Consider the following 56,478-nt stretch of genomic DNA (forward strand, 5'->3'; position numbering starts at 1 on the left):
GATCACCGTACCGGTTCGATTCCGGTCCTCGGCATAGTGTGAAAACACCATGCACCCATAGCTCAACTGGATAGAGTGTTTGACTACGAATCAAAAGGTTAGGGGTTCGACTCCCTTTGGGTGCATTATAGTTTTTAACGGGAAGTAGCTCAGCTTGGTAGAGCACTTGGTTTGGGACCAAGGGGTCGCAGGTTCGAATCCTGTCTTCCCGATTATTTTGTAACATCATGGGGCCTTAGCTCAGCTGGGAGAGCGCCTGCTTTGCACGCAGGAGGTCAGCGGTTCGATCCCGCTAGGCTCCATTTCATTTTTTAATGAAAATTATATTTTCGCGGTGTAGCTCAGCTGGCTAGAGCGTCCGGTTCATACCCGGGAGGTCGGGGGTTCGATCCCCTCCGCCGCGATACTTTAGAGCTTGGACCTTTAGCTCAGTTGGTTAGAGCAGACGGCTCATAACCGTCCGGTCGTAGGTTCGAGTCCTACAAGGTCCATTGTTTTCTAATTTTTAATACTGGAGGATTACCCAAGTCCGGCTGAAGGGAACGGTCTTGAAAACCGTCAGGCGGGTAAAACCGTGCAAGGGTTCGAATCCCTTATCCTCCTTTTTTAATATTATCGCGGGATGGAGCAGTCTGGTAGCTCGTCGGGCTCATAACCCGAAGGTCGTAGGTTCAAATCCTGCTCCCGCAATTACTTTTGACTATCAAAAGTACAATTTAATAAAACTAATATTGGTTTGGTAGTTCAGCTGGTTAGAATGCCTGCCTGTCACGCAGGAGGTCGCGGGTTCGAGTCCCGTCCAGACCGCCATGCGGGTGTAGTTTAGTGGTAAAACCACAGCCTTCCAAGCTGTTGTCGCGAGTTCGATTCTCGTCACCCGCTTTAGTTTTATTAATTTGGGCCTATAGCTCAGCTGGTTAGAGCGCACGCCTGATAAGCGTGAGGTCGATGGTTCGAGTCCATTTAGGCCCATTATTTTTCTTGGGGAAGTACTCAAGTGGCTGAAGAGGCGCCCCTGCTAAGGGTGTAGGTCGGGAAACCGGCGCGAGGGTTCAAATCCCTCCTTCTCCGTTTCATTTTTTTAGGCCCGTTGGTCAAGCGGTTAAGACACCGCCCTTTCACGGCGGTAACACGGGTTCGATTCCCGTACGGGTCATTGCTGGAGGATTACCCAAGTCCGGCTGAAGGGAACGGTCTTGAAAACCGTCAGGCGGGTAAAACCGTGCAAGGGTTCGAATCCCTTATCCTCCTTTTTTTAATATTATCGCGGGATGGAGCAGTCTGGTAGCTCGTCGGGCTCATAACCCGAAGGTCGTAGGTTCAAATCCTGCTCCCGCAATTACTTTTTAATAAAAGTACGTATCACCCTTTAAAACGGTTTGGTAGTTCAGCTGGTTAGAATGCCTGCCTGTCACGCAGGAGGTCGCGGGTTCGAGTCCCGTCCAGACCGCTTTTTTTATGGCTCGGTAGCTCAGTTGGTAGAGCAATGGATTGAAGCTCCATGTGTCGGCAGTTCGATTCTGTCCCGCGCCATTTTTTTGCGGGTGTAGTTTAGTGGTAAAACCACAGCCTTCCAAGCTGTTGTCGCGAGTTCGATTCTCGTCACCCGCTTTACTTCATTTGTTTGGGGCCTATAGCTCAGCTGGTTAGAGCGCACGCCTGATAAGCGTGAGGTCGATGGTTCGAGTCCATTTAGGCCCATTATTAATATTCGGCCCGTTGGTCAAGCGGTTAAGACACCGCCCTTTCACGGCGGTAACACGGGTTCGATTCCCGTACGGGTCACTTCGAAGATTGCTTTAGTTGCAGTCTTTTTTTTGTGGTCAAAAGTATCCGCTTTCTTTTATTGACTTGTTTTTGTTATACTTGAGAAAATACCTATAGTTAAGAAAGAAGGAGCGCACATGATTGATCATTTAAGTATTAGTGTAAGTGATTTAGCAAAAAGTAAGGAATTTTATCAGGAGTCTTTGAAACCTTTGGGCTATCAAATAAAGATGGAAATGCCCCATGGTGTTTGTTTTAGCGCCGAGAGCGGTGGCGATTTGTGGATTGTAAAAGGCGATGTTTCTCCCATTCATTTGGCCTTTGGCGGGAGTCGTCAACAGGTGGAGGCTTTTTACACTGCAGCGTTGAAGGCCGGTGGGGTCGATAATGGTGGACCTGGACTGCGGCCACAATACCATGAAAATTATTATGCCGCTTTTATTTTTGACCCGGATGGCTACAATCTTGAAGTTGTTTCCCACACGGCTAGTTAAGAACTTGTAACAGCAGAACATGAAAAATTTTTTCGTTCATGTTCACTTGTTTTACATGGAATAATGTAGTGATAGCTAATACTGGTTCTGAGAAATAGGAAATTTTACAAAACCATTTTTTAATTTTTTAGCCTCTTGTCGGTCACAACGCAGGAGGCTTTTTTATTGGCTAGGAAATTTACATTGATTTCTGTAGGGTTTTCCGAAGCTTTCTGCTATACTAGGTATCGTTGCAAGTTCCCGAAAGGATTCGCACTGCGAAGATGCCTTGTAACCGAAAAATTTTAGGGGGAATAACTCATGACAGAAAGACATTTATTTACTTCAGAATCTGTCTCTGAAGGCCATCCAGATAAGGTTGCGGATCAAATTAGTGACGCAATTTTAGATGCGATTTTAGAAAAGGATCCCGATGCACGGGTCGCCTGTGAGACATCCGTCACTACGGGTTTGGTGCTAGTTTTTGGTGAAATATCCACAAGTGCTTATGTGGACATTCAAAAAGTTGTCCGCAAAACGATTAATGAAATTGGCTATACGCGGGCCAAGTTCGGCTTTGACGGGGACACGGTTGCCGTATTAGTTGCAATTGATGAACAATCACCTGATATTGCCCAAGGGGTTGATGAAGCCTTAGAAGTGCGGGGGACAAATGGTGATCCATTAGATTTGATTGGTGCAGGTGACCAGGGTTTGATGTTTGGTTTTGCAGTCGATGAAACACCGGAATTAATGCCGTTACCGATTGCTTTATCCCATCGTTTAGTTCGCCGGTTGGCGGAGTTGCGCAAGAGTGGCGAGTTAGATTATTTGCGTCCAGATGCCAAGTCGCAGGTGACGATTGAATATGATGAGGCTGGTCAGCCGCAAAGAGTCGATACGATTGTGATTAGCACTCAGCATGATGAACAGGTGGACAATCAAACGATTCATGATGATATTATTGAAAAAGTGATTAAAGATGTGATTCCAGTTCATCTATTGGATGAGCAGACAAAATATTTTATAAATCCGACGGGACGCTTTGTTATTGGCGGACCTCAAGGGGATGCTGGTCTGACTGGCCGCAAAATTATTGTCGATACTTATGGTGGCTATGCCCGTCATGGCGGCGGCGCTTTTTCTGGAAAAGATGCTACTAAAGTGGACCGTTCTGCAAGTTATGCGGCCCGTTATATTGCTAAAAATATTGTAGCAGCCGGTTTTGCTAAAAAGGCTGAGGTTCAGTTGGCGTATGCTATCGGTGTAGCGCAGCCGGTTTCGATTTCAATCAATACTTTTGGAACGTCAACCGTGCCTGAAAGTAAACTGATTGAAGCAGTGCGGGAGAATTTTGATTTGCGTCCAGCAGGTATTATTGAAATGCTGGACTTGAAGCGGCCGATTTACAAGCAAACGGCCGCATACGGTCACTTTGGCCGCACAGATATTGATTTACCTTGGGAAAAATTGGACAAGGTAGCGGGCTTAAGAGAGAGCATTGGCGAGTAGTTGAGCTAAAAAAACTTTTTATTCTGTCTTAATGTGAAAAACGGAAGGTACTGGCGTAAGCCGGGCCTTCTTTTTTCATTTTGTGTCAGAGAAGTTGAAAAATCTTCAACAGTGAATTGACTAGAAAAATATTTTTTAATTGGCAACAGAATTGCGATTAACTTGTGATAAATATTTTTTTAGTGGAGTTGTACGGCTTTTTTCTGATACAATCAAAGAGATAGTCTAAATAAGGGAGTAATGAAGGAAATGGCAAGAAAAACCAATGTCCCCTTAGTCACTGTGTGTGTCTTTGTGGCGACTTTTATGACGGCGATTGAAGGGACAATTGTCACGACGGCAATGCCGACAATTGTCGGCTCTTTAGATGGTTTGGAAATTATGAATTGGGTCTTCTCAGTTTATTTATTAACCAATGCGATGATGACGCCGATTTATGGAAAATTGGCAGACAAGGTCGGCCGTAAACCGATTTTTATGCTGGGTATTTTGATTTTTATTATAGGTTCTTCTCTGTGTGGCTTGTCCAACACAATGTTGACGCTGATTATTGCACGGGCCATTCAAGGAATCGGTGCTGGGGCGATTATGCCGGTGGCTCTGACAATTATTGCTGATATGTATACTGTGGAAAAGCGGGCACAGGTTTTAGGCTTTAACAATGCAGCTTGGGGGATTTCTAGTGTTCTTGGGCCTTTAGCGGGTGGCCTGATTGTCGACACAATCGGCTGGCATTGGATTTTCTTTATTAATCTGCCGATTGGTTTAGTCCTGCTGGGGCTAATTTATTTATTTTTACAGGAGGAAAAAGTTCCTCGAACAGCCAAACGGGTCGATGTTGTGGGAACAATCACGCTGTTAGTGACGCTATTTAGTTTGCTATTAGGATTTCAAGAGTTGGAAAATGGTGTATCTGTGAGTGTGTTGTTTTTATTTGTGATTGCCATTTTAGCTTTTGTGATTTTTTTAAAAGCGGAAAAAAAAGCGGAAGACCCAATTATTACTTTAGGCTTATTTAAAAGCCCGCTTTTTGTGGCGGCTAATTTAGTTGCTGCATTGGTGAGTGGCTATTTAATAGGAATTGATGTTTATATTCCAATGTGGATGCAGGGAGTTTTAGGCATCAGTGCGGCAATCGGCGGACTAGCCTTAGCGCCGATGTCGATTCTATGGATGGCGGGCTCATTTTTAGCGGGGCGCTGGCTGAGTAAATTTTCTGAGCAGCGAATTTTGCTTCAAGGGCTGAGTCTAGTTGCGCTTGGCGGATTTGGTTTATTCTTTTTACCTGCCTATAGTAATTATAATTTCTTTCTAGTGATTTCAGCAGTTATCGGCTTAGGTTTTGGGATTACCATCACAACGGCGACTGTCAGCGTTCAAAGTAGTGTGCCGCCGGAATCTTTAGGGGTGGCGACCTCTTTTAATACGCTAGTGCGGACAATTGGCCAGACGGTAATGGTTTCAGTTTTTGGCTTGATAATCAATCAAGCCACGGCGCAAGGTTTAGCGCAAAAAGGTTTTGATCCGCAAAGTGATTTGATGAATCAGTTGGTTAATCCGCAAACTGCTAAAGAATTGCCGCAGGAGATGCTGACCCCGCTGCGGGAAATTTTATACAGTGGACTGCATCGGGTTTTTCTGATTGGGTTAGTGATGGTGGCAGTTGCTATTGCAGTCGTTATGTTGTATCAGCAAAAACAAAAAATGAAAGTAAGTAACTCTTGAGACGGCTGAAAAGCTGATGTTTAAAGTTATATAAGACAAAAGGAGTGGTTGAGATGGCCTTTTTACAAGCCAATATTTATTCAAATGTTTTAGAAATGGAAGTCATGATCAATGTAGTATTGCCGCAAAAGACGGAGAAAAAAATCGGTAGCAGCAGTCTTGGGGCCAATGAGGATGTCCCGGTTTTATATTTGCTTCACGGCATGAATGGCAATCACAGCGTCTGGGCTCGGCGCACGTCAATCGAGCGCTATGTGGCGGATTATCAGATTGCTGTGGTGATGCCTTCGACTGATTTGGGCTGGTATACAGATACGACTTATGATATGAACTATTGGACTTTTATTGCGGAGGAATTACCGGAGATTGTCCATGAGCTGTTTCCGCAAATTTCTACTAAACGGGAAAAAACATATGCGGCTGGACTGTCAATGGGAGGATACGGGGCTTTAAAACTTGGTTTAAGAAAGCCTGAAAATTTTGCGGCTGTGGCTTCTCTCTCAGGAGCAGTCGTTTTAGGTCTGCAAATGGAGCAGATGCTGGAGGTTCGGCCCCGGAATTATTGGGAGGGTATCTTTGGCCCCTTAGATGAGGTGGCCAATAGTGATAATGCCCCTTTGTATTTATTGAATAAACTAGTAGCCAGCGGTCAGGAAATTCCCCGCATTTTTCTGGCCTGCGGAACTGAAGACCCTCTCTATGCAGCCAGTGCCGGAATGTCTGGTCAAATGACTAAATTAGGTGTTGCCCATACTTTTGAGGAGGGCCCCGGCGAACACAATTGGATTTTTTGGGACCAATGGATTCAGCGGGTCTTAGAATGGTTCTTCGAAGAAAATGCCTAACGATTTGACGGTCTCTTTACCAGAAGGAAAACTAAATATTCGAGTGGCGGCGTGGCTAGAACACGAGGGTCAGCTTTTGGTCAGCCGTTTCCCTAATGGTCGGCTGTCACTCCCCGGTGGTCGGCTGAAATTTAACGAAAATTCAGCGGCTGGTCTCAAACGGGAAATTTTCGAAGAATTGCAGCAGCCGGTCAGTGACCTTAGTCTGATGGCAATAGTTGAGAATTTCTTTGGCATTGAGGACGATAGCTTTCATGAATTGTTATTTATTTATCGCGGGAGCGTTCCTTATCAGAAACAATACCGCAGCACAGAGCCCCAGGAGCAAACAATTCTCTGGCTGCCTTTGAAACAGATTAATCTTTTACGGCCAGCAGTGTTACAAGAGCTGGCCGAGTATCAAGGAGCTGAAATTCTGCACCTGATTAATCGGGATAATGAAGAAAATTAAAAAGCTTGATATTACGCTGTTTTTTCGTTAATAAAGACTTTTGACAACGCAAAAACGCCTATGATAAAGACCTTTGCTAGTCAAAAATTCCTGCAACAACTAAGCTGAAATCGAAGGGATGAAGAAGATGAACCTCAGCCAACAAATTAAGAAATTACGGGACCGTGATCAGCTTTCCCAAGAGGATTTAGCGGAGAAAATTTATGTTTCCCGCCAAACTATTTCCAACTGGGAAAATGAACGCAGCTATCCAGATGTTCATAATTTGTTATTAATGAGTGTCCTCTTTGACGTCACTTTAGATGAATTAGTGAAGGGAGACGTGGATCAAATGCGGCGTATGATTCAAAATGATGAGATGGATAGGTACACAAAGTGGATGGTAATTTTTATGCTAGCAACGTTGATTATTGGAGGTGCTAGCATAACTATTTGGGGTATTTGGGGTTATATTCCCATCATTGTTTTTTGGTCAATTAGTATGTACTTTGCTCTGAAGGTTGAAAAAGTGAAAAAGAAAAATGATATTAAGACATTCAGAGAAATCGTTGCTTTTACTGATGGAAAAACGGATTTAGATGACATTCGCAAACAGCGGAATAGCAAAAACTACATCAGGGAAAAAATTTTGATTGTTTTAGCCTTTAGTGTGATTGCGCTGATTATTTTTCTGTTAGTCGTCTTTATCACGAATTTTTTAGTCAATCTTTAAAAGTAATTGAAAAGATTGGAGGGCAAGTAATGGAGCAAACCATTATTTTAAGTATTACTTTAGTGTTATTAGTTATCTATTTTTATAGTCATTATTACCGTCTCCGCATGCCGGCAAAGGGGGATGAACGCTGGCTGGAAATTGAAAAAAGAGCGAGCCGAATTGCCAATGGCTATTTTCAAGGTTTGATTGTGGTTGTCGCTTTGGCCCAAGGAATACTGTTGTTTCTGCCGGAGATGAATGTCACTATTTCTTTGGATAGAGTTTTGATGATTGCTTTTTGGGTGATTATTGCCGGTCAGGTGGTAGAAGTAGTAGCGCTGCGACATTTTAATCGGGTGATGTAACAGAATAAAAACTAAAGAGGCTGTTGAGTCAAATTAATTGGGATTCAAGAAATGATGAAGGCTATGGCAGTATTCTGAGGTTATTTTACAAATGAGGTTTCGACGATTTTATAAGTTGGTTAAAATAAAAAATGAGTGGTTGAGGGAGCTAAGTATGGAGCAAATGGTCATCAGAAGGGCAACGGAGCAGGATGTGCCCTTGATTTTAAACTTTATCAAAGAATTGGCAGTCTATGAAAAAATGCTGGCGGATGTGACGGCTACAGAAGAGCTGTTGCGGGAAAATTTATTTGAAAAGCAACAGGCCGAGGTGATTATCGGCGAAGTCGAGGAGCAACCGGTGGCGTTTGCTTTATTTTTTACTAATTTTTCGACGTTTGTCGGTAAGCCGGGTTTATACTTGGAGGATTTATTTGTGAAGCCGGAGTTTCGAGGAGCGGGCTTTGGTCAACAAATTTTAGCTTACTTGGCGAATTTAGCTGTCGCACGGGATTATGGCCGCTTTGAGTGGGTCGTGCTAGATTGGAATCAGCCGTCGATTGATTTTTATCAAAAGATGGGGGCCGTGGCGATGGATGAATGGCGCATTTTTCGTCTCAGCGGTGCTGCTTTGACAGAATTGGCCGCAACTGTAGAAAACTAAATATAAAAACAACCGCTGGCATTTATTTACCAGCGGTTTTATTTTATTTAATTGTTACAAATTCTAAACCGACTAATTTTGCCCATGTTTCAATTTGGTCTGAAGTCAGGCTCAGTGAAACGACGGTGTGGTGGCCGCCGCCGGTTTCAATCCAAGACTGTACGCCGTCGTGGAAGTTTGGCCGTGGTGTCCACATGATGCGGGCCACTGGTAATTTTGGTGCGGCTTCTGTTGGTTCAAAGGCATCGACTTCATTGATTAATAATTTGTAGTTGGTGCCAAAGTCGGCCATTGAAACTGCCACACCTTCGCCAGCCATACCGTCAAAGACTAAACGGGCAGGGTCTTCCCGATCCCCCATGGAAAGCGGAGCGACAACAATTTTTGGTTTATTGGCGGCTAAAACGGGGTCAACCTCCATCATATGGGATTGTAAAATGGCTTCTTTACCAGGTGTCAATTCGTAAGTGTAGTCCTCCATAAAGCCGGTCGCTTTGTTATGAGCCATAATTTTTAGTAAACGGTCAATGGCGGCTGTTTTCCAATCGCCTTCACCGGCAAAACCATAGCCTTCTGCCATTAAGCGTTGGACAGCTAAACCAGGTAATTGTTGCATGCCGTATAAATCTTCAAAGTTGCTGCTAAAAGCAGTGTAATCACCGGCTTCTAAGAAACGGCGCAAGCCGATTTCTTGGCGGGCTTGAACTTTGACATGGTCTTCCCAAGTTTTTTGATCATAATCAGTGTAATCAAAATCGTACAATTCTTTGTATTGTTCAAATAAAGTATCGACTTCTGCCTCAGTCACAGCATTGACGTATTGGACTAAATCGCCGATGCCAAAGTAATCAACAGTCCAGCCAAATTGAATTTGCGCTTCGACTTTGTCTCCTTCCGTCACGGCAACATTACGCATGTTGTCGCCAAAACGTGCTACTTTAATGTTGAAACTTTCGTTGTAGGCAACGGCGACATCCATCCATTCGGCAATTTGCTGCTGAACTTTTTCCGATTGCCAGAAGCCAACGACGATTTTATTATTTTTTTGCAGGCGGGCATTGATAAAGCCGTATTCCCGGTCCCCGTGAGCTGCTTGGTTTAAGTTCATAAAGTCCATGTCAATCGTTGCCCAAGGAATATTTTCGTTGTATTGGGTAGCGAGGTGCAACAAAGGTTTTTGCAATAATTTGGTGCCGCGAATCCAGTTTTTCGCTGGTGAGAAGGTGTGCATCCATGTAATCACACCGGCGACTTCATCCCGATAGTTGACTTCCTTCATGATTTTAGTGATGACAGCAGGTGTTACTGCTAGCTCTTGTAAAACGACAGGATAAGGCAGCTTGCCGCTTTTATTTAACGAAGCAACCATTTCCTCTGCGTGATTTTTAACCTCTCTTAAAGCTTCTTCGCCGTATAAATGTTGGGAACCTACGACAAACCAAAATTCTTTTTTTCCAATTGATAACATCTGATAAATCTCCTTTATATGATTTTATTTTTGTCCGTAATAAGCATCTGCACCGTGTTTGCGCAGGTAATGCTTGTCTAAAATCTGTTGCGGCAGTTCTGGTGCATAGCTGTTAAGCTGGCGGGCGATGAAGTTCATCTTGGCAACTTCTTCTAATACAACGGCGTTCATTACAGCGGCATTGGCATCTTTGCCCCAGGTAAAAGGGGCATGGCCGTGCAAAAGGACACCGGGAATTTCTAGTGGTTGAATGTTGCGTTCCTTAAAAGTTTCAACAATCACGTTGCCGGTCTCAGTTTCATAACCGGCATCAATTTCCGCCTGCGTTAAAAAACGAGCGCAGGGGACGCTGCCATAAAAAGTATCAGCGTGGGTTGTTCCCATAGCCGGCAAGTCAACGCCCGCTTGCGCCCAACCTGTGGCCCAAGTGGAATGGGTGTGGACGATGCCGCCGATTTCTAAAAACTTTTTATAGAGGACGGCGTGGGTCGGGGTATCGGAAGAAGGATTTAACTTTCCTTCTACAACCTTGCCGTCAAAATCGCAGACGACCATGTCGCTGGCCTGCATCGTATCGTAATCGACGCCGCTGGGTTTGATGACAAATAAGTTTTGCTCCCGGTCAACTGCTGAAACATTGCCCCAAGTGTATTTGATTAATCCGTGTTTCGGCAATTCGAGATTGGCCTGGAAAACTTCTTCTTTTAGTTGCTCTAACATGTTGTTTAAAAACCTCCTTTAAAACTTATTTCAGATAGTCAATTGCCGTTTTTTCAATCGGCAAAGCCGTTTCATAACGTTTCACAAAAGTCGTATAGCCGGCTAAGTCAGCTTCAGTCGGAGTGATGGTGACACCAGCACTCTCAGCAAAAACCTGCTGCTGTAAAAAGCTTTCTAAATCCTGCTGGGTATTTTTCAAGTAGGCGGCTAAAATAGCGATGCCCCAAGCTCCGCCTTCGCCAGCCGTTTCCATCACTGTCACCGGCGCTTCCATCGCAGCGGCTAAAATTCGTTGACCAACTTCTGGCGTTTTGAAAATACCACCGTGACCGACTAATTTATCAATTTTAATCTGTTCGGTTTTTAAAATTTCCATGCCGATACGCATCGCACCAAAAGCGCTTGATAGGTGCATCCGCATAAAGTTCGCTAAATCAAATTTACCTTCCGGCGTGCGGACAAATAATGGCCGTCCTTCATTGACACCGGTGATATTTTCGCCGGAATGGTAACCAAAGGACATCAGACCGCCACAGTCGGGATCGCCTTCGAGGGCTTTGTTAAATAAAGTCGTATACAGCTTATCCATGCTGACTTCTAAACCGAGACTGTCGAGAAATTCTTTAAAGAGCTTGACCCAAGAATTAATTTCCGAGGAACAATTGTTGGTGTGAACCATCGCGACTAAATCACCAGCTGGCGTCGTTACTAGATCAATTTCCGGATGAACTTTTTGCATTTCTTCCTCTAAGACAATCATCGCAAAGGCCGAGGTTCCCGCCGAAACATTACCGGTGCGCTGAGCCACGCTGTTGGTTGCCACCATGCCCGTGCCGGCATCGCCTTCAGGGGGACACAGAGGAATCCCCGCTTGCAAAGTACCAGTCGGGTCTAAAAGATAAGCTCCTTCTTCTGTCAGGTGACCAGCGTCCACGCCGGCAACCAAAACTTTTGGTAAGAGGTTATTTAATTTTTTGCTAAAACCAGCTTCAGCGGCTAATTTTTCAAAAATGGCCACTTTGTCTTGGGCAAAATTCTTCGTTTTGCTATCGATCGGGAACATGCCGGAAGCATCCCCAATACCTAAAACTTTTTCACCAGTCAGCTGCCAATGGATGTAGCCAGCTAAAGTCGTGAAGAAATCCAGATTCGCTAAATGTGCCTCTTGATTTAAAATGGCTTGGTATAAATGAGCGATACTCCAACGCTGCGGGATGTTATATTGGAACGCTGCGGTTAATTTTTCCTCCGCTTCACCGGTCATTGAGTTGCGCCAAGTTCTAAAAGGCACCAGCAAATTGTCTTCTTGGTCAAAAGCTAAATAACCATGCATCATTGCACTAAAGCCAATCGAACCGATAGTCACTAGATTTTCACCATAAAGTTCAAAGACTTCTGCCGCCATTTTCCGATAACTTTGGCGTAAGCCCTTCCAAATTTCATCAAGCGAATACGTCCAGACACCATCCACCAATTGATTTTCCCATTCGTAACTTCCAGAAGCAATCGGGGTGAAATCCGCTCCAATCAGGACCGCTTTAATCCGTGTTGAGCCAAATTCAATCCCTAAGGCCGTGTTGCCATCAATAATATTCAATTTTGCGGTGGCAATTTGTTCTTGCGTCGTAATGATAATCCCCTCCTTTAAATTCACTTTTATTATAAAATATTTGTACGTACATGTAAACAATTTCTTTTTGTTTTGTACGGACAAATAAAAAAGACAGCTGAGAACAGCTGCCTTAAAAAATTTCTTATTTTATTTTCCTCGTAGAATCCCGCTTAATTAATTTTGATTCATAAAGGATGCTCGGCGGCTCCTGCTGAGTTTCAATGGCTTGAATCAGCCAGTTGGCGGCGTCCACGCCCATTTTTTCTTTGGGATGTTCCAAGGTGGTTAATTTTACTTTGCCGACTTTACTGACGGAGGCATTGTCATTGCCGACCAGCGAAATTGCTTGGGGCACTTGGAAATGATGCTCTTCTAAAACGTCCAGTAAACGACTGGCAATTTGATCGTTGTAACAAATAATGCCCGTAACGGCTTTTTGATTGAGGCGGGTTAAAACCTGCTGATAAATCTCTTTGCGGGTTTCGGTTGTGTAGGTGATGATGTCCTCTGAAGCAAAAAGGACATCATAGGTTTCACAGGCTTGAATAAAGCCTTTTAGCCGATATTTCCCTTGCAAGTCGTCAATTTTAGCAATAAAAAGCAGCTGCTGATGGCCTTCTTTAATCAATAGCTCTGTCGCTAAAAAGCCCGCTTGCGTGTCATCAACACAAAGGGAGGGCAGCGCTAATTCTTCATAGGCGGCATTGATCATGACCATCGGAATTTTTTGTTCCCGCAATTTGACGTACAAGGCGATGTTGGGATTGTATTGATTACTTTTGGTGGGTTCAATAATCAAGCCCTGCACCCCGTAGTCCAGCATTTTTTCTAAACATTCCCGCTCCTGCTGATGGTCGTTATTGGTGCTAGCCAACAATAAGGAGTAGCCCTGCTGGCGCAAAGTTTTTTCCAAGCCGCGGATAATTGATGGAAAAATATAATCGGATAAATAGGTGATAATGACACCGATTGTTTTATTTTCTTTTGCAGGTAATGGGGCTGCCGGAGCTAAATAGGCATTATCGACATAAGTTCCCGAACCTTTTTCAGCCCGCAAATAACCTTCGTTGACTAATAAGGCAATCGCTTGGCGCACGGTGTGCCGGCTGACGGCATAATCTTTTTGCAGTTGCAATTCAGATGGGATGGCTGCATCTAAAGCATATTCCCCTTGAACTATTTTCTTTTTTAAATTATCGGCGATGGCTTGATACTTACTAATGCCCATCTAACCGCCCCTCTCTTTCACAATATGTCCGAACATCTTTTATTTTAGCACAAGTTGTCTGGTTTAAAAATGAAAAGTTTAAAATCAAGCTAGACAAAAAAATTTTTAACAGAAGCAGTTGAATTGAAAGCCAAAATTTGAAGAGAAGTTTTTTGCATTCATTTATTTTATAACCTAAGAGGCAGATTACCTAAATTGTCCAGATAAACTTATTTTTAAGAAATGTAAGAGCTTGGGAAATTTTGACTGCTTAAATTTCCCCTAAATAGACTAACTTAATTGCAAAAAATATTAGTTAATATTGACACGATAAATTTATACCGTATAATGGATTTGTAAGCAGTTGCTAAAAATAATGAATTTACCGATGATGAGTTGGGATTTTATTGATAAATGAAGTAGGCTGAAGGCTTGTTTAGAAAGCGGGTGAGATTTTGATGCTAGAATTTTTGGGAATTATTTTTTTAATTGTTGCACTGATTAGTGTGATCAATTATTTCAGAAAAGAAGCGCAGGAAAAAAATCTGATTGCGTCACTGTTGGGTAATCAGGCTAGTATGCTGAAGGTTCACACCATCATCCGCAATACTGAAGATGAGATTTTGGCGGTGCGGATTATCAGCAATCAATTAGAGGTCCCGACCCATGTAGCTTTTATTATTTATGAAAATGCTAAAACCAGTTAAACGCTACGGTGAACATTTTTTGCGGCTGCGTTTTTCCGCAGCCTTTGTTACCATTAAGAAAATAAAAAAGTCTTTATCTTATTCAAGTGGTCCTTGAAGGAGATAAAGGCTTTTTAATTGTCCTCGCGAATTGGTAGATTGGCAAAAAATTCTTGATTGGTGTCAGAAATTTCCCCTAAGTTTTCACCGTTGTAAAACAAATAGTATTTGCCATCTTTTGTGTGGAGCAGGTATGCATCAAGATCACTGAGGTCATCTAGGCTGAGGGTGCCATCTAAAGCGGCGCTATCATCAGAGTAAGGCTCAAAAATAATGGAAGTTGTCGCTAAAATAATCACGCCTAAAATCGCCAGCAGCGCATAATTTGTGCGCTTGATTTCATAGCCCTCTAATAAAAAGGTGACCCTTTTATACAAAACATTGCGGGAACCTTGAAAAAAATAGACCGCCTTGTCCGCCGCTTTTTTGTCAGTGGCGGGGGCCAACGTTTTGACGACGGCAACCAAAGACTCGACATAAGCAAAATATTCGGTCTGGGGCAGCGCTTTGGTGACTTGATTGTCCACCCGCAGCTCAATAATCAAATTTAGCTGGCGCCGCAACAGGTAGATAAAAGGAAACCACCAGTAGATGGCAGTTAAAACGTCCAGCAGATATTTAAATAAAATATCATGGTTGCGGAGATGCTGGATTTCGTGCTTTAAAATATATTTCAGCTCAGGACTGTCTAGGGGAACTTTTTTTGAGAGAATAATTTTCGGCTTGAAAATGCCTACCGCCATCGCAGAAAAAATGACCTCTGATTGAATCAAGGGAATCTGTTTCTTTTTGAGAAACTGAAAATCTTGGGCATCGAGGAAGAAAAGCTCCTCAAGGGGTAGCGTTTGTTTAAAGCGGCCAACTGTGCGCCGCAACTGCCGATGGCTGCGGTACATTTTCAATAGGCCCACCGCCGTACCAATGCCCCAAAGGACCAAGGTCAGCGTCAATACAGAAAAAGACTGGCCGGCGATGGAAAATTCCGTTTGGAAAAAAGTGAAAATCGCCGGCATTACATGTTCAGATTTTAAAGTAATCGTGGTAGGTAATTCGATTGGCAAAATCAAGCGCAGGAAAATAATCAGAAAGAGTCCGAAAATAAAATCGCTGCGGATGACTCTGATGCTTTTTTTCTTCCAGAGAATAAATTGCAGCATCAAGACCAGAATTACAACAAAAAGTAGCGAAATCAAGAAGGATGAAAGGGAGAAACGCACCCTAGTCACCGCCTTCTTCTAGCTGACTCTTTCTTTTATTAATCATATCTTCCAACTCGCCTAGTGAAGCCAAATCTGGTGAGCTGTCGATAAAGTTAGCGACTAAATTGGAAAGAGATTCTTGCGACATTTCCCGAGCCACAAAGGTTTCTTCACTGATGGTCGGCAAATACTTGCGGGTCAAAACTGTTCCGCTGTAACCGACAGAGTCAATTTTTAGCAGGTCGTTTTGAAATAGTTTTTTGATGACAGCGGCAATCGTATTTTTACTGATGTCGCTGGCTAAATTGTGGGCATCTGAAATTGACAGGGGTTCGCCAGCATGCCAAAAGACCTCCATAATTTGTCTTTCACGTTTGGTTAATTCTTTCATAGCAAATCACTCCATTCAAGTTCATTATAGCCTGTGGGCGTCATTATCTCAATAATTAAATATAGAATCAATTTTCACAAGAAAAATTAGGAAAAAAATAAAACTTATTTGTGATAAAAAAACAGGATAGCTTGAAATTTTGGAGGCTGTCGATAAAAAAGCCAGCATGGCTCCAAATTTCTCTATCCTGTCTGCAATTCGTTTACATTAAAAATTCAGCGACCTTATCATAATAACGGCCAACCTCTTGTAAGCTGTGGGCATCTGAGCCGTACACCAACGGAATTCGCAAGGCTAAGGCCTGCTTGATTAAGCCGGGGCCGGGGTAGCTTTTACCGTAGGCGGCTTTGTCAAAGCCCGCCGTATTCAAGTCTAATTTGTAGCCCTGTTGCATGATGTTTAAATATAATTCTTGAATCAGCTGAAGGCTTTCCAAGGATAAGTTGGTCTCCTCTGGAAAGAGTGCTTCAAATTTTTGGCAAAGGGTGATATGACCTAAGCGTTTTGGTTTGTAAGGCCCCAAGTCTGCCTGTAAAGAAGCCAAAACTTTTTGATAGTACAATTCTTGGGCCGCCTGAAAGCTGCCGAGGGAATCGACAACCCCGCGTTTATATTCTTCAAAGGAATAATCAATTCCCCAAAGGCCACCGTTGCCCGGCAGAAAATGCACAGACAAAACGCCGTCATCGGTTAAAGGGCCGTATTCATTTAAAAAATCAGTCGTCCAGTCTTGGGCGGCATCAAAATAATCCAGTTCAAAGCCAATGTGAAGCTGAATATCACTGGCGTATTTTTTTTTCAGCAGCTGCATTTTTTTAAAATAATGCTCGACATCGTTCAACGCCATCGCCGCAGTTGTCCAGACTTCGGGATTACCGGCGGCTTGCGTCGTCATAATTTCCGGCGGCAGCGGAGCGTGTTCGGTGATACTGTAGTCGCTAAAGTCCAGCTGAATGGCCTTTTGAATCAGCTCTTCGACATCCTGCACATTGCCGTGGGGGCAATATTCGGTATGGGTGTGGCCGTCTTTTTTGAATGGTTTACTCATCGTCTTTACTCCCTGATTTGGCCTTCGCCATAAATAATATATTTAATCGAGGTCAGTTCATGCAAGCCCATTGGTCCTCTGGCGTGAAGTTTTTGGGTGCTGATGCCGATTTCGGCACCAAAGCCAAAGACAAAGCCGTCGGTGAAGCGCGTGGAGGCATTGACATAAACGGCGGCGGCGTCAACTTCATTTAAGAATTTTTGTGAAGCATGATAGTCTTTGGTGACGATTGCTTCGGAGTGTTTCGTGTTGTAACGATTGATATGGGTGATAGCCGTTTCGAGGGAATCAACCACTTTAATCGCTAAAATATAATCTAAAAATTCCGTCTGCCAATCGCTTTCTGTCGCAGGTATTGCTTCGGATAAAAAGCTGGCGGCCGTTTGATCGGCCCGCAATTCCACCGGTGTTTCAGCAGCGTGTGCCTTCAAGTAGGCTTCTAATTGCGGCAGGAAAATCTCCGCCACGTCTTGATGGACCAAAATGGTTTCAATCGAATTGCAGACTGAAGGCCGTTGCACCTTGGCGTTAACGACAATTTTAACAGCCATTTCTAAATCGGCATCCTTGTCCACATAAACGTGGTTGTTGCCGGTGCCGGTTTCAATCACTGGCACGGTAGCTGTCGTTTTTACCCGTTGAATTAAGCCGGCGCCGCCACGGGGAATCAACACGTCGAGATAATCATTGAGCTTCATCAAAGCTGTCGCTGTTTCCCGCGAAGTGTCATCGACAAATTGAATAGCGTGGGGATTGGCGTTGTTTTCCGCCAAAGTGTCTTGTAAAATTTTGACTAAAATTTGATTGGAATTGAAGGCTTCCTTGCCGCCTCTTAAAATGACGGCATTGCCAGTTTTGAAACATAAGCTGGCGGCATCAGTAGTGACATTTGGGCGCGATTCATAGATGATGCCAATCACCCCTAATGGCACCCGCTGTTTGCCGATTAACAGATTATCGGCGTTGCGCCACATTTTATCGACAGCACCGATGGGGTCGTCTAAAGTCACGACTTGGCGAATGCCGTCTGCCATCTCGGTGATTCGTTGAGAAGTTAAGCGAAGGCGGTCCTGCATGGTTTCACTGATGCCATTGGCCGCGGCTTGGCTCAAATCCTTTTGATTTTCTTGTAAAATTTCAGTGGTGTTGGCAATTAAAGCCTCCGCCATCTTCGTCAGTAAATTGTTTTTTTCTAAAGTGGAGAGTAAAGCCAGTTCATGGGAGCTGGCTTTTGCCTGTTGACCCAAAGTAATTAAATCTGTCATCATGATAGCTCCTTTTCTTTTAACGGCGGTAGTTACAATAGCTCTTTTGCGAAAGCTTTGGTGGCTTATTTATTGCTGGCAAATAAAGTGCCGATAGTTTTACCGGCTAAAATTTCAAAAATGATTTGCGGTTGCTTGCCATTGGCTAAGACCATGGCGCTGTCGTTTTCTAAAACCCGCTGGGCGGCTTTTAATTTGCTGCGCATGCCGCCAGTGCCAAAGCTGCTGCCTTTATCACCTGCTTGTGCCATCAAATTTTCGTCAATGGCGGTGATGTGGGAATAAAGTTTTGCTTCGGGATTGGTCAAGGGATTGGCGGAATAAAAACCGTCAATATCTGAAAGCATAATTAAAATGTCGGCCTTGGTTAATTGGGCGACAATCGCCGACAGTTGGTCGTTATCGCCAAATTTAGTCAGGTGATCCAATTCATCGACAGACACCGCATCGTTTTCATTCACGATGGGGATGACCTGCATTTGCAAAAGCTGCTCTAAAGTGTTGGTCACATTTTGGCGGCTTTCCGGAAAATCAATCACGTCACGGGTCATCAATACTTGACCGGTCTGCTGACTATAGGTTGAAAAACGCTGAGCGTAAATATTCATCAGCTCCGTTTGTCCGACCGCTGCTACGGCCTGCTGTTCTGGAATGGTTGGCGGTCGGGTGGCCATTTGCAGCTTATTGAGCCCGACGCCAATCGCACCGGAGGAAACCAAAATAATCTCCTTGCCTTGATTATTTAAATCGGCTAAAACAAAAGCCAATTGGTCGATGGCACTTAAATTAATTGTGCCATTGGGATAAATTAAAGTGGAGGTGCCGACTTTGACGACAATCCGCTGGGCTTTATCAAGTTGTTGACGCATAGGAAACTCCTCGTTCATGTAAAAATTTTCATTCTAAATGTAGGGAAAATCCCTTCACCAAAGCAAAGGGATTCGTTTAGTTTATTCTATTTTACTTGTTTTGACTAGCTAAGTCATGTAGAAATAATCCGCTCAGCAGTTTCGGCTCAAACCACGTCGATTTTGGCGGCATAATTTTGCCAGCGTCCGCCACATTTAATAAATCATCCATGGTGGTAGGATAAAGTGCAAAGGCAACGGTCCACTCCTTGGAATCCACCAGTTTTTCCAGCTCCGCCATGCCGCGAATGCCGCCGATAAAGTCAATCCGTTTATCAGTGCGAATATCTTGGATAGCAAATTCCTTTTCAAAGACATAGTGCTGCAACAAAGCTACATCCAATTGTTCCACCGGGTCATTGGGAATCAGTTCCTGTTTAATGGTCAATTGATACCATTGCTGATCCAAATACATGCCAAAGGTTTTCGGCTGCTGCGGTTTGCCTGCAGCGACTTTTTCGACGGTAAAATACTGCGTGAGTCTTGTTAAAAAGTCAGGCGCAATCGCCACCTTCAGCACCCGATTGTAATCTAAAATTGCCAATTCCTCTTTAGGAAAAATGACGGAAAGAAAATAATTAAATTCAGCAGCAGGTCCAGCATCAGGATAAGTTTCCTGCCGCTTCAGCCCAACCTTGACAGCTGATTCGGTGCGGTGATGACCGTCAGCGATGTATAACGCCGGCACATTGTCGGCAAAGCCCTGCACTAAAGCAGCAATGATTTCGACATCGTCAATCACCCAGACCCGATGGGCAACGTCATGGAAGCTAGTGAAATCATAGACCGGTGCATGTTGTTCCTGCCAATCTTGCATAAGCTGCTGAATGCCAGCTTCACTACGATAGGTCAGAAAAATCGGTGATGTATTGGCATCGCAGGCATCAATGTGATTGATGCGATCTAGTTCTTTTTCCGGCCGGGTGTATTCGTGTTTTTTGATTAAGCCGTTTTGATAATCAGCAATCGCCGTGCAGGTTACTAAACCCGTTTGGCTGCGGCCATTCATCGTCAGTTCATAAAGATATAATACTTTTTTTTCATCACGAATCAGCCAATCCTTTTGCAAAAAGGCCTGCAGATTGCTGGCGGCTTTTTGATAAACCTGCGGATCATAGGGGGAAAGTTCTTTTGGTAAATCAATTTCCGCCTTATCAATATGCAGATAAGAATAAGGATTGTCCTTAGCCAAATCATAGGCCTCTTTCGAATTCAAAACATCATAGGGCAGTGTCGCAATATTTTCTGCTAAATCTTCATGGGGCCGGATACCGGCGAAGGGATGAATTTCAACCATTAGAAACCGCCCTCCTCTGGATTTTTAATCACGCGGACTTTAATAATATTATCAGAGTCGGCAATTCGTTTGGCCACTTCTTGAATTTTGGCTTCATCGGTTTCATCGATGTCGACTAGCGTGTAGGCTAAATCATCCCGACTGCGGTTAATCATAGTGTCGATATTGATTTCCATGCCGGCAATAATTGTTGAAATCTGCCCTAGCATGTTCGGCACATTCTTATTGACGATACTCAACCGATAAGGCGAAGCAAAGGTCATTTCCACCGTGGGAAAATTGACTGAGCGTTTGATTTCGCCGGTCAACAGAAATTTTTTCAAGGTGCGACCCGCCATTTTTGCACAATTGACTTCGGCCTCCTCCGTTGATGCGCCCAGATGAGGAAAGACTAAAACCTTTTCATGGCGCAATAAGCGTTCATCGGCAAAGTCGGTAATGTATTGTTTGATTTCTCCTGCATCTAAGGCCTTCAAAACAGCATCGGTATCAACTAAACCACCCCGTGCAAAATTTAACAGAACGGCATCGTTTTTCATTTTTTGCAATTCTTCAGTGCTGATTAAGTTTTGCGTGTTTTCTAAAAGGGGCACGTGCAGGCTGATAAAATCGCTAGTGGCAAAAATTTCATCCATGCCGTTCGCCCGTTTGACACGGCGAGAAATATTCCAAGCCGTGTCGACTGAAACATAAGGATCATAGCCGGTCACGTTCATGCCTAAACGGTAAGCGTCATTGGCGACCATGGCACCGATAGCGCCCAAGCCGACAACACCCAACTTTTTACCTTCTAATTCATGTCCGACGAAGGCTTTTTTGTTGGCTTCGGCTTGCTCCTCAACATCTGCACCGGTTAAGGTCTGAACCCAGGTTGAGCCTTGAATTAGTGGTCGGACGGAAACTAAGAGACTAGCTAAAACTAATTCCTTCACAGCATTTGCGTTGGCGCCGGGAGTGTTGAAGACGACGATGCCTTTTTCGGCGCATTCTTTTACGGGCACATTATTGGTTCCCGCACCAGCACGAGCGACCCCAAGAACAGAAGCTGGAAAATCGTAATCATATAATTTTTGGCTGCGCAGAATAATTCCCGCCGGCTGTTCCGTTTGATTGACGGTGAAATTTGGATCTTCAAAATATTTTAAGCCTTGCGGGTCAATTGCATTAAAGGTTTTAATATCAAACATGCTTAATTTCCTCCATTTTCTAATTCAAATTGTTTCATAAAAGAAACTAGGGCTTCGACGCCCTCAAACGGAAAGGCATTGTAGAGACTCGCCCGCATACCGCCAACAGAACGATGGCCTTTTAAGTTTTCAAAGCCAGCAGCTAAGGCTTCTTGATTAAATTTTTTGTCTAACGCTTCAGAGCCGGTTACAAAGGGAATATTGGTAATCGAACGGCTGTCTTGGTCAACGGGGCTCGTAAATAAGTTGGATTCAGCAATCGTTTGATATAATAGCCCAGCTTTTGCTTGGTCTTGCTTTAACATACCAGCAACGCCACCATTTGCCTTGACCCATTCAAAGACCAATTTTGCCATATAAATTGCAAAAGTTGGCGGCGTGTTATAAAGGGAATGATTGTCCGCTTGAATTTTATAATCTAACATGGCGCTTGGTGTTGAAAACAGGCCAAGTAAATCATCGCGGATAATCACAACAGTCAAACCTGCGGGGCCGATATTTTTTTGCGCACCGGCATAAATAATGCCGAAATCCTCTGTTTTATAATCATTTGCTAAAATATTTGAGGACATGTCAGCGACAATTGGCACCTTACCGGCGTCAGGAATTGTCTGATAGGCACTGCCTTCAATCGTATTATTAGTAGTGATGTGCAAATAAGCCACATCTTGGTCAATCATGTCTGGCGTAATTTTTGGAATGTAGGTGAAATTTTGCTCTTCGCTAGAGGCGATGACCTCGACCTCAACGCCAGCAATTTTTTTCGCTTCAGAAATGGCTTTTTTCGACCATGAGCCAGTGTTGGCGTACAACGCTTTCTTTCCTTGGGCCAAATTCAGCGGCACCATTGAAAACTGCATGCTAGCGCCCCCTTGCAGAAATAAAACCTGATAATTATCAGGAATGTTCATTAATTCCCGCAATAAAGCTTCGGCCTCTTGGATAATGTTTTCAAATAAGGAGGAACGATGACTCAGCTCCATCACGGACATGCCGCTGCCTCGATAATCTAACATTTCCGATTGCGCCTGCTCCAACACAGGTTTCGGTAATACGGCGGGACCAGCTGAGAAATTAAAAACAGTCATACTAAAATCGCTCCTTCTTAAAATTATTAAATTTAAATGTGAAATACATTATAACAGAAAGAGTAAAATGGCAAAAGCCTAATTTTATTAATTTTGTGAATCCTTGTACTTATTTTAAAATGAAATTTAAAACTTCTAAAAACTTAATCGATAATCAGTGAAACTCGTCGGAATTAAAGGCGTGTTATGTTAAAATAACTTTATACCTTTTTGTAAAAAATTTAGTGAAACTTTTTAATTTTTACTTTGTTTCAGAAAATTTAGAAAGCAGTTTACATTCGCTAAGGAGAATTCGACAAAAAGGACAGAAGGGAACGCATAAATTAATGAAAACTCGTGGATTTGAAGTAGTAACAAGTTTTAGCGACCAGAACATCAATATTCCTCAGCGGGCCACCAACAAAGCCGCTGGTTATGATTTTGAAGCTGCCAATGATGTGGTGATTCCCAGTATTTGGAAGGCCGGCTTAAATACGACATTTAAAACCTTGCTGAATACCGTCCGTCAACCTGATGAAGCTTTGGCCGACGAAAAAGCTTTCAAGCCGACTTTAGTGGCTACGGGCATTAAAGCCTACATGGGAGACAGCGAATTTTTACAGCTAGCCAATCGCTCCAGCAATCCTTTAAAGCGCCTGCTAGTTTTAAGCAATGGCATCGGCGTGATTGACAGTGATTATTATGAAAACCCTGATAATGAAGGTCATATTATGTTCCAGCTGACCAACTTTGGCCTGCGGGATGTTCAAATTAAAAAAGGCGAACGCATCGGACAAGGCATCTTCTTACCATTTTTAAAAGCCGACCAAGACGAAACCGGCGGCCAACGCACCGGCGGCTTTGGCTCATCTGGCAAAGATTAAGTGTCAGTTATCAGTTCCACTTTTCGTAGAATCTAACGATAGAAGAACCTTTTTTAATTTTTAATGAATTGTAGCGCTGTAACTATTTAGTGGAATGATATGCGTACGAAGATAAAACTAAATTTTTGAAAAAAATTTATTACCTTAAATCGAATTAGGAGGAATCCTTTTGGCAAAAGCAAAAACGCAATTTGTCTGCCAAAATTGTGGGTATGTTTCACCGAAATATTTGGGACGCTGTCCTAACTGTGGTGAATGGAATACTTTAGTGGAAGAAATTGAACAAGATACAACAGATCGCCGGGTGCGGACTAGTTTAACCGGCGAAAAAGCCAAGCCGCAAAAATTAACAGAAGTGACCACCAAAAAAGAGCCCCGCATTAAAACTAATTTAGAAGAACTAAATCGAGTTTTGGGTGGTGGTGTGGTGACGGGTTCCCTTGTGTTAATCGGTGGTGATCCGGGTATTGGGAAGTCAACGCTATTGCTGCAAGTTTCTCAACAGTTGGCAGAAATTGGTGGCAAGGTGCTGTATGTTTCAGGGGAAGAAAGTGCCCAGCAGATTAAAATGCGGGCTGACCGTCTTGGTAATGGTAAGGGTGATTTTTATTTATACCCAGAAACGGATATGCATGAAATTAGTCGAGCTATTGAAAATTTGACTCCGGATTATGTGATTATCGATTCGATTCAAACGATGACCCAACCGGACATCAGCAGTGTGGCCGGCAGTGTCAGTCAAGTTCGGGAAACGACAGCAGAGTTATTGAAGTTGGCCAAAACAAATGGTATTGCGATTTTTATTGTCGGGCACGTCACCAAAGAGGGCTCGATTGCCGGGCCCCGCATGTTGGAGCATATGGTGGACACTGTGTTATATTTTGAAGGGGATAAGCACCATACCTTTAGAATTTTACGGGCAGTTAAAAATCGCTTTGGCTCGACGAATGAAATCGGCATTTTCGAAATGCATGAAAATGGTTTAGAGGAAGTAGCGAATCCCTCGCAGGTTTTTCTAGAGGAACGTCTGGCGGGCTCCACTGGTTCAGCGATTGTTGTGACAATGGAGGGCAGCCGACCGATTTTAGTTGAAATCCAAGCTTTGGTCACACCAACAATGTTTGGCAATGCTAAGCGAACGACTACTGGTTTGGACTTTAATCGAGTTTCTCTGATTATGGCGGTGTTAGAAAAACGCACTGGGCTGCTATTGCAAAATCAGGACGCTTATTTAAAAGCGGCCGGCGGTGTAAAATTAAATGAACCGGCGATTGACTTAGCCTTAGCTGTTAGCATTGCTTCGAGTTATAAAGAAAAAGGGACGCAGCCAACAGAATGTTTTATCGGAGAAATTGGTTTGACCGGTGAAATCCGCCGGGTTAGCAATATTCAACAGCGGATTAAAGAGGTTCAAAAGCTGGGCTTTACCAAAGTCTATGTGCCCAAGAATAATTTAAGCGGTTGGCAGCCGCCTAAAGGCATCGAAGTTATCGGTGTCGCCACTTTAGCTGAAACATTGAAAAAAGTTTTTAATTAAGATTATCAGCCCTCTGCTGAAAGGCGGCAGCCAGATTGGTCCGCGGGCTTTCAGCAGTCAGAGCTTGATTATAAAAAATAAGTTGAAAGACAGACACGAGGAGAGTAGCTTATGCAAAAGAGAATGATTTCGCTGATTATGGCAATCATTGGCGCTAGCTTGGGATTTTCCTATTTGCCGTTTTTTTGGCAGATGCTAGGCCAACAAGATAATAATTGGCTGAACAATCATTTTACGAACAGCCTGATTGGTGCCATTATTCTATTTATATTATCTTTGGCTTTCGCAAAATACATTGTTCGCCTGATTCGCCGCATCGAAAAAGAGATTAGCGAGGTAAGTTTAACCTATCTATTATTTGGAGCTGTTGGGGCGATTATCGGCCTAACATTGGGGGTCATTATTTCGACACCGTTGTACCGGATTGAAATTCCGGTGATCAACAGTATTTTGCCGATTATCTTGATGTTAATTTTTGGCTATCTAGGTTTTCGGGTGGGAACGACTCGGATTGAAGAATGGCGCAAGATTTTTACCCCCCGCAGTAAAAAAGCGGATGAGAGTGCTGAAGGACAAATGCTGGATCGCAAGGCTGAGGATTTTTTCCACAAATATAAAATTCTTGATACAAGCGTGATTATCGATGGCCGAATTTACGATATTGCGAAGACTGGTTTTTTAGAAGGAACGATTTTAATTCCAAATTTCGTCTTGTATGAATTGCAGTACATTGCCGATTCCGGCGACAGCTTAAAACGGGTGCGCGGCCGCCGCGGCTTGGATATTTTAAACGCATTACAAAAAGAAGATGGCATTGATGTGGAAATGTACGACGGTGATTTTGAAGATATTTCCGAAGTAGACAGCAAGCTGATTAAATTGGCAAAACTGTTAGACGGCGTTGTCGTTACCAATGATTACAACTTAAACAAGGTATCTGAATTTCAAAATGTGCCGGTGTTGAACATCAACGCTTTGGCCAATGCCGTGAAACCAGTGGTGATTCCGGGAGAGGCAATGAGTGTTCTCGTTGTCAAGGCCGGAACAGAACGCCAGCAAGGAGTCGCTTATCTGGATGACGGCACGATGGTCGTGGTTGAAGATGGCCAACATTATATGAATGAGCAAATTGATGTCATTGTCACCAGCGCCCTGCAAACAGCAGCTGGCCGGATGATTTTTGCCAAACCGGCCCATTCTGGTCGGGGCATCAATGAAAAAAATGACGAGAGTTAACACAGTTGATTGACCTTTACTAATGATTAGGAAGAGGGTAAAATGCAGATGGAGCGCAGAGGCTAGGACATTCATTCAAAAGTTTGTCGCCACCTTTGCACGTTTGCTTGCAGATAGACAGTGCAACCGGCTGTCAAATATCTGGAATATCAGTGGAAGAAATTGGGATTTACGATTTATTTGCCAACTTTTCAACCAGCTTTTTTACAAAAGCTGACGTTGGCAATACAAAAAAATCATGACCGACTGCTGGTCTGACAGATTAACTAAGGAGGAAAATTCATGTCAAAAGTACGTGTACGCTATGCACCAAGTCCAACTGGCCACCTACACATTGGGAACGCCCGGACAGCACTCTTCAATTATTTATTCGCCCGTCATAACGATGGCGATTTTATTATTCGGATTGAAGACACCGATCAAAAACGGAATATTGAAGATGGCGAAAAAAGCCAACTAGAAAACCTAGCCTGGTTAGGCATGGATTGGGATGAATCGCCAGAAAATCCCGGCAAATACGGTCCTTACCGTCAATCAGAACGGAAGGATATCTATCAACCATTAATTGACCATTTGTTATTAAGCAATTTGGCTTATAAATGCTATTGTACAGAAGAAGAGTTGGAAGCAGAGCGGGATGCACAAAAAGCCCGCGGCGAAATGCCTCATTATTCTGGCAAATGTGCTAATTTAACCCCAGAGGAACAAGCGGAAAAAGAAGCGCAAGGCTTACAACCGGTAATCCGTTTTAGAGTGCCGAGAAATACGTCTTACACATTTGAAGATATGGTCAAAGGCGAAATCGTCTTTGAATCCGATAATATCGGTGGCGATTTTGTGATTCAAAAACGCGATGGCATGCCGACCTATAATTTTGCGGTAGCTGTTGATGATCACGAAATGGAAATCACCCACGTTTTACGGGGGGATGATCATATCGCCAATACGCCAAAACAATTAATGATTTATGCGGCATTTGGCTGGAAAGCACCAATCTTTGGCCATATGACATTAATTATTAATTCTGAAACGGGTAAAAAGTTAAGCAAGCGGGATGAAAGTATTCTGCAATTTATTGAGCAATATCGGGAGCTGGGCTACTTGCCAGAAGCGATGTTCAACTTTATCGCCTTATTAGGCTGGTCACCAGTCGGCGAAGACGAAATCTTCAGCCAAGCAGAATTAGTGACCATGTTTAACCCAGACCGCTTGAGTAAATCACCAGCAGCCTTTGATGGCAAAAAATTAGAGTGGGTCAACAATCATTACATGAAGGAATTGGACCTAGATACTTTAACTGATATGGCCATTCCTTATCTGATTGCTGATGGCCGGGTAACGGAACCTGTTTCAGCAGAAAAATTAGAGTGGCTGAAAAAAATTGTCAGCTTATATCAACCGCAAATGAGCTATGCGGCAGAAATCGTGGAAGCATCTAACTTATTCTTTATTGAACATCCGGTCTTGGATGAAGCTAGTAAAGAGGTTTTAGCTGGCGAAACAGTGCCAACTGTTTTACAAGCCTTCAAAAATCAAGTAGAATCAATGGAAGTCTTAGATGTGCCGACAATTAAAGCGGCAATCAAGGCCATTCAAAAAGAAACCGGCGTCAAAGGGAAAAATCTCTTTATGCCGATTCGCGTGGCTGTTTCCGGTCAAATGCATGGCCCTGAATTAGCCGATACAATTGAATTATTAGGCAAAGAAAAAGTTCTTGCCCATTTAAACCAAGTCCTTTAAACATTTTGAAGGGAAGAAGTAGCAAAAAATTAATTTTCAGAGAGTCTGTGGCGCTGCAAACAGATAGTTAATTTTTGTGAAGTGCATCCCGGAATGGTTTTGACGAAAAGTAGTCAAAAACGGCAGTGACCGTTATCCACTTGAGGCGAGACTGTGACTCAGTTTTAAGGGAAGCCCGTGAGACATTCTTTTAAAGGAATTGTTTTCTAGCGGAGCTTTCAATTTAATGATTGGCGCAACTCGTAAAAAAAAGTGGAACCACGTTCAAACACGTCTTTTAGAATTTATTCTGAAGGCGTGTTTTTTGGCGGTTAAATGACTTGAGCAAGCTTGTTGGTCTTGTTGGTTAAGAAGCAAAGATAGGTAGTTTTCTGTTAAAAGGAGGAAAAGTTATGGGTTGGTGGCAAGCAGCGATTGCCGCAGTCAAGCGCAATGACCCCGCAGCACGTTCGACAGCTGAAGTTGTCTTGACGTACCCCGGTGTCCATGCATTGTTTTTTCACCGTTTGTCACATTTTTTATATCGCCATCAGCGATTTTTATTAGCTAAAATCAACGCACAGTTTTGGCGTTTTATCACTGGTATTGAAATTCATCCGGGAGCTGAGATTGCCAGCGGCGTTTTTATTGATCACGGGTCAGGCTTGGTGATTGGTGAGACAGCGGTGGTGGAAAGCGATGTTGTCTTGTTTCACGGGGTGACCTTGGGAGGTACCGGCAAAGACCAAGGCAAGCGTCATCCTACTATCAAACAAGGAGCGATGATTTCAGCCCATGCCCAAGTTTTGGGACCGGTGACGATTGGCGTTGCCGCCAAAATCGGCGCCAGTGCCGTAGTGATTACCGATGTTCCCGATTATGGAACGGCTGTCGGCATTCCAGCCAAAGTTGTCAGGATTAAAGGAGAGAAAGTTGAATGATTAAAATTTATAATACCTTGAGTCGCCAAAAGGAAATTTTTACGCCATTAAAAGAAGGTCAGGTGGCGATGTACGTCTGCGGACCGACCGTCTATAATTATATCCATATTGGCAACGCCCGCAGTACCGTAGCCTTTGACACGATTCGCCGCTATTTTGAATACCGCGGCTTTGCGGTCAATTATGTCTCAAACTTTACCGATGTGGATGATAAAATTATTCGGGCGGCTCAAGAATTGCAATTGTCTGCTCCAGAAGTAGCCCAGCGCTTTATTGCCGCCTTTAAAGAAGACACCGCCGCTTTAAATGTTAAACCGGCGACGCTAAACCCGCAGGTGATGGACCATATTCCCGATATTATTGAGTTTATCGAAGTCTTAGTCAACAAAGGCTTTGCCTACGAATCTGGTGGCGACGTCTATTATCGCACACGGAAATTTAAAGATTACGGACAATTAAGTGACCAGAGTATTGATGAATTAGAAGTCGGAGCGAGTCAACGGACTGGCGCTGAATTGGATTTAAAGGAAGACCCGCTGGATTTTGCTTTATGGAAAAGTGCCAAAGCTGGCGAGATTGCTTGGGAGTCGCCTTGGGGACAAGGACGCCCCGGCTGGCATATCGAGTGCTCGGTGATGGCGACGAAACATTTGGGCGACACGATTGATATTCATGGTGGCGGGCAAGATTTAGAATTTCCCCATCATGAAAATGAAATCGCCCAAAGTGAAGCCAAGACCGGCCATAAATTTGCCAATTACTGGATGCACAATGGGTACGTGACCATCGGCGATGACGATGAGAAAATGAGTAAATCGCTGGGGAATTTCGTGACTGCCCATGAGATGATACAGCGGATTGACCCGCAAATTTTGCGTTTCTTTATGGCGACGACGCAATATCGTCGGCCGATTCGCTATAGTGAAGCTACGCTACAAGAAGCCACCGCAAATTTACAAAAATTACGGAACACTTATGAAAATGTGCAGTTCCGTTTGCAGCAGGATTTTGCAACTGAGACAGCAACCTCTGCCAGCTTAGCGGAAATTGCCGCCTTTGAAGAGGCCTTTATTCAAGAGATGGATGATGACTTTAATGCCGCCAACGGTATCACGGTGGTCTATGATTTAGCGAAGTGGCTGAATACCCATCTTGAAGCTAGCACAGCTAGTCAAGCCAGTTTAACAAAAGGCTTGCAGGTTTTCGTTGGAATGCTGGCGGTCTTTGGGATTTTCTTTAAAGAAGCTGAATTATTGGATACCGATATTGAAGCGTTGATTGAAGAGCGCAATCAGGCCCGCAAAGATAAAAACTTTGCCCGCAGTGATGAAATTCGCGATCAGTTGAAGGAGCAAGGAATTATTTTGGAAGACACCCCACAGGGAGTGCGCTGGAGAAGAGAAGCATGAGAGATTATCAACAATTAAACGGTTTGGCACTAGCCTATGTCGGCGATGCGATTTATGAAATTTACATTCGTGATTATTTAGTCGAGCAGGGGCAAACCCGTCCTAATAAATTGCATCATATGGCGACAAATTATGTCTCCGCCAAGGCTCAAGCCTTTTTGATGGAGGAATTACTGGCAGCAGACCTGCTGACAGAAGAAGAAATTCTTTTTTACAAACGCGGCCGCAATGCCAAAAGCCATACGACCGCCAAAAATGCCGATGTGATGACCTACCGGATTTCCACCGGCTTTGAAGCCTTGATGGGCTATCTGCATTTAACTAAACAACAAGAGCGCCTTGAAGAATTAATTGCATGGTGCATTGAGAAAGTGAGGGAGACCAATGGCTAGACGACCAGAAAAACGCCAAAATGACCAGCGTTCAAAAAATTTCGGCGGTGCTAATCAGCGCAAACGCAATGACCAACCTGCCAAGCGCAATCGCCGTAATGACGAAGCCCCCAACAGAAATCAAGCTGACCAACCGGCTGAATTATCCGCAGATTTTACCTTTGGCTACCACGCCAGCGTGGAGGCTCTAACCCAGGGCAAAGGCAATAAATTATTTTTGCAGGAGGATGCCAAGGGGGAAAAGATTCAGCGTTTAAAAGAACTAGCTCAAGAACATAGCGTCCCAGTCAAATGGGTCCCCAAGGCTAAACTAGATGACTGGAGCAGCTCTGGTGTCCATCAAGGTATCGTTTTAGCCACGACACCTTATGAATATTTGGAGTTAGAAGAATTATTGGAGCAGGCTTTAGCTAAAACCGAGACACCATTTTTCTTAATTTTAGATAGCATCGAAGATCCCCATAATTTTGGCTCGATTTTGCGGACGGCGGATGCCAGCGGTGTGAGCGGTGTGATTATTCCTAAGCATCGGGCTGTCGGCATCACGCCGGTGGTTGCTAAGGCTTCAACTGGTGCCGTGGAATATGTACCTATTGCCAGAGTAACCAATTTGAGTCAGGCGATTCAGCGCTTGAAGGAGAAAAATTTCTGGATTTTTGGCACGGATATGACGGGCACTAATTTTCAAAAATGGAATGCCCACGGAGCGATTGCTTTGATTATCGGCAATGAAGGCAAGGGCATGAGTCAAGGCTTGAAAAAAGAAGTCGATGAGATGCTGACGATTCCGATGACCGGCCACGTTCAAAGTTTAAATGCCAGTGTGGCTGCCGGCTTGCTGATGTATCAAGCCTTTAGTCAACGGGGCGGTGGTCAGTCGTGAAAAAGCAATTATTACTTGTTGACGGCTACAATATGATTGGCGCATGGCCGGAATTGGTGCAGCTTAAAAAACAAGATTTGCTGGAGGATGCCAGAGAGGCGCTACTCAATCGCCTTTCCAATTATGCTAAATACGAAAGCCTTGAAATTATTGTCGTGTTTGATGCTCAACTGGTTCCTGGGATTCAACAGGATTATCGAAAATATCAGCTGACGGTGGTCTTCACCAAAGAAAACGAAACCGCCGACAGCTATATTGAACGGGTGGCGGGGGAATTAAATACCATCGCCACACAGGTTACCGTTGCCACCAGTGATATGGCGGAGCAGTGGGTCGTCTTTTCTCAAGGAGCACTGCGAACATCGGCCCATGAGCTCTATAAAACAATCCAAAAAACCGAAAATTATATCAAAAAAGATACCGCCGATTTACATTTCACAGATTTTCGCCGCAACTCACCGTGGAATGAAAACCAGCTGACGGAATTAAACCAAAAGCTGCATGACTTGATGGAAAAAAAGCCATCTAAAGGCAAAAAGAAAAAGTAAACAATAAAATTCTAGAAACCGCTCAACTAGCTTGAGTTGCTTCTAGAATTTTTTTGATTGAAAGACCCTCCCTACAGGTTGTAAAATAAAAGCACGAAGAACGCTATATCAAAGGGGAATCTATGAAGAAATTTTTAATAAAACGTTGGCTGTGGCTGATTCCGGGCATTTTGGCCTTCCTGTTGACCCAGTATGCCAAAGCTAATCCCGTCTGGACAGAGCAGGTTTATAGTTTAACTATTTATCCCAAGCTGACCACTGTCGTCGGCTTTTTGCCATCATTAGTCTCGTTTTCTTTAACAGAGTGGGTGGTTGTGCTATTTATCATTTTTGTTGTCGCTTTACTGATTTATTATATTCGCAAAATAATCAAGGGCCAAGGTCATCGGAGCTGGACTGCTTATAAAGCCTTAGCAACTGGCTTTGGAATTTTCAGTATGGTCTATTTTGTTTTTACGGCTTTGTGCGGATTAAATTATTATCGCCAAACCTTTACTTATTACACGGGTTATACGTTAGGGGAAACCGATGAAACGCAGTTGCAGCAGCTCTGTCTCGATTTAGCTGAGGAATTAGACACGGTTCGGGCCCAATTACCGGAGGATATTTATTCTTCACAGGATTTTGAAGCCTATGCAGAACTTTCGGTGACGGCAATAGCGAATTTGGCAGAAACTTATCCAGTGCTGGAGCGCTCCTTATATTCTAAGCCCAAGCCGGTTTTATTATCAGAAGTGATGTCACAGGCGGGAATTTCCGGTGTCTTTTTTCCATTTACAATGGAGTCCAATATTAACAAACAGGTGCCTTTTTACATGATTCCTTCAACAATGGCCCACGAGCTGGCACATCAAAGTGGTTTTATGCGGGAAGATGAAGCTAATTTTATCGCGTATCTGGCTAGTCAAAAAGTTGATGATCCGCTGATGAATTACAGCGGATTGTCATTAGCCTTCAACCACGCTATCTCGGCTTTAAATCGGGTCGATACTGAACAAGCTACGGCCATCAGAGAAAATCTTTCTAAAAAAGTGCAGGAGGACCGAGCCTATTATGCGGCCTATTTGAGTAATTATCGTGGCTTATTTTATCATGTTTCTACCAAGGTCAATGACACTTATTTAAAGGCCAACAACCAAAGCGATGGCATCACCAGCTATGGCCGAATGGTGGAGCTGATGTTGGCGGAGCGGCGGGAAGTTGACTAATTCTTTTGAAAGTGATGGTGATTATATGTTAGATATCTTATTGATTGGGCCCCTTGGCTGGGAGGCCTCGGTCTGGCAATTTGTGACCGAGCAGTTTCCTACTAAAAGGATTGCTTATCTCACTTATACAGACGAAAATTTAGAACAGCTAGCAAGTAAGGCTGATTTTCTTACTCAGCTCAGTGACCTGGACGAACAGCTGACATCGGAAACCGTGATTATCTCAGCATCTTTTGGGACCGTCGTTCTTCTCAGCTTTTTAGAGGAAAATTTCATGAGCAATCCGTTGATTTTGATTGATGGCTTTCAACAATTGCCGGAAAAAGAAGCAATTCCTGCGCTGTTTGCCGAACGTCCCGAAGAATTTTCCGATAAACAAGCCTACTTGAATACCGTCTTAGACGAAACTGATCAAGAAAATTCACAATTGGTAAAGATTGCACTGGATAATTTAACGGAAAAGCTACGAGTGACCACCTCTAATCACAATTACGTAAAGGCTTTGTCAGCCTTTAGCGGTGTTAATCCTGCAGAAATTTTGCAGCAGCTGACTCTTGGTGCTAGTTATGTTTTCTCTAGTGTGCCCATTACAGGAGTGAAAATGACAGCCATTACTCCGGAAAATCATTTGCTAATGCTGACCAATCCGAGACAGATGTTGGCTGTGGTTGGTGGGAAATTAGCGCAATAAAAACTTAGTAAATCCTCACAACTTTTGCTGTGAGGATTTTTTTCTGCCATTTAACATTTCCAAAACAATTCCTGAACAAGTCTTAAATAATCCCTCAGTAAACTAGAGCCATAGAAAACAATGAAAAGAGGTTATGAGGATGATAGCTTTAGCGCTTGTTTCGGGCATGATAGTCGTGCTGCTCAGCTTTGTAGAGGATGTCTTTCACCATTCTTTGCGGAAACTGCTTTATTTTAAGAAATAGCTTAAGTAGCGTAGCACATCCGTTGATTAAGTTAAGGAGGTGTTGAAATGATTGGTGTAATTGTCTGGCTTTCAAAAGCTATCTCAAGTTTATTTTAAAAATTAACATAAAAATCATTTTAATATTTTAGCAACAATTCATGAACAATTTGGTGACATTTTCCAGTTATATTCATCTTGTAGCTAAGAGCGATAGAAAGTTTGGAGGAATTCGAATGGTAAATAAGAAGGTAGCTACAATCGTAACGATTGGCGTTGGTTTATTAGTGACAGGTTTAATTATTAGAAAAAAACATAAATAACTTTAGGAGGAAATTTAAAATGAGTATAACTATTGTAAGTATTATCGTGGGAATCATTATCGCAGGACTATGGACGCTGGTGGTAGATTTAGTCGCAAAGGAACGCAGCACTGTGTTGTGGGTTATCAATTTATTATTAGGAGCGTTGGGGGCAGTTGCGGCCAATCAATTGTTGATTTATGGTCCAATGGTATTAGGAATTTCAATTTTACCGGCGCTGGTTGGCTCGCTAGTTTTGGCGATGGTAGCGACCTTTACCTTTATAAAAATTACCAAAAGATACAAATTATCCAGCAACTAATTTTTGTTTACACGAATCAGTAATTTTTAAATAGAAATAGAATTTTAAATACAAGGAGCGATTTATCATGACAGAATACAAATTAAAAACACCTAAAACAGCAAAGAAATTAATTGATGCGAATAAAAAAATTGAAAAAACGGTGGTTGACGGCTATCAAAAAATTGAAGATACCGTTTTGGACACCTACAAAGGGATTGAAAAGAAGTTTGTTGACAAATTTTTAGAAGAAAAAGACTAACAGAATCATATCTTTTATTATTGGCGGCATGGAGAAAATTTTCAACCAGTCGCCTGTACATAACCTTTTTTGAAAGAGGAGAGCAAAATGGAGCAGGAGAAAAATTTTATCGGCTACGAGTATCTGTATATCGTTTTGAAGCCAGCTGTGACGGCTATTTATATTGATGGCTATCAAAACTTTGGCTGGGAGCTGCTGGATAAACGCAGTGAGAAAATTCGGCAAAAAGAAGTTTTGCAATTTAAACGCAATCGAAAAATCAGAAATAAGGCGGAGCTAACCCGCCTGCAACGCCAGTTTGACAGTATTGTAGTGGATATTCAACATGTTGAGAAAAGCAAAAAAACCGTTCCTAACTTGATAGCAGTCTCAATATTTATTCTCGGCTGTGCTTTTATGGCCCTCTCAGTCTTTGCGGTGACAGATGGCAGCATTTTGAAGAGTATTCTTTTTGCGGTGCCGGGTTTTGCCGCTTGGCTTGGCGTCTACTTTGCTCACCAGAAGGTAAAAGCTTTCAAAAGGCAACAACTGCAGCCGAAGGTCGAGGCTGATTTCGATTTAATTTATGAAATTTGTCAAAAAGGCAGCCGCCTTTTGTGATGGATGACATATAATAGAGGTAAAAACGGGGTGAATAACGATGGTGCAGATTTTACTGGTGGAGGACGATACCCGTCTCAATAAAGTTATTTTGGAAGTATTAAAGCAGCATGGCTACCAAGCTCAGGGTTATTTATTGGCCAATGAGGCTTTGACTGCGCTGGATAATCAAAATTTTGATTTGATTATCTCTGATATTATGATGCCGGAAATCGACGGCTTCGCCTTTGCAAATATGGTGCGGGCTTTGGACAAGCAAATTCCGATTCTTTTTATGAGCGCTCGCGATGATTCCTTGTCCAAGGAAAAAGGCTTTCGTATTGGGATTGATGATTATCTGGTGAAGCCGGTCAATCCTGAAGAATTAATTTGGCGGATTGAAGCCATCCTGCGCCGAGTGAATATTTCCAGCGAGCAAAAAATTGAGCTGGGTCAGTTTGTTTTAGACAAAAAAAGTATGACAGCTTTGAATGACGGCGAAGAAATTCAGCTGACAAATCGGGAGTTTAATCTTTTATTTAAGATGCTAAGCAATCCCAACCAAGCTTTCTCCAGAGCTCAATTGATGGATGAATTTTGGGGTTTTGAGAGTGATTCAACCTTGCGTTCAGTGGATGTTTATATCACTAAATTGCGGGACAAGCTTTCTCAAGTAGAGACTTTTGAAATCAAAACAGTTTACGGAGTCGGCTACAAGGCGGTGGCCCGCTGATGAAAATTTTAGCATCAAAATCAAAAATTCTGCCCTTTGATATGGGCGGTTTTTTTCGGACTTTCGTGATATTATTGTTCATCGGTTCTGTTCCTGGTCTGATTCAGGGGAATGAATTTTCGCTGGCAGTTGCCGTGGAGAATGCCGGTTGGTATTTTATCTATTGGTTTGTGATTGCGGCACTAGTCAGCGTCTATTCAACAGTAAGAAAATATCGGGCCTATGATAGACCGATTGCGGCTTTGTCGGAGGCCTCAAAAAAAGTGGCGGCTGGTGATTTTTCAATTTACATCGACCCTAATTTGACCCAAAAGAGTAATCCTTATTTAGCCCGCATGACCACTGATTTTAATGTAATGGTCAAAGAATTAGGCTCGTTAGAAACCTTGAAATCTGATTTAGTTTCCAATGTTTCCCATGAGCTGAAAACACCATTGGCTGTTATTAAAAATTATGCAGAGGCGTTGGAGTCTGCACCTTTGACGGAAGCTGAAAAGAAAGAACATCTTGAAGTTATTATCAAGGCAGCTGACGAGTTGACTGACACAATCACCAATATTTTATTGTTAAACAAATTGGAAAATCAGGGCATCATTCCTAAAAGCCAACCTTATAATTTAGTTACTGAACTCTCTGAGGTTATTTTATCCTTTGAATCCCTCTTTGATGAAAAAGAACTGCGGGTAAAAGTCGAATTAGAAGATCGAGCTTTGGTGGACTTGGATCGCAATTTGCTGAACTTAGTCTGGCGGAATATTTTAGCCAACGCTATTAAATTTTCTCATAATCAAGGAGAAATTCTGATTGAGCAAACCTCCACCAGCGAGCATATTATTGTCGAAATCAGTGATACTGGTGTGGGCATGGATAGCCACACCCTACAGCATCTTTTTGATAAATTTTATCAAGGGGATTCTTCACGAAAGCAATTAGGAAACGGGCTAGGCTTGGCCTTGGTGAAGCAGGTTTTAGAATTGCTGCAGGCCGAGATTACTTGTTACAGCGAGCTGGGGCAAGGCAGTCGTTTTATCGTCAAACTACCATCAAGTAAAGAATAAATACGAAGGAGCAAAGCCGCCATGTTGGATATTAAAAATCAAGTCGTACGTCTAAAATGGTCGGCAATCGGTAGCTATGGGATTGCTTGCGGTAAATTCATTTTTGCCCTGCTATCCTTCTCCATCTTTTTAGGGGTGAACGCCTTTTACACAGCCGCTATTGGCTTAGGCAAACATCAGGGCGTATTGGGCATGGGCAAAGCCGCCGATCAAGAAAAAATCTATTATCGGCGGGTTGGTCTGCTTATTTTAGTGGCTAGCGCTATCTACTTAATTTATGCCCTGCATTTATTTATTGATCAAGAGACGGTTTATTATCAACCGAATGTGGCAATTGCGATTGCCACCATTTCATTTACTGAGGTGGGCGTCAGCATCTATGGCATTTTAAAAGCCAATCGCCAGAAAAATTTGCTGCTACAGGCGGTAAAATTGCTGAATCTATCTTCGTCATTGATTGGCCTGGTGCTAACGCAAAGCGCCATTTTATCTTTTTCTTCTGATTCCCAGCATCAGGCAACGGCCAATGCCATTTTAGGCCTGATTTTTAGTGGAGTGACCATGGGCATCGGGCTGTGGATGATTTTAAAAAGGACCAACAAGAAAAGTTCCGAGGTTGAAGACAACAGGCTCTCTTAGGCTAGACAATCTACCACGCACAATTATTTTTCTATCCACAAAAAAATTTGTAATTCAGCCAAGTTTTTTTCTAAAAAAATTGATAATACTTATCAACCGCCTGAAAAAGTCTCCTTTACAGGCGATTTTTTATTTTTCTGAGGGATAAGTTATTCTTATGGAATTGAAGTAGCGAATGTTTAAGTAAAATTCTTTTTATTCTGAATATTGAAAAAACGCTTGACATTTTTTCCTTTTACCAGTATCGTTGACTGCATACTAAATTAACTAAAAATTCTGAAAATTCAAAGGTGATTTTAATGACCAATCAAATTAAAGGCTATTCACGTTCATACGTTTACTTATTAATCTAGCGGGGCTCTTTTTCTTGTAAAAGATAAAAGGAGTCCTGTTCGCATTGCATAAAGTTAAAAACTTTATGGAATGCTTTTTTTATATATTTATTTCATTAGGAGGAAATGACTATGGCCAGAGAAATACAATTTTTTGATACGACATTGAGGGACGGCGAACAAACACCGGGGGTAAATTTTAATCCTCAAGAAAAATTACAAATTGCGCTCCAATTAGAAAAATGGGGCATTGATACCATCGAAGCCGGCTTTCCCAATGCTTCGCCGGGGGATTTCGAATCGGTGACAAGCATTGCCAATGCTTGTCAAAGAATGACTGTTGCCGGCCTGGCCCGTTGTAAAAAAGAAGACATCGATGCGGCGTATAAAGCGCTAAAGGGAGCCAAGTATCCGCAGATTCACGTTTTTCTGGCTACGAGCCCAGTGCATATGGAATATAAGTTGAAAATGACTCCTGATGAAGTATTGGATTCGATAACCGAGCATGTGACCTATGCTAAAAAATATTTTGCCAAGGTACAATTTTCACCGGAGGATGCGACGCGGACACCGATTGACTTTCTGGTGGAGGCGGTTCAACGGGCAGTAGACGCCGGGGCGACGATCATCAATATTCCCGATACAGTCGGCTATTCGAATCCGACTGAATATGGAAAAATTTTTAAAACAATGCGAGAAAAAATTCAGACTACCGAAGAAATTATTTATTCCTCCCACTGCCATGACGATTTGGGGATGGCGACAGCTAATGCGCTGGCGGCCATTGAAAATGGCGCCAATCGGGTAGAGGGAACGGTCAACGGCATCGGTGAAAGAGCTGGCAATACCGCCCTTGAAGAAGTTGCCCTCGCCCTTTATGTCAGAAAAGATTTTTACCAAGCTGGTTCGCAAATTGTTCTGGCGGAAACGAAAAAAACGAGTGACTTGGTGTCCAGATTGTCAGGAATCGCCATTCCTAAAAATAAGGCGATTGTCGGCGGCAATGCTTACGCCCACGAGTCAGGTATCCACCAAGACGGCGTGTTAAAAAATCCAGAAACTTATGAAATTATCACACCGCAATTGGTGGGTATTCAAACCAATTCGTTGCCATTGGGCAAACTTTCTGGGCGCCACGCCTTCTTCGCTAAGATTAAAGAGCTGGGCTACGATTTGAGTGAGGACAAGAAAAATGCGACTTTTGAAAAATTCAAAGCTCTGGCAGATAAAAAGAAACAGATTACCGATGTTGACCTGCATGCGCTAGTGACGACACAACAGCAGGTGCAAGAAGCCCAAAGCGTTTTGGAAAATCTGCAGCTGCAATATGTTGCTAACGGCAAGCAAGGTGCCATTGTTGAAATTAAGTGTCCGAAAAATACGACTAGTTACGTCGGCACCTCGGTTGGTCAAGGAAGTATTGAGGCGATTTATTCGGCAATTGACGAAGTTTATGCACGGCCCGTTCGTTTGGCGGAATACCAAATTCGAGCGCTAACTGAAGGGGAAGATTCCCAAGCAGAAGTGCGGGTGATGATTGAAGACACCGAAACCCACCACATGTATACCGGCGTTGCCATCAATTTTGATGTCTTGAAGGCTTCAGCGTTGGCTTATCTGCAGGCAAATGAAACGATGAAAAATATTTTTAAAGAGGAGCAAAAAGCATGAAGACAATTGTAGCATTGGCGGGCGATGGCATTGGCCCAGAAATTATGGCAAGTGGTCTAGAAATTTTAAAGACGATTTCAACAATCGATCAATTGGAGTTTACGATTGAGGACAAAGTCTTTGGCGGAGCTGCCATTGATGAAACGGGACAGGCTTTACCGGCAGACACGCTGGCGGCCTGTGAAAAGGCCGACGCCATTTTATTGGGAGCCATCGGCGGACCAAAGTGGCAGACAGGTTCTGAAACTCCTGAAAAAGGTTTGCTGGCCTTGCGAAAATCTTTAAACCTCTTTGCCAATATTCGTCCAATTACCATTTTAGACGAACTGGTGAAATTTTCACCGATTAAAGAAGAGATAGTCAAGGGCACGGACTTTGTTGTTGTCCGAGAGCTGACCGGCGGCATTTACTTTGGCGAACCGAGAAGATTGAGTCCTGAAGAAGCGCTAGACACCAATGTCTACACGAGAAAAGAAATTGAACGGATTATCCGCCAAGCCTTTGAGCTGGCGAAAACTAGACGCAAAAAAGTCACTTCTGTTGATAAGGCCAATGTTTTGGCCACTAGCAAACTCTGGCGCTCCATCGCCGAAGAAATTGCGGCAGAATATCCAGAGGTCACGTTTGAAAATCAGCTAGTGGACTCGGTTGCGATGAAAATTATCCAAATGCCGACAGCCTTTGACGTGATTGTCACGGAAAATCTTTTCGGCGACATTTTAAGTGATGAGTCCTCTGTTCTGGCCGGCTCCATCGGCGTTTTGCCAAGTGCCAGCCACAGTGATAATGGGCCTTCATTGTATGAGCCGATTCACGGGTCGGCTCCGGATATCGCCGGGAAAAATTTAGCGAATCCTTTGTCGATGATTTATTCGATTACCATGATGTTAAAACAAAGCTTTGGTTATTTTGCCAGTGCTGAAAAAATTGAACAGGCCTGCGATCAGGTGATAGCCGCCGGGATTTATACTCCCGATTTAGGCGGGAAATACGGAACCAAAGAATTTACACAAGAAGTCATCAACACACTACAATCGACGGAGGTAAGATAATGGTGCAAACTCTATTTGACAAGCTGTGGGAAAAACATGTCATCACAGGAAAAGAAGGCGAACCGCAGCTTTTATATATCGATCTGCATCTCATTCATGAGGTGACTTCGCCGCAAGCCTTTGAAGGACTGCGGGAAAATCAGCGGGATGTGCATCAAAAAAAGAAAACCTTTGCGACGATGGATCACAACACGCCGACTAAGGATATTTACAACATCACCGATTTGATCTCGAAAAAGCAAATCGATACGCTGCGGGAAAACTGCCAAGAATTTGGCATCGAGCTGTGCGATAACGGTTCGGAAATGCAGGGGATTGTGCATATGGTCGGACCAGAAACCGGCTTGACGCAGCCGGGGAAAACCATTGTTTGTGGCGATTCTCATACAGCAACTCATGGAGCTTTCGGGGCGCTAGCCTTTGGGATTGGGACCAGCGAGGTGGAACACGTTTTTGCAACGCAAACCTTGTGGCAAAGCAAACCCAAAAAAATGGGCGTAAAAATTACCGGTCAGTTGCCTGAGGGCGTCTATGCCAAAGATATTATTTTGGCTTTGATTGCCAAATACGGCGTTGATTTTGGTGTTGGTTATGCCGTGGAATATCTCGGCGATACGATTGAAGCTCTTTCGATGGAAGAACGCATGACCATCTGCAACATGTCGATTGAAGGTGGCGCTAAGATGGGTCTAATTGCGCCAGATGAAAAAACTTTCGCCTATGTCGCTGGTAAACAACATGCACCAACCGACATGGCGGCTGCCATTAAAGATTGGCAGCAGTTGAAAACAGAGGAAGGTGCTCAGTTTGATGAGCTATTGGAATTAGATGTCAACAATCTAGCGCCTTTTATCACTTGGGGAACTAATCCCGGCATGGGCATTCCGATTACTGACAAGCTACCGGAAATCAAAGATATCAATGATGAGCGGGCTTATCAGTACATGGACTTGGTCCCGGGACAAAATCCGACGGACATTAATATCGAATATGTTTTTATCGGCTCATGTACCAATGGCCGGCTTTCTGATTTGCAAGAAGCCGCTAAGATAATTGAAAACAAAACGATTAAAGACGGCGTGACCGGCATTGTTGTACCCGGTTCAAGACCAGTCAAAAGAGCAGCTGAGGCACTAGGCTTGGATAAAATTTTTCAAGCAGCGGGCTTTGAATGGCGGGAACCGGGATGTTCAATGTGTCTTGGGATGAATCCAGACCGCGTGCCAGAAGGCATTCATTGCGCTTCTACGTCAAACCGCAACTTTGAAGGCCGACAAGGAAAAAATTCCCGTACGCATATCTGTTCTCCGGCCATGGCGGCAGCGGCAGCCATCAACGGAAAATTTGTCGACATTAGAACAACCATTTAAGGAGAAAAATATGGAAACTTTCACAGTGCACACGGGGCAAAGCGTCCCGCTTATGAATAATAATATCGATACCGATCAAATCATTCCTAAAGTCTTTTTAAAACGGATTGAAAAAAAGGGCTACGGCCAATTTCTTTTCAACGATTGGCGTTACAGCGCAGGACAACAGGACAATCCTGATTTCATTTTAAATCAGCCAGCCTATCAGAGAGCCTCAATTTTAATTTCAGGGGAAAACTTTGGCTCTGGTTCCTCGCGAGAACACGCTGCTTGGGCAATTCTTGATTATGGCTTTCGAGCGGTCATCGCCGGCAGCTTTAGCGATATTTTTTATATGAATGCCATTAAAAATGGCTTGCTGCCAATTGTTTTACCTCAAGCAGAACGAGATTTTTTGGCGGCTTTGCCTAAGGATAATCAAGTGACGATTGATTTGGCTGCTCAGGAAATCATCGCCGGCGACCAGAAATTTACCTTCGAGATTGATGCCACTTGGAAGGATAAATTATTAAATGGTTTGGATGACATTTCAATTACTATGAATTATCAAGCTGCGATTGCAGATTATGAGGCAGCAATTCCCAGCTATTGGCAATAGGGATTAAAAATATCCAAGCTGTTTTAACTGTACAGATTTTTTAAGCCCTAAGATAGAAAATCCCATATTTTTGTTTTAGCTATTGTCACAGCCTAGCTAAACTTTTTTGGCAGCAAGAGTAGGAATCTTAGGAAATTAAAAAATTTGCTAGCTTCCTCTCTTTGCTTTTTCCTTTTTAAGGAAAAAGGGACTTGCCATGTATAGTGACTCTAAAAAGTTAGACCAAAAATTTAACTTTTGGAGCTCGCTATAGTGTCTGTGATATTTAGCCATTTTTTAGTCAAAATCTAGCCATCTCCCTTATTATCCAAAGAATTTTCCGCTAAAAACGAAATAGTATTAAGAATTTTCAGACAAATTCAAAATTTTATATTGACAAATGAGAACATTAAGAATAATATTTAACAAAAGCACAATCTTTTCACACGGAAATTTAATCTAAGTTAATTGAGGAGTAACCCCCTATGAAAAACTCAAGACAAAATTTAGTCATTTTAATTTTATGATCAAGGACTTTGAAGGCAGAGAAAATTTCTGACACTTTGAGTCCTGTTTGTCTTTGGTAGATGGGGCTCTGACGAAGGCATCCCTAAATTTACGGGATGCCTTTTTAATTTAAAAAATTAGCAGCAGTAATGAAAACTAAGGAGATGTTGTTTATGCGCAGTGACAAAATTAAAGTTGGAATAGATGCGGCCCCCGCCCGCAGCCTGTTATATGCTACCGGGCAGGTAAAAAATGCTGAGGATATGCAAAAGCCTTTTATCGCTATCTGTAATTCTTATATCGATATCGTTCCCGGACACGTCCATTTAAGGGAATTGGCCGACATTGCTAAGGCGGCGATTATTGAAGCCGGCGGAATTCCCTTTGAATTCAATACAATTGGCGTTGATGATGGCATTGCGATGGGACACATCGGCATGCGTTATTCATTACCCAGCCGCGAATTGATTGCGGACGCTGCGGAAACAGTAATTAATGCCCACTGGTTTGACGGAGTCTTTTATATTCCTAACTGTGACAAAATTACTCCCGGAATGCTGCTGGCGGCCGTGAGAACCAATGTGCCGGGCATTTTTTGCTCCGGCGGTCCTATGAAGGCCGGCATTGATCCAAAAGGTCACTCAACAACACTTTCCTCAATGTTTGAAGCAGTTGGAACCTTTAAAGACGGTAAAATGAGCGAAGAAGATTTTCGTTTTATGGAACAAAATGCTTGTCCGGTCTGTGGCTCCTGTGCCGGAATGTTTACCGCTAACTCCATGAATTGCCTGATGGAAGTTTTAGGTATGGCCTTACCGGGCAACGGGACAATCTTAGCCGTTTCTGAAGAACGCAGAGAATTAGTTCGCCAATCGGCCTTCAAGCTGATGGATTTAGTGAAAAATCAAGTGAAGCCAAGAGACATTATCACCAAAGAAGCGATTGACGACGCCTTTGCATTAGACATGGCGATGGGGGGCTCAACGAATACCGTGCTCCACACGCTAGCCATTGCAAATGAAGCCGAGATTCCCTACAACTTAGAAGATATTAATGAAATCGCCAAAAAAGTACCTTACCTTTCTAAGATTGCACCATCTTCAGCTTACTCGATGCACGATGTCCATGAAGCTGGCGGAGTTTCCGCAATCATTAAAGAGTTAGTTGATTTGGAAACGGCGATTCATCCCGACCGTATCACGGTCACCGGCAACACCTTGCGAGAAAATGTCGCAACGGCGGCCATTAAAAATACGGATGTGATTCATCCAAAGGAAAATCCTTACAGTCCGGTCGGCGGCTTATCGATTTTATATGGCAACATCGCTCCAGAAGGCAGTGTCATTAAAGTCGGCGGAGTAGATCCTTCGATTAAGACCTTTGTCGGCAAAGCGATTTGTTTTGCCAGCCACGATGAAGCAGTGGAGGCGATTGATAATCACACAGTCCAGGCGGGACATGTCGTGGTCATTCGCTATGAAGGGCCTAAAGGTGGTCCGGGAATGCCGGAAATGCTAGCGCCAACCTCAAGTATTGTTGGTCGCGGTTTAGGCAAGGACGTTGCACTGATTACTGATGGCCGTTTCTCCGGAGCTACTCGGGGAATCGCCGTTGGACACATTTCACCTGAAGCGGCAGCCGGCGGACCGATTGCTCTAATTGAAGATGGTGATGAGATTACGATTGATTTGACTAATCGTCGGATTGAATTAAATGTCCCCCAAGAAACCCTTGCTACTAGACAAGATCAGTTGCCCCGTTTTAAAGCAAAAGTTAAAAAAGGTTGGTTGGCCCGCTATACGGCTTTAGTCACCTCTGCTCATACAGGAGGTGTGATGAAATTACCAGAAGATTTACTGGATTAAGGATGGATGCTTATGAAAGAAGAAAAAAGACAATCAGGTGCTGAGATTTTATTGCAAGCCTTGAAGGATGAGGGTGTGGATACGATTTTTGGCTATCCCGGCGGCGCAGTCTTGCCTTTGTATGACGCCCTTTACTCCGCTGATTTCAAACATATTCTCACTCGTCACGAGCAAGGTGCAGTCCATGCTGCCGAAGGGTATGCGAAAGCTACCGGAAAACCAGGAGTTGTGATTGTAACTAGCGGGCCCGGAGCTACCAATGCGGTCACCGGCATTGCCGATGCTATGGCGGATTCAGTTCCCTTAGTCGTTATCACAGGACAGGTCGGGACAGCAGGGATTGGTAAAGATGCGTTTCAAGAGGCAGACATTTTAGGGCTGACGATGCCCATCACTAAAAATAATTATCAAGTGCGGGAAGTTGAAGACCTGCCCCGCATGATGGCAGAAGCTTTTCACATTGCCACCACCGGTCGTAAAGGTCCAGTCGTAATTGATTTACCAAAAGATATTTCGGTTTCGCAAATGACGCCGGTTAAGCTCCCACCGGTGAATTTAGCAAGTTATCAGCCGACTTTTCAGCCTAATCAGCTGCAAGTCAAAAAATTAGTTGAAGCCCTCGCCGAAGCGAAAAAACCGGTTGTCTTAGCTGGTGCGGGAGTCATCCAAGCCAACGCCAGTCAAGAGTTAATTGAATTTGCCGAAAAATTTCAAGTGCCGGTGCTAACGACTTTACTCGGCTTAGGCAGCATTCCCTATGAACATGAGCTGTTTTTAGGCATGGGGGGGATGCACGGTTCTTTTGCCGCAAACATGGCTCTAACCGATTGTGATTTGCTGATCAACATTGGTTCCCGCTTTGACGACCGTTTAGCCAGTGCGCCGGGGGAATTTGCCCCTAATGCGCTTGTCGCACATATCGATGTCGACCCGGCTGAAATCGGGAAAATTATTGAGACGGCAATTCCGATTGTAGGGGATGCGAAGGAAGCATTGAAACAGTTGATTGCCACCGGCTCCAGAGAACCAAAATGTGAAGAGTGGCGGAAGCTAAACCAGTCCCGTAAGAAAATGCACCCTTTTAATTTTGATCGGCAAGCCACTGATGAAATCAAACCGCAACGGGTAGTAGAACTAGTCGGTGAGCTGACAGGCGGTCAAGCAATCGTTGCGACAGATGTTGGCCAGCATCAAATGTGGGTCGCCCAGTATTATCCCTTTGAAAATGAAAACCAGATTATCACCAGCGGCGGCTTAGGCACGATGGGCTATGGCATTCCCGCCGCAATTGGCGCCAAACTAGGCCAACCGCAAAAAGAGGTCGTTGTTTTTGTTGGCGATGGCGGATTTCAAATGACCAATCAAGAATTGGCGATTTTAAATGATTACGGCATCGATTTAAAAGTAATTTTGATGAACAACCATTCTCTCGGTATGGTGCGGCAATGGCAGGAAAGCTTTTTTGATAATCGTCGCTCAGAGTCAGTGTTTAGCAGTCAACCGGATTTTGTCAAAATGGCCGAGGCCTATCACATTGCTGGCACCCGGATTGACAATCCAGCGACCTTTGAAGCGGACTTTAAAGCCGCCTTTGAAAAGGTCGGCCCAGCACTAATTGAAGTCGTCGTATCAAACACAGAGCATGTCTTGCCGATGGTACCGGCCGGCAAACCAAACTATCAGATGTTGGGGGTGTGGAGTAAATGAGAAGAGTCATTACTGCAACCGTAAATAATAATTCGGGAGTCTTAAACCGTTTTAGTGGCGTGTTAAGCCGCCGTCAAGTAAATATTGATAGTATTTCCGTCGGGGCAACCGAGCTGGAAAATGTCTCTCGGATTACAATCGTCATTCATGTGGCAGATCTGGCAGAAAGCGAACAGGTCACCAAGCAGCTGAATAAGCAGATTGATGTGATAAAGGTCTCGGATATTACCGATGAGCCTCATCTTGAACGAGAATTAATTTTAGTCAAGGTCAATGCTCCCGCTAGCAGCCGTTCAGAGATTTTAGCTTTAATCGATCCGTTTCGCGGCAACATTATCGACGTTGGGAACAAAACAATCGTCATCCAAGTGACAGGCACCAGCGAAAAAATCAACGCCTTTGTTGATGTGGTCGCACCTTACGGCATTAAACAAGTCGCCCGAACCGGTATCACCGGCTTTACCAGAGGAAAAAATAATTAGTTACTTAAAGCGCAGGCTTTTTGAATAAACCAACCAATTGGAGGAATTAGTATTATGGCAAAAGTATATTATGATGATTCAGTTGCAACAAATCAGCTTGAAGGTAAAACAATCGCAATTATCGGCTACGGCTCACAGGGCCATGCCCATGCCCAAAACCTACGGGACAACGGCAATCAAGTCGTAATCGGAATTCGGGAAGGCAAGTCTGCCGAAGCAGCCAGAAATGATGGCTTTGAAGTATTATCAGCAGCCGATGCAACTAAAAAAGCGGATGTTGTAATGATTTTAGCGCCAGACGAAATTCAAGGCACACTTTACGAAAATGAAATTGCACCGAATTTAGAAGCGGGCAATTCTTTAGTCTTTGCCCACGGCTTCAACATCCATTTTGACGTCATTACTCCTCCAAAAGATGTCGATGTGTTCTTAGTAGCACCAAAAGGCCCCGGCCATCTTGTACGCCGGACCTTTACAGAAGGCTTTGCGGTACCAGCATTATTTGCAGTTTTCCAAGATGCTACCGGCGACGCTCGTGAAAAAGCTCTCTCTTATGCAAAAGGAATTGGCGCTACCCGTGTCGGCGTGTTAGAAACGACCTTTAAAGAAGAAACTGAGACCGATTTGTTTGGTGAACAAGCTGTATTATGTGGTGGCTTGACCAGCATGATTGAAGCAGGTTTTGAAACCCTAACCGAAGCTGGTTACCAACCAGAATTAGCTTACTTTGAAGTTTGTCATGAAATGAAACTTATCGTGGACTTGATTTATGAAGGAGGCTTTGAAAAAATGCGGAACTCTATTTCAAATACTGCGGAATATGGTGATTATGTTTCTGGTCCACGGGTCATCACGGCTGAGACTAAGAAAAACATGAAGGCTGTTTTAACGGATATCCAAAACGGCAATTTTGCTAAAGGCTTTATCGATGATAACAAAAATGGCTTTAAAGAGTTCTACAAAATGCGTGAAGACAATGCCGGTCATCCAATTGAAAAAGTTGGCGCCGACCTTCGGAAAATGATGCCCTTCGTATCAAAAAATGACTAATAAGAGGTGGAAGTATGTCATTGGTTACAGCAGAAGACGTGTTACAGGCTTATGAGAAGATTGCTGAGGCGGTGGATCAGACGCCTTTACAATATGACCGCTATCTTTCAGAAAAATATGACTGCCAAGTTTATTTAAAGCGAGAGGATCTGCAAAAGGTCCGCTCCTTTAAATTGCGGGGGGCCTATTATGCGATTAGGTCCCAGCCTTATGACGCCATTAAAAAAGGCGTCGTCTGTGCCAGCGCCGGTAACCACGCCCAAGGAGTTGCATATACGTGTAATGAAATGCAAATTCCTGCGACTATTTTCATGCCGACAACTACACCGAATCAAAAGATTTCCCAGGTCGAATTTTTTGGTGGAAATTTTGTCGAGGTCCGTTTAATCGGCGATACCTTTGATGCCTCCGCAGCGGCCGCCAAAGAATTCAGCCAAGTCAATCAACTCGTCTTTATCGACCCATTTAATGATGAAAAAATTATTGCCGGTCAAGGCACGTTAGCGGTCGAAGTTTTCAACGAGGCTAAGGCGGCGGATGTCCAAATTGATTTTGTTTTAACCGCAGTTGGTGGCGGTGGACTAATTAGCGGAGTTGCCTCCTATACCAAAGGCGTTTCCCCTGAAACTAAAGTTGTGGGGGTTGAGCCTTTAGGGGCCCCTTCCATGACAGCTGCTTTTGCTGCTGGAAAACCGGTGATGCTGGAAACAATTGATAAATTTGTTGACGGGGCAGCCGTTAAAGAAGTAGGCCAACTGACATATGAACACGCCACCGCCTATGTTGATGAATTAATCACAGTTGACGAAGGCGAAGTTTGTTCCACCATTTTGGATTTATACACCAAACAAGCTATTGTAGTTGAACCAGCCGGCGCTCTAAGCGTAACAGCTTTGAATCATCTAACCGCAGAAATTAAAGGCAAAACCGTTGTGTGTGTCATCAGCGGTGGCAATAACGATATTAATCGGATGTCAGAAATTGACGAACGGGCATTAATTTATGCCGGCTTGAAGCACTATTTCTTAGTCAATTTCCCGCAACGTCCCGGCGCCTTAAAGGAATTTGTAACGGACATCTTAGGTCCCAATGACGATATCACGCGATTTGAATACACTAAAAAAATCAATCGCGGCATGGGTCCAGTAATGATTGGCATCCAGCTGCGAAACAAAGAAGATTTGCCGGCTCTATTAGAAAACCTGGCAGGCTTCGATCCAAAGTATATTGATTTGAAAGAGAATCAGATGTTGTATTCTTTGCTGGTTTAGGATTGGTAGGGATGAGGTAACTAAAGCGATAAAATTATAACCGATTTACAGTGAAGGAAATATAAGTGCAGAATTTGCAAAAATGGTTCTAAAAATTTTGGTTTGTTGCTAATTATTTCAATTTTTAGTGCTTTCAGATTCTTTAGAGACTATCTGATTTATTCCATCGCTCCTATTGTTAAACTTAAATTTTTTTTAGAATGAACTGAAAGACTGTGCATAAGTGAATACAGAACTAATATTTCCGAACAATATTTGGTAAGAATTATCGATTTGTGATGAGGCCTACCGGACCTAAGGAGTACTGGAATTCCTGTCTTACGGAACGGTGGAATCACAAGGTCAAATCCCAGCTGTCTCGGAAATTACATCTGTAAAAAGCTTGTTGCGCAGGCTTTTTTTATGTTCCCCAATTTCTGAACTAAGCTAAGTTTCAGTTAAATTTATTTTTCAGTAAACCCACAAAGTCCGTACTACAAATAGGTTTGACTAGTATAAAAAATTAAAAAGAAAAAAATAGCTAGTATGTATTGCAATCTAGTGAAAGGTGCGCTAAACTATTTTTAAGCTAATATGTATTGCAATATAGTTGGTGAAAAGTAGGTGATTAAATGTCAGTTAGCAATAGGTCGTCGCAGATGTTGAAGGGAATTCTTTCCGGTTGCATTCTGGTTTTGTTTAGTCAAGATACCTTGTATGGGTATACGCTAAGCTTGGAGTTAGAGAAAATCGGGTTTGATCAAATTCCTAAAGGGACAATCTATCCTCTGTTGCTTAATTTAGAAAAAAAAGGATTGATTGAAGGCTATCGCGTTCCTTCACCAGATGGGCCTAGTCGAAAATATTATAATTTGACTGAGCAAGGGGAGCTTGAAAAAGAGCAGTTTATAGAAGAGTGGGGCCACCTCAAAAAAAATGTTGATAGGCTGCTGAATGTAGATGAAAAGAAGGGATGACACATGATGACAACAGATGAGTTGATTCAAAAAAATAGTGAGCTTCAAAAGCAATTAAATCCAGCAAATCAAAGTTATTACGGAGATTTGGTAGTTTATCTTAGAGCAAAAGGGACTTTCAAAAATGAATTGGTAATCGAAGAAAAAGCCTTTGAAATTTTACAAGATATCTTGGAATCTCAAGCAGAAGGCATTGATGCTGAGGAATATTTTGGAAAACAACCTAAGGAAATTGCCGATGAACTGATACAGGCTGTCCCAATTAGTATCAAGGAATTCTTAAAATTAATCTTGTCAGCATTAGGAGCTTACACGGTCTTCAGCCTATTTCCTGCCTTAGTATTACCCAGCAAGGCCTTCGATGTCGGCGCATTTGCGATTGTAGCTTTATATTCTCTGGCTATCGCCTTGTTGATATTTTGGTTAGTTGGCACCAATGTGTATCAAAAGAAAAAGAAGCTTGTTAATGTGCTCAATGTGATTCTCCTTGGCGTGCTCTTAGCCGGCGGAGTGCTGCTCTTAACGATGGTTCAAACCCCTTATCAATTCAGAATTACCGGAATTTGGGGCATACTGACCATCTTGATTTTACTAGTAGTCACGGCTGTCTTATTTTTCAAACAAACACACGATAATAGAAAACTCTGGGCGGTATTTATACCGGCGATTACCAGCTGTGCCATCATTGGAATCTTTTCCAGAATTACAATGTTTTCACAATTTTTTGAGACGATGACAGGCAGGTACATTGTGGCTGCTGTGCTAGTCCTCTCTATCATTATCCAGTATTTGCTGATTTACCTTTACACTAGAAAACCTAAAAAAAGCGTAGTTCAATAAGAAAACTACTCCTCAAAAATTTGATTTTCGAGAGTCAATACAACCATCATCACAGAATCTGTCTGCTAGATTCAAACTGAGAATCCGCAGCACATGATTTTGCGATGATTTTTTTCTTTTAGATTGTGATTGCGTCGCAGACAGGTTGTTTATTTTTGTTGTGCCCGTAAATAATCTTCAAAAGAAGTCGGCTTGCGGCCCAGTAAAAATTCAAGAACATTACTATTTCCATCCAAGCCCCAAGTGGTATAAGAATCTGCCAGTTGCTCAAAGCCTTTGCGGAAATACAAATCAGTGGCATTGATTTGGTCAAGAAAATCTTCAACGGGAAGAAAGATAGCTTGGGCTTTTTTATTGTAAACTTGGTTGAACATATCAACTAATTCATTAGGGGAGTAAGGCTGTGTTCCGACTAATTCATAAGTCGCTTTGTTATGCTTTTCAACATTACTGAGAACATCTGCAAGAACTTCAGCAACATCGGTGGTGTCGACGTAGGCAACTTTACTATCGCTTCCATAAAAAATTCGATACTCACCGGTTTGTTCGACAATAGCGGGATTAAAGTTATGCATATAATGCATTGGCTGTAAAATCGTGTAAGGAAATTGCGTTTCCATCCCACGATAAATCAGGTGCTCCTCAACATCCCGTTTGGCAATATGTTGGAGAAGAGTTGATAAAATTGGGTGAGTGACTGAGATGAAAACAAACTGGTTCACTTGATGATCGATGGCGCTATCAATCATCTGTTTACCAATCAGAGTTTCTTCCGCAGAAAACAGTGGGGGAATATAGACAACTTGATCGACAGAACTCATGATTTGATTGATAAATGCTAAGCTTGTCAAATCACCAACGAAAGATTTTTTGATACCGGGAATTTCTGCCACCTGCGGATTAATATCAGTCACGGCAACGTCAAAGCCAGCAGCTATTAAATGAGTGGCAATTGATCGCCCTGTATTACCAGCAGCAGATGTAATTAAAATCATAATAATTTCCTCCTCGTGTGATAGTGAAGTTATTGTAGCATATTTCACTATTTACATGCAAATGCATTTATTTTTAAAAGCTAAGGTCATTTTCCGTTGTTAAGGAAGAATTCAAGGAGCAAACACAAAAATTTGGACGCTACTCAAAACCAATTCAATTTATTTGAAATCTTAATCAGCTGTTTAGCAGTTGTAAAAGATATAGCCAAGAAGACTTGCTTCTTAAACATTTTTTCGTTAAATTAAAAGCACATTAAATTTGCGAGGTTTCAAATGAATAATAAAAATGATTTGATTCAACAAATAGCTATTCTTGAGCGGGATATTTCAAAAAGAATCAATGAACTTCTAAAACCGCTGGGCCTAAATTCTAATAATTACTTCTATATAATTAAACTCGATGATAATCCCAACATCACCCAAAAGGATTTCACCCCTTTAGTGAAATTAAATCAGAGCTCTGTTACCCGCAGCATTAACAGTTTGGTTGAACAAGGGCTCGTCAAAAAAGAAATCAGTCAGGATAAAAGAAGTCATCTGCTATCGCTAACCGATGAAGGCAAGCGCATTGCAGATGAGGTCAAATTAAAAATTGATCAGTTGAATCAAAAATTACTCTTTGCAGCAGAAAAAGATTCCTCCTATGAAATTATCAAAAAATTGCAAAGCCTCTTAGCATCCAATTGAAATAACATTTTTCAAAAAACTTAGTAAAGTGCTAGTTTGCCTGAACAACAATTTGGGCATTTGGAAAATTGACTTGAAGTGCATGTTTGTAGGCCTTGGCCCTATCCGAAAGGACAATCATAACAGTTTCCCAACTTTCAACACTTGTAAATAGTTGATTAAGGGTTACCGAGTACCATTTAAACGTATGGTATTTCTGCTTAATAGTTTGAAATTCTTCAGCTAAATTTTCTTTTGCTAAATAAGCATTGACTAGGGCTGAGCCCAGATAATCCAGCCGGTCCATTTCGGTGACAAAATATGCTTCTGTCATCCCATCTAAAGACATTAAGTTTATTTTTTCCTCTGATTTCATAACAACCCTCTCCTCACTTAGCTTATAAAAACTTTCTCTTGCTGAGTTGAATGCAAATTTTGCCGCTTAAAATTTTACCCGCTGACCACTTTTTGCGATAATCAGCGAGATAGCTTTCACAAAACTCCTTACCTCACTCCAAATATATTTTTAAAAAGTAGCTCATAGCCTAAGAAACCATTGACCAACTTAGGGTTCAACCTTAAAACTTCTAAGTAGAGCTGTTGAGTTGGTTCACTGATGGCCCTTTTGAGAACGAGCGGGTAAGCTGTTCTAGCAAAATTCAGGCTAGCCCGTTCATAATACAGCTTTTTATTCAACAAATCGTTTTTAAAGTTTACCAGCAACTCATGCTCTTCTTCACTGATTGCAGAATCGTTGGCCGACAAGACAGCTTCTACTTTACTTAATAAATGGCGGACAACTTTTCTTGGAAAATATCTGCTAAATGGTGTATTGAACGTTTCTTTTTTCATGATTTTTCCTCTTTTCAATTTGATGCTTGAAAGTTTTCAACATAGCAATTGTCAGTTTAGTAGAACAAGCTTGTCTTCTCAAATCCACAGAAAGTTCGGTTGCAGTTGCCATCCGAGAAACTGCTGCAGATTGAGTGAATGAAAATTTACAGAATATTTTTTTGCCATAATAGTATTCGTAAGAAAATTTTCTTATTTGTTCTTCTAGACCAATATTTTTTAATCAGTTAACTTGATAAGATCATTCTAGCACCATATTGCCAAGGAAAATCTAACATTGTAGTAAGATTAGTCACATTGGCTAGGTTAAATATCGTGAAGTGAGATAAGAAGGGTGAGATGCTAGACGATGTAGACCATTCCAAAATAACAGAAAAATATTACATGAGAAATTGAATTTTTTTGTAAAAATTAAGGGACGTTAGCTGAATGATGGATGTTTTTTTACGCGGGGAGTTGCCACGTAGTAAACTGGAGGGAACTTTCCGCATTTAATCAGCAGAAATAGCCTTAGAAATCTGGATTTTCTAAGGCTAAGAGTATATTTACTTGGTTTGAGAAGTTTGCTTTGTGCAAGGTAAATTTTAATTAGGAGATTGCTTTACTAAATTTTTGCTATTGAAAATGCGGAATAAATTTTTCGTTTTTTTCAAAGTCGGTTGTAACAACTGGCTTAGATAATAGTTAGCAGCTGTGCGGGTGTGCTTAAAGAAAAATCAGCTTCTTTGAAGAGCTCCTTGTCCAGCGTTCCCCACTCTGCCAAGGCAAATTTTGTGCCGGCAGCTTGCGCGCAGGCACTATCCTGTGGCGAATCTCCAACAAAAAGAGTTTGCTTCTTTTTAGAATCCAACAGGTCAAGCGCCTTTAAAATTGGTTCAGGATGAGGCTTATGGAAAGTTGTATCCGTTGCAGTAATTACGCAATCAAAATAAGGTAATAGTCCAAATTGTTCAAACTCAGTAGCAATTCCGGCCCGGGTTTTTGAGGTGACAATACCTAATTTAACACCTTTTTTATGCAACGACTTGATGGCCTCAGTAATGGCAGGGAAAACAGTGATTTCCGAGAGATAATTTAAAACATTTGCACTCCATTTTTCATGTAGTGCAACTATTTCCTGCGGTCTCGTTGTGAATTTTTCTAAGGCTTGACGCCCAGGAATCCCCAAAATATACTGCAAATCCTCAAAGGAAACCTCTAGCTGTTTTTCATTTTTCAAAATTTCCTGTAAAGATTTTCGCATCACATAAGAGGTGTCAATTAAAGTACCATCCACATCAAATAAAATTGTCGTAATCATTTGCTGTCCCCTTTGTTATGTTTGGATTTATTTTACGCCCAATAATCCGGAATAAGCTCAGCCAAGGTAATCGTTTTAAGCGGGTTCAAGCTAGTCAACACTTCCATTTGGCGGTTTTGGCCGCCTAATTGCATCATAAATTCACGGCAAACACCACAGGGCATGATGACCTCAGTCCCTTTAACGGCAACTACTTTTGTGATTGTCGTTTCCCCATCAGTCAGCATAGTGCCAATCGCATTGCGTTCAGCGCAGTAGTCAATTGAGCAAGCCGTATCAAGCGAAATCCCCGTATATATTTTTCCCGTATCCGTCAAAACCGCAGCTGCAACACTGCCGGCATACATAAACTCAGAGACTTCCCGCTCTCTGCAGACAGCGACAGCGTGTTCGTATAAACCCTGCCAACTATTTTTTTCCATTGTATATGGTCCTCCAACTATTTGGTATTTGATAATAAAAGACTATCTGATTTAGTTTTATTAATAGTGTAGCACGCGAAATAAATAAAACATTAAAAAATATTGTGTAATAGGCTATTTCATCAAATGTAGACTAAGTAATTAAGCCGCCAGAACAATGTTTGGAGGTGTTTTTGGTGGGGGAAACGCATGATTCATCGGTTTAGCTAGTAGATACATGGATTGCTGATTTTGTTAACAGAAACATTTAGTGAAACGAAACCCCATTAAATTGCCTTTTATAAATTAATTGGCCAAAGAGCTAGAAATTGTTTAATTCGTGAGTAAATAGACTCAGAGGTTAAGTGGAATAGGCAAATATCTAGCATTTTTGATAATTTATTCTATTCGGCTCACTTTAAGCTTTTTGCTTCTTCATCAAGTGGCTTC

General features: G+C 42.7%; 55 protein-coding genes, 19 tRNA genes, 1 riboswitch and 1 other annotated feature. Of the genes, 57 read left to right on the plus strand and 17 right to left on the minus strand.

Annotation, left to right across the window (positions count from 1 at the left end; all coding sequences use genetic code 11):
- Positions 1 to 51: 51 nt before the first annotated feature.
- The 27 genes from AC1Z3S_RS11765 (at position 52) to AC1Z3S_RS11895 (ending at position 8,475) form a co-directional block, all read left to right on the plus strand.
- Positions 52 to 125 (plus strand) — tRNA-Arg (locus AC1Z3S_RS11765).
- A 13-nt stretch (positions 126 to 138) separates the two neighbouring features.
- Positions 139 to 212, plus strand: a tRNA-Pro gene (locus AC1Z3S_RS11770).
- A 17-nt stretch (positions 213 to 229) separates the two neighbouring features.
- A tRNA-Ala gene (locus AC1Z3S_RS11775) sits at positions 230 to 302 on the plus strand.
- A gap of 28 nt (positions 303 to 330) precedes the next feature.
- Positions 331 to 404: transfer RNA gene (locus AC1Z3S_RS11780), tRNA-Met, on the plus strand.
- A 13-nt stretch (positions 405 to 417) separates the two neighbouring features.
- A tRNA-Ile gene (locus tag AC1Z3S_RS11785) sits at positions 418 to 491 on the plus strand.
- A 22-nt stretch (positions 492 to 513) separates the two neighbouring features.
- Positions 514 to 603 (plus strand) — tRNA-Ser (locus tag AC1Z3S_RS11790).
- Positions 604 to 616: 13 nt separating this feature from the next.
- Positions 617 to 690: transfer RNA gene (locus AC1Z3S_RS11795), tRNA-Met, on the plus strand.
- A 43-nt stretch (positions 691 to 733) separates the two neighbouring features.
- A tRNA-Asp gene (locus AC1Z3S_RS11800) sits at positions 734 to 810 on the plus strand.
- A gap of 1 nt (position 811) precedes the next feature.
- Positions 812 to 882 (plus strand) — tRNA-Gly (locus tag AC1Z3S_RS11805).
- A gap of 16 nt (positions 883 to 898) precedes the next feature.
- Positions 899 to 972, plus strand: a tRNA-Ile gene (locus AC1Z3S_RS11810).
- 11 nt (positions 973 to 983) lie between these two features.
- Positions 984 to 1,071, plus strand: a tRNA-Ser gene (locus AC1Z3S_RS11815).
- Positions 1,072 to 1,084: 13 nt separating this feature from the next.
- Positions 1,085 to 1,156: transfer RNA gene (locus AC1Z3S_RS11820), tRNA-Glu, on the plus strand.
- Between the two features lie 5 nt (positions 1,157 to 1,161).
- Positions 1,162 to 1,251, plus strand: a tRNA-Ser gene (locus tag AC1Z3S_RS11825).
- Between the two features lie 14 nt (positions 1,252 to 1,265).
- Positions 1,266 to 1,339 (plus strand) — tRNA-Met (locus AC1Z3S_RS11830).
- A gap of 37 nt (positions 1,340 to 1,376) precedes the next feature.
- A tRNA-Asp gene (locus tag AC1Z3S_RS11835) sits at positions 1,377 to 1,450 on the plus strand.
- Between the two features lie 10 nt (positions 1,451 to 1,460).
- A tRNA-Phe gene (locus AC1Z3S_RS11840) sits at positions 1,461 to 1,533 on the plus strand.
- A 7-nt stretch (positions 1,534 to 1,540) separates the two neighbouring features.
- Positions 1,541 to 1,611 (plus strand) — tRNA-Gly (locus tag AC1Z3S_RS11845).
- Positions 1,612 to 1,627: 16 nt separating this feature from the next.
- A tRNA-Ile gene (locus tag AC1Z3S_RS11850) sits at positions 1,628 to 1,701 on the plus strand.
- A 12-nt stretch (positions 1,702 to 1,713) separates the two neighbouring features.
- Positions 1,714 to 1,785: transfer RNA gene (locus tag AC1Z3S_RS11855), tRNA-Glu, on the plus strand.
- Positions 1,786 to 1,904: 119 nt separating this feature from the next.
- A complete protein-coding gene (locus tag AC1Z3S_RS11860; RefSeq protein WP_461740528.1) occupies positions 1,905 to 2,261 on the plus strand; it encodes a VOC family protein in 357 nt (118 codons plus the stop codon).
- Between the two features lie 225 nt (positions 2,262 to 2,486).
- A riboswitch (SMK box riboswitch) is annotated at positions 2,487 to 2,564 on the plus strand.
- On the plus strand, positions 2,562 to 3,752 hold the full coding sequence (gene metK / locus AC1Z3S_RS11865; protein WP_461740529.1) for a methionine adenosyltransferase: 1,191 nt from the start codon (positions 2,562 to 2,564) through the stop codon (positions 3,750 to 3,752). Its footprint overlaps the riboswitch before it by 3 nt.
- Positions 3,753 to 4,001: 249 nt before the next feature.
- Positions 4,002 to 5,477 (plus strand): MDR family MFS transporter, encoded by a 1,476-nt coding sequence (locus AC1Z3S_RS11870; RefSeq protein ID WP_461740530.1) that lies wholly within the window; start codon positions 4,002 to 4,004, stop codon positions 5,475 to 5,477.
- Between the two features lie 53 nt (positions 5,478 to 5,530).
- Complete coding sequence (locus AC1Z3S_RS11875) at positions 5,531 to 6,322, plus strand: alpha/beta hydrolase (RefSeq protein WP_461740531.1); 792 nt, start codon at positions 5,531 to 5,533, stop codon at positions 6,320 to 6,322.
- Positions 6,315 to 6,773 carry an NUDIX hydrolase gene (locus AC1Z3S_RS11880; protein WP_461740532.1) on the plus strand — a complete coding sequence of 153 codons (459 nt, stop codon included), beginning with the start codon at positions 6,315 to 6,317 and terminating at the stop codon, positions 6,771 to 6,773. The genes AC1Z3S_RS11875 and AC1Z3S_RS11880 overlap by 8 nt, the downstream gene beginning before the upstream one ends.
- A gap of 127 nt (positions 6,774 to 6,900) precedes the next feature.
- Entirely contained in the window at positions 6,901 to 7,485 is a 585-nt protein-coding gene (locus tag AC1Z3S_RS11885) for a helix-turn-helix domain-containing protein (protein WP_461740755.1), read from the plus strand.
- 29 nt (positions 7,486 to 7,514) lie between these two features.
- Positions 7,515 to 7,832 carry a hypothetical protein gene (locus tag AC1Z3S_RS11890; protein ID WP_461740533.1) on the plus strand — a complete coding sequence of 106 codons (318 nt, stop codon included), beginning with the start codon at positions 7,515 to 7,517 and terminating at the stop codon, positions 7,830 to 7,832.
- A 154-nt stretch (positions 7,833 to 7,986) separates the two neighbouring features.
- Positions 7,987 to 8,475 (plus strand): GNAT family N-acetyltransferase, encoded by a 489-nt coding sequence (locus tag AC1Z3S_RS11895; protein WP_461740534.1) that lies wholly within the window; start codon positions 7,987 to 7,989, stop codon positions 8,473 to 8,475.
- Positions 8,476 to 8,518: 43 nt separating this feature from the next.
- On the opposite strand, the gene araA is transcribed toward AC1Z3S_RS11895, so the two are convergent.
- The 4 genes from araA to AC1Z3S_RS11915 form a co-directional block, all read right to left on the minus strand.
- The gene (araA, locus tag AC1Z3S_RS11900) at positions 8,519 to 9,943 is read right to left on the minus strand and encodes an L-arabinose isomerase (protein WP_461740535.1); all 1,425 of its coding nucleotides are present in this window, start codon (positions 9,941 to 9,943) and stop codon (positions 8,519 to 8,521) included.
- Positions 9,944 to 9,967: 24 nt separating this feature from the next.
- A complete protein-coding gene (locus AC1Z3S_RS11905) occupies positions 9,968 to 10,663 on the minus strand; it encodes an L-ribulose-5-phosphate 4-epimerase (RefSeq protein WP_461740536.1) in 696 nt (231 codons plus the stop codon).
- Positions 10,664 to 10,688: 25 nt separating this feature from the next.
- Positions 10,689 to 12,275, minus strand: a complete 1,587-nt coding sequence (locus tag AC1Z3S_RS11910) for a xylulokinase (RefSeq protein WP_461740756.1) — start codon at positions 12,273 to 12,275, stop codon at positions 10,689 to 10,691.
- Positions 12,276 to 12,417: 142 nt separating this feature from the next.
- Positions 12,418 to 13,497, minus strand: coding sequence for a GntR family transcriptional regulator (locus tag AC1Z3S_RS11915; protein ID WP_461740757.1), 1,080 nt, complete (start codon positions 13,495 to 13,497; stop codon positions 12,418 to 12,420).
- Between the two features lie 443 nt (positions 13,498 to 13,940).
- Between AC1Z3S_RS11915 and AC1Z3S_RS11920 the strand changes: the two genes are divergently transcribed.
- Positions 13,941 to 14,189 (plus strand): hypothetical protein, encoded by a 249-nt coding sequence (locus tag AC1Z3S_RS11920; RefSeq protein WP_461740537.1) that lies wholly within the window; start codon positions 13,941 to 13,943, stop codon positions 14,187 to 14,189.
- Between the two features lie 113 nt (positions 14,190 to 14,302).
- On the opposite strand, the gene AC1Z3S_RS11925 is transcribed toward AC1Z3S_RS11920, so the two are convergent.
- The 8 genes from AC1Z3S_RS11925 to serC form a co-directional block, all read right to left on the minus strand.
- A complete protein-coding gene (locus tag AC1Z3S_RS11925) occupies positions 14,303 to 15,445 on the minus strand; it encodes a M56 family metallopeptidase (RefSeq protein WP_461740538.1) in 1,143 nt (380 codons plus the stop codon).
- 1 nt (position 15,446) lies between these two features.
- Positions 15,447 to 15,818: a BlaI/MecI/CopY family transcriptional regulator gene (locus AC1Z3S_RS11930; RefSeq protein WP_461738082.1), complete on the minus strand. Its 372-nt coding sequence runs from the start codon at positions 15,816 to 15,818 to the stop codon at positions 15,447 to 15,449.
- A gap of 202 nt (positions 15,819 to 16,020) precedes the next feature.
- Positions 16,021 to 16,866 carry a histidinol-phosphatase HisJ gene (hisJ, locus tag AC1Z3S_RS11935; protein ID WP_461740539.1) on the minus strand — a complete coding sequence of 282 codons (846 nt, stop codon included), beginning with the start codon at positions 16,864 to 16,866 and terminating at the stop codon, positions 16,021 to 16,023.
- A gap of 5 nt (positions 16,867 to 16,871) precedes the next feature.
- On the minus strand, positions 16,872 to 18,131 hold the full coding sequence (locus AC1Z3S_RS11940) for a glutamate-5-semialdehyde dehydrogenase (protein ID WP_461740540.1): 1,260 nt from the start codon (positions 18,129 to 18,131) through the stop codon (positions 16,872 to 16,874).
- Positions 18,132 to 18,196: 65 nt separating this feature from the next.
- The gene (gene proB / locus AC1Z3S_RS11945) at positions 18,197 to 19,000 is read right to left on the minus strand and encodes a glutamate 5-kinase (protein WP_461740541.1); all 804 of its coding nucleotides are present in this window, start codon (positions 18,998 to 19,000) and stop codon (positions 18,197 to 18,199) included.
- Positions 19,001 to 19,091: 91 nt separating this feature from the next.
- Positions 19,092 to 20,336, minus strand: coding sequence for a DUF1015 domain-containing protein (locus AC1Z3S_RS11950; protein ID WP_461740542.1), 1,245 nt, complete (start codon positions 20,334 to 20,336; stop codon positions 19,092 to 19,094).
- Positions 20,336 to 21,523, minus strand: a complete 1,188-nt coding sequence (locus AC1Z3S_RS11955) for a phosphoglycerate dehydrogenase (protein ID WP_461740543.1) — start codon at positions 21,521 to 21,523, stop codon at positions 20,336 to 20,338. Before AC1Z3S_RS11955 ends, AC1Z3S_RS11950 begins: the two co-directional genes overlap by 1 nt.
- Before the next feature lie 2 nt (positions 21,524 to 21,525).
- Positions 21,526 to 22,611 (minus strand): 3-phosphoserine/phosphohydroxythreonine transaminase, encoded by a 1,086-nt coding sequence (serC, locus tag AC1Z3S_RS11960; RefSeq protein ID WP_461740544.1) that lies wholly within the window; start codon positions 22,609 to 22,611, stop codon positions 21,526 to 21,528.
- A 326-nt stretch (positions 22,612 to 22,937) separates the two neighbouring features.
- Here serC and AC1Z3S_RS11965 point away from each other — a divergent pair, with 326 nt between their 5' ends.
- The 28 genes from AC1Z3S_RS11965 to AC1Z3S_RS12100 all read left to right on the plus strand — a co-directional run bounded on the left by AC1Z3S_RS11965 (position 22,938) and on the right by AC1Z3S_RS12100 (position 51,814).
- Positions 22,938 to 23,474 (plus strand): dCTP deaminase/dUTPase family protein, encoded by a 537-nt coding sequence (locus AC1Z3S_RS11965; RefSeq protein ID WP_461740545.1) that lies wholly within the window; start codon positions 22,938 to 22,940, stop codon positions 23,472 to 23,474.
- Positions 23,475 to 23,643: 169 nt separating this feature from the next.
- Positions 23,644 to 25,011, plus strand: a complete 1,368-nt coding sequence (gene radA, locus AC1Z3S_RS11970; protein WP_461740546.1) for a DNA repair protein RadA — start codon at positions 23,644 to 23,646, stop codon at positions 25,009 to 25,011.
- Positions 25,012 to 25,122: 111 nt separating this feature from the next.
- Positions 25,123 to 26,247, plus strand: a complete 1,125-nt coding sequence (locus AC1Z3S_RS11975; protein ID WP_461738090.1) for a PIN/TRAM domain-containing protein — start codon at positions 25,123 to 25,125, stop codon at positions 26,245 to 26,247.
- A gap of 282 nt (positions 26,248 to 26,529) precedes the next feature.
- The gene (gene gltX / locus AC1Z3S_RS11980) at positions 26,530 to 27,987 is read left to right on the plus strand and encodes a glutamate--tRNA ligase (protein WP_461740547.1); all 1,458 of its coding nucleotides are present in this window, start codon (positions 26,530 to 26,532) and stop codon (positions 27,985 to 27,987) included.
- Positions 27,984 to 28,268: a binding site (T-box leader), on the plus strand. (Overlaps the previous gene by 4 nt.)
- Positions 28,269 to 28,379: 111 nt before the next feature.
- Positions 28,380 to 28,907 carry a serine O-acetyltransferase EpsC gene (gene epsC, locus AC1Z3S_RS11985; RefSeq protein ID WP_461738092.1) on the plus strand — a complete coding sequence of 176 codons (528 nt, stop codon included), beginning with the start codon at positions 28,380 to 28,382 and terminating at the stop codon, positions 28,905 to 28,907.
- Positions 28,904 to 30,316: a cysteine--tRNA ligase gene (gene cysS, locus AC1Z3S_RS11990; protein WP_461740548.1), complete on the plus strand. Its 1,413-nt coding sequence runs from the start codon at positions 28,904 to 28,906 to the stop codon at positions 30,314 to 30,316. Before epsC ends, cysS begins: the two co-directional genes overlap by 4 nt.
- Positions 30,313 to 30,708: a Mini-ribonuclease 3 gene (locus AC1Z3S_RS11995; protein WP_461740549.1), complete on the plus strand. Its 396-nt coding sequence runs from the start codon at positions 30,313 to 30,315 to the stop codon at positions 30,706 to 30,708. Before cysS ends, AC1Z3S_RS11995 begins: the two co-directional genes overlap by 4 nt.
- Positions 30,701 to 31,591: a 23S rRNA (guanosine(2251)-2'-O)-methyltransferase RlmB gene (gene rlmB / locus AC1Z3S_RS12000; RefSeq protein WP_461740550.1), complete on the plus strand. Its 891-nt coding sequence runs from the start codon at positions 30,701 to 30,703 to the stop codon at positions 31,589 to 31,591. Before AC1Z3S_RS11995 ends, rlmB begins: the two co-directional genes overlap by 8 nt.
- Positions 31,588 to 32,139, plus strand: coding sequence for an NYN domain-containing protein (locus AC1Z3S_RS12005; protein WP_461740551.1), 552 nt, complete (start codon positions 31,588 to 31,590; stop codon positions 32,137 to 32,139). Before rlmB ends, AC1Z3S_RS12005 begins: the two co-directional genes overlap by 4 nt.
- Positions 32,140 to 32,261: 122 nt before the next feature.
- A complete protein-coding gene (locus tag AC1Z3S_RS12010) occupies positions 32,262 to 33,347 on the plus strand; it encodes a DUF3810 domain-containing protein (protein WP_461740552.1) in 1,086 nt (361 codons plus the stop codon).
- Positions 33,340 to 34,038, plus strand: coding sequence for a hypothetical protein (locus tag AC1Z3S_RS12015; RefSeq protein ID WP_461740553.1), 699 nt, complete (start codon positions 33,340 to 33,342; stop codon positions 34,036 to 34,038). The genes AC1Z3S_RS12010 and AC1Z3S_RS12015 overlap by 8 nt, the downstream gene beginning before the upstream one ends.
- Positions 34,039 to 34,602: 564 nt before the next feature.
- Positions 34,603 to 34,884, plus strand: a complete 282-nt coding sequence (locus AC1Z3S_RS12020; protein ID WP_461740554.1) for a hypothetical protein — start codon at positions 34,603 to 34,605, stop codon at positions 34,882 to 34,884.
- 67 nt (positions 34,885 to 34,951) lie between these two features.
- Positions 34,952 to 35,125, plus strand: coding sequence for a hypothetical protein (locus AC1Z3S_RS12025; RefSeq protein WP_461740555.1), 174 nt, complete (start codon positions 34,952 to 34,954; stop codon positions 35,123 to 35,125).
- 87 nt (positions 35,126 to 35,212) lie between these two features.
- The gene (locus tag AC1Z3S_RS12030; protein WP_461740556.1) at positions 35,213 to 35,725 is read left to right on the plus strand and encodes a hypothetical protein; all 513 of its coding nucleotides are present in this window, start codon (positions 35,213 to 35,215) and stop codon (positions 35,723 to 35,725) included.
- 40 nt (positions 35,726 to 35,765) lie between these two features.
- Entirely contained in the window at positions 35,766 to 36,437 is a 672-nt protein-coding gene (locus tag AC1Z3S_RS12035; protein WP_461740557.1) for a response regulator transcription factor, read from the plus strand.
- The gene (locus AC1Z3S_RS12040; protein ID WP_461740558.1) at positions 36,437 to 37,495 is read left to right on the plus strand and encodes a HAMP domain-containing sensor histidine kinase; all 1,059 of its coding nucleotides are present in this window, start codon (positions 36,437 to 36,439) and stop codon (positions 37,493 to 37,495) included. Before AC1Z3S_RS12035 ends, AC1Z3S_RS12040 begins: the two co-directional genes overlap by 1 nt.
- A gap of 21 nt (positions 37,496 to 37,516) precedes the next feature.
- Complete coding sequence (locus tag AC1Z3S_RS12045) at positions 37,517 to 38,134, plus strand: hypothetical protein (RefSeq protein WP_461740559.1); 618 nt, start codon at positions 37,517 to 37,519, stop codon at positions 38,132 to 38,134.
- Positions 38,135 to 38,598: 464 nt separating this feature from the next.
- Complete coding sequence (locus tag AC1Z3S_RS12050) at positions 38,599 to 40,137, plus strand: 2-isopropylmalate synthase (RefSeq protein ID WP_461740560.1); 1,539 nt, start codon at positions 38,599 to 38,601, stop codon at positions 40,135 to 40,137.
- On the plus strand, positions 40,134 to 41,189 hold the full coding sequence (gene leuB / locus AC1Z3S_RS12055; RefSeq protein WP_461740561.1) for a 3-isopropylmalate dehydrogenase: 1,056 nt from the start codon (positions 40,134 to 40,136) through the stop codon (positions 41,187 to 41,189). Before AC1Z3S_RS12050 ends, leuB begins: the two co-directional genes overlap by 4 nt.
- A complete protein-coding gene (gene leuC, locus AC1Z3S_RS12060; RefSeq protein WP_461740562.1) occupies positions 41,189 to 42,559 on the plus strand; it encodes a 3-isopropylmalate dehydratase large subunit in 1,371 nt (456 codons plus the stop codon). Before leuB ends, leuC begins: the two co-directional genes overlap by 1 nt.
- Positions 42,560 to 42,569: 10 nt before the next feature.
- On the plus strand, positions 42,570 to 43,157 hold the full coding sequence (gene leuD / locus AC1Z3S_RS12065) for a 3-isopropylmalate dehydratase small subunit (RefSeq protein WP_461740563.1): 588 nt from the start codon (positions 42,570 to 42,572) through the stop codon (positions 43,155 to 43,157).
- A gap of 659 nt (positions 43,158 to 43,816) precedes the next feature.
- On the plus strand, positions 43,817 to 45,508 hold the full coding sequence (ilvD, locus tag AC1Z3S_RS12070) for a dihydroxy-acid dehydratase (protein ID WP_461740564.1): 1,692 nt from the start codon (positions 43,817 to 43,819) through the stop codon (positions 45,506 to 45,508).
- Positions 45,509 to 45,514: 6 nt separating this feature from the next.
- Positions 45,515 to 47,215 (plus strand): biosynthetic-type acetolactate synthase large subunit, encoded by a 1,701-nt coding sequence (ilvB, locus tag AC1Z3S_RS12075; RefSeq protein ID WP_461740565.1) that lies wholly within the window; start codon positions 45,515 to 45,517, stop codon positions 47,213 to 47,215.
- Entirely contained in the window at positions 47,212 to 47,697 is a 486-nt protein-coding gene (ilvN, locus tag AC1Z3S_RS12080; protein WP_265459616.1) for an acetolactate synthase small subunit, read from the plus strand. The genes ilvB and ilvN overlap by 4 nt, the downstream gene beginning before the upstream one ends.
- 54 nt (positions 47,698 to 47,751) lie before the next feature.
- Positions 47,752 to 48,747 (plus strand): ketol-acid reductoisomerase, encoded by a 996-nt coding sequence (gene ilvC / locus AC1Z3S_RS12085; protein ID WP_461738114.1) that lies wholly within the window; start codon positions 47,752 to 47,754, stop codon positions 48,745 to 48,747.
- 14 nt (positions 48,748 to 48,761) lie between these two features.
- Positions 48,762 to 50,018 (plus strand): threonine ammonia-lyase IlvA, encoded by a 1,257-nt coding sequence (gene ilvA / locus AC1Z3S_RS12090; protein ID WP_461740566.1) that lies wholly within the window; start codon positions 48,762 to 48,764, stop codon positions 50,016 to 50,018.
- Between the two features lie 638 nt (positions 50,019 to 50,656).
- Positions 50,657 to 50,974 carry a PadR family transcriptional regulator gene (locus tag AC1Z3S_RS12095; protein ID WP_461738119.1) on the plus strand — a complete coding sequence of 106 codons (318 nt, stop codon included), beginning with the start codon at positions 50,657 to 50,659 and terminating at the stop codon, positions 50,972 to 50,974.
- Positions 50,975 to 50,977: 3 nt separating this feature from the next.
- Positions 50,978 to 51,814, plus strand: coding sequence for a hypothetical protein (locus AC1Z3S_RS12100; protein ID WP_461740567.1), 837 nt, complete (start codon positions 50,978 to 50,980; stop codon positions 51,812 to 51,814).
- Positions 51,815 to 51,963: 149 nt separating this feature from the next.
- Here the strand turns inward: AC1Z3S_RS12100 and AC1Z3S_RS12105 are convergent, their stop codons facing one another.
- On the minus strand, positions 51,964 to 52,809 hold the full coding sequence (locus AC1Z3S_RS12105; RefSeq protein WP_461740568.1) for an SDR family oxidoreductase: 846 nt from the start codon (positions 52,807 to 52,809) through the stop codon (positions 51,964 to 51,966).
- Positions 52,810 to 53,082: 273 nt separating this feature from the next.
- Between AC1Z3S_RS12105 and AC1Z3S_RS12110 the strand changes: the two genes are divergently transcribed.
- Positions 53,083 to 53,496: a MarR family winged helix-turn-helix transcriptional regulator gene (locus AC1Z3S_RS12110; RefSeq protein WP_461740569.1), complete on the plus strand. Its 414-nt coding sequence runs from the start codon at positions 53,083 to 53,085 to the stop codon at positions 53,494 to 53,496.
- A 31-nt stretch (positions 53,497 to 53,527) separates the two neighbouring features.
- On the opposite strand, the gene AC1Z3S_RS12115 is transcribed toward AC1Z3S_RS12110, so the two are convergent.
- The 4 genes from AC1Z3S_RS12115 to AC1Z3S_RS12130 form a co-directional block, all read right to left on the minus strand.
- Positions 53,528 to 53,851: a hypothetical protein gene (locus AC1Z3S_RS12115; RefSeq protein WP_461740570.1), complete on the minus strand. Its 324-nt coding sequence runs from the start codon at positions 53,849 to 53,851 to the stop codon at positions 53,528 to 53,530.
- A gap of 128 nt (positions 53,852 to 53,979) precedes the next feature.
- Positions 53,980 to 54,327, minus strand: a complete 348-nt coding sequence (locus AC1Z3S_RS12120) for a hypothetical protein (protein ID WP_461740571.1) — start codon at positions 54,325 to 54,327, stop codon at positions 53,980 to 53,982.
- A gap of 673 nt (positions 54,328 to 55,000) precedes the next feature.
- Complete coding sequence (locus AC1Z3S_RS12125; RefSeq protein ID WP_461740572.1) at positions 55,001 to 55,627, minus strand: HAD family hydrolase; 627 nt, start codon at positions 55,625 to 55,627, stop codon at positions 55,001 to 55,003.
- 32 nt (positions 55,628 to 55,659) lie between these two features.
- Entirely contained in the window at positions 55,660 to 56,049 is a 390-nt protein-coding gene (locus AC1Z3S_RS12130) for a cytidine deaminase family protein (RefSeq protein WP_461740573.1), read from the minus strand.
- Between the last annotated feature and the right edge of the window lie 429 nt (positions 56,050 to 56,478).

Source organism: Enterococcus sp. LJL90 (assembly GCF_056924355.1).

Bases quoted from the DNA above. Each gene is read 5' to 3' on its own strand.
- ilvN (WP_265459616.1), top strand. From the start codon at position 47,212: ATGAGAAGAGTCATTACTGCAACCGTAAATAATAATTCGGGAGTCTTA.
- AC1Z3S_RS11930 (WP_461738082.1), bottom strand. From the start codon at position 15,818: ATGAAAGAATTAACCAAACGTGAAAGACAAATTATGGAGGTCTTTTGG.
- AC1Z3S_RS11950 (WP_461740542.1), bottom strand. From the start codon at position 20,336: ATGGTTGAAATTCATCCCTTCGCCGGTATCCGGCCCCATGAAGATTTA.
- AC1Z3S_RS12095 (WP_461738119.1), top strand. From the start codon at position 50,657: ATGTTGAAGGGAATTCTTTCCGGTTGCATTCTGGTTTTGTTTAGTCAA.
- proB (WP_461740541.1), bottom strand. From the start codon at position 19,000: ATGCGTCAACAACTTGATAAAGCCCAGCGGATTGTCGTCAAAGTCGGC.
- AC1Z3S_RS12110 (WP_461740569.1), top strand. From the start codon at position 53,083: ATGAATAATAAAAATGATTTGATTCAACAAATAGCTATTCTTGAGCGG.
- AC1Z3S_RS12020 (WP_461740554.1), top strand. From the start codon at position 34,603: ATGAGTATAACTATTGTAAGTATTATCGTGGGAATCATTATCGCAGGA.
- AC1Z3S_RS11995 (WP_461740549.1), top strand. From the start codon at position 30,313: ATGAGAGATTATCAACAATTAAACGGTTTGGCACTAGCCTATGTCGGC.
- ilvD (WP_461740564.1), top strand. From the start codon at position 43,817: ATGCGCAGTGACAAAATTAAAGTTGGAATAGATGCGGCCCCCGCCCGC.
- AC1Z3S_RS12010 (WP_461740552.1), top strand. From the start codon at position 32,262: ATGAAGAAATTTTTAATAAAACGTTGGCTGTGGCTGATTCCGGGCATT.
- AC1Z3S_RS12115 (WP_461740570.1), bottom strand. From the start codon at position 53,851: ATGAAATCAGAGGAAAAAATAAACTTAATGTCTTTAGATGGGATGACA.
- AC1Z3S_RS12125 (WP_461740572.1), bottom strand. From the start codon at position 55,627: ATGATTACGACAATTTTATTTGATGTGGATGGTACTTTAATTGACACC.
- gltX (WP_461740547.1), top strand. From the start codon at position 26,530: ATGTCAAAAGTACGTGTACGCTATGCACCAAGTCCAACTGGCCACCTA.
- AC1Z3S_RS12120 (WP_461740571.1), bottom strand. From the start codon at position 54,327: ATGAAAAAAGAAACGTTCAATACACCATTTAGCAGATATTTTCCAAGA.
- epsC (WP_461738092.1), top strand. From the start codon at position 28,380: ATGGGTTGGTGGCAAGCAGCGATTGCCGCAGTCAAGCGCAATGACCCC.
- AC1Z3S_RS11955 (WP_461740543.1), bottom strand. From the start codon at position 21,523: ATGTTTGATATTAAAACCTTTAATGCAATTGACCCGCAAGGCTTAAAA.
- ilvC (WP_461738114.1), top strand. From the start codon at position 47,752: ATGGCAAAAGTATATTATGATGATTCAGTTGCAACAAATCAGCTTGAA.
- AC1Z3S_RS12050 (WP_461740560.1), top strand. From the start codon at position 38,599: ATGGCCAGAGAAATACAATTTTTTGATACGACATTGAGGGACGGCGAA.
- AC1Z3S_RS11880 (WP_461740532.1), top strand. From the start codon at position 6,315: ATGCCTAACGATTTGACGGTCTCTTTACCAGAAGGAAAACTAAATATT.
- ilvB (WP_461740565.1), top strand. From the start codon at position 45,515: ATGCTTATGAAAGAAGAAAAAAGACAATCAGGTGCTGAGATTTTATTG.
- AC1Z3S_RS11905 (WP_461740536.1), bottom strand. From the start codon at position 10,663: ATGTTAGAGCAACTAAAAGAAGAAGTTTTCCAGGCCAATCTCGAATTG.
- AC1Z3S_RS12045 (WP_461740559.1), top strand. From the start codon at position 37,517: ATGTTGGATATTAAAAATCAAGTCGTACGTCTAAAATGGTCGGCAATC.
- AC1Z3S_RS12100 (WP_461740567.1), top strand. From the start codon at position 50,978: ATGATGACAACAGATGAGTTGATTCAAAAAAATAGTGAGCTTCAAAAG.
- rlmB (WP_461740550.1), top strand. From the start codon at position 30,701: ATGGCTAGACGACCAGAAAAACGCCAAAATGACCAGCGTTCAAAAAAT.
- leuC (WP_461740562.1), top strand. From the start codon at position 41,189: ATGGTGCAAACTCTATTTGACAAGCTGTGGGAAAAACATGTCATCACA.
- AC1Z3S_RS12030 (WP_461740556.1), top strand. From the start codon at position 35,213: ATGGAGCAGGAGAAAAATTTTATCGGCTACGAGTATCTGTATATCGTT.
- AC1Z3S_RS11965 (WP_461740545.1), top strand. From the start codon at position 22,938: ATGAAAACTCGTGGATTTGAAGTAGTAACAAGTTTTAGCGACCAGAAC.
- serC (WP_461740544.1), bottom strand. From the start codon at position 22,611: ATGACTGTTTTTAATTTCTCAGCTGGTCCCGCCGTATTACCGAAACCT.
- leuB (WP_461740561.1), top strand. From the start codon at position 40,134: ATGAAGACAATTGTAGCATTGGCGGGCGATGGCATTGGCCCAGAAATT.
- AC1Z3S_RS12105 (WP_461740568.1), bottom strand. From the start codon at position 52,809: ATGATTTTAATTACATCTGCTGCTGGTAATACAGGGCGATCAATTGCC.
- cysS (WP_461740548.1), top strand. From the start codon at position 28,904: ATGATTAAAATTTATAATACCTTGAGTCGCCAAAAGGAAATTTTTACG.
- ilvA (WP_461740566.1), top strand. From the start codon at position 48,762: ATGTCATTGGTTACAGCAGAAGACGTGTTACAGGCTTATGAGAAGATT.
- AC1Z3S_RS11940 (WP_461740540.1), bottom strand. From the start codon at position 18,131: ATGACAGATTTAATTACTTTGGGTCAACAGGCAAAAGCCAGCTCCCAT.
- araA (WP_461740535.1), bottom strand. From the start codon at position 9,943: ATGTTATCAATTGGAAAAAAAGAATTTTGGTTTGTCGTAGGTTCCCAA.
- AC1Z3S_RS11890 (WP_461740533.1), top strand. From the start codon at position 7,515: ATGGAGCAAACCATTATTTTAAGTATTACTTTAGTGTTATTAGTTATC.
- AC1Z3S_RS12025 (WP_461740555.1), top strand. From the start codon at position 34,952: ATGACAGAATACAAATTAAAAACACCTAAAACAGCAAAGAAATTAATT.
- AC1Z3S_RS11895 (WP_461740534.1), top strand. From the start codon at position 7,987: ATGGAGCAAATGGTCATCAGAAGGGCAACGGAGCAGGATGTGCCCTTG.
- AC1Z3S_RS11860 (WP_461740528.1), top strand. From the start codon at position 1,905: ATGATTGATCATTTAAGTATTAGTGTAAGTGATTTAGCAAAAAGTAAG.
- AC1Z3S_RS12035 (WP_461740557.1), top strand. From the start codon at position 35,766: ATGGTGCAGATTTTACTGGTGGAGGACGATACCCGTCTCAATAAAGTT.
- metK (WP_461740529.1), top strand. From the start codon at position 2,562: ATGACAGAAAGACATTTATTTACTTCAGAATCTGTCTCTGAAGGCCAT.
- AC1Z3S_RS12130 (WP_461740573.1), bottom strand. From the start codon at position 56,049: ATGGAAAAAAATAGTTGGCAGGGTTTATACGAACACGCTGTCGCTGTC.
- AC1Z3S_RS11975 (WP_461738090.1), top strand. From the start codon at position 25,123: ATGCAAAAGAGAATGATTTCGCTGATTATGGCAATCATTGGCGCTAGC.
- hisJ (WP_461740539.1), bottom strand. From the start codon at position 16,866: ATGAGTAAACCATTCAAAAAAGACGGCCACACCCATACCGAATATTGC.
- AC1Z3S_RS11875 (WP_461740531.1), top strand. From the start codon at position 5,531: ATGGCCTTTTTACAAGCCAATATTTATTCAAATGTTTTAGAAATGGAA.
- AC1Z3S_RS11920 (WP_461740537.1), top strand. From the start codon at position 13,941: ATGCTAGAATTTTTGGGAATTATTTTTTTAATTGTTGCACTGATTAGT.
- AC1Z3S_RS11870 (WP_461740530.1), top strand. From the start codon at position 4,002: ATGGCAAGAAAAACCAATGTCCCCTTAGTCACTGTGTGTGTCTTTGTG.
- AC1Z3S_RS12040 (WP_461740558.1), top strand. From the start codon at position 36,437: ATGAAAATTTTAGCATCAAAATCAAAAATTCTGCCCTTTGATATGGGC.
- AC1Z3S_RS11885 (WP_461740755.1), top strand. From the start codon at position 6,901: ATGAACCTCAGCCAACAAATTAAGAAATTACGGGACCGTGATCAGCTT.
- leuD (WP_461740563.1), top strand. From the start codon at position 42,570: ATGGAAACTTTCACAGTGCACACGGGGCAAAGCGTCCCGCTTATGAAT.